Source organism: Mycobacterium sp. ELW1 (assembly GCF_008329905.1).
Lineage (GTDB): Bacteria > Actinomycetota > Actinomycetes > Mycobacteriales > Mycobacteriaceae > Mycobacterium.
Window position 1 is genome coordinate 4,627,439 of record NZ_CP032155.1, and the last position, 57,671, is coordinate 4,685,109.

General features: G+C 67.8%; 47 protein-coding genes and 3 pseudogenes (2 of these 50 running past the window's edge). 25 read left to right on the forward strand and 25 right to left on the reverse strand.

Going from position 1 to position 57,671, the window contains the following annotated elements; all coding sequences use genetic code 11:
* On the reverse strand, positions 1–30 hold the beginning of the coding sequence (locus D3H54_RS22050; protein WP_149381172.1) for an FAD-dependent oxidoreductase. Its footprint begins 1,476 nt before the window's first position; the window shows 30 of its 1,506 coding nt (coding positions 1–30); its start codon is at positions 28–30; its stop codon lies beyond the left edge, outside the window.
* Positions 31–95: 65 nt separating this feature from the next.
* On the opposite strand from D3H54_RS22050, the gene D3H54_RS22055 reads away from it, so the two are divergent.
* Positions 96–308 carry a hypothetical protein gene (locus D3H54_RS22055; RefSeq protein ID WP_149381174.1) on the forward strand — a complete coding sequence of 71 codons (213 nt, stop codon included), beginning with the start codon at positions 96–98 and terminating at the stop codon, positions 306–308.
* 310 nt (positions 309–618) lie between these two features.
* Here the strand turns inward: D3H54_RS22055 and D3H54_RS22065 are convergent, their stop codons facing one another.
* The 4 genes from D3H54_RS22065 to D3H54_RS22080 are packed head-to-tail and all read right to left on the reverse strand — an operon-like array spanning position 619 to position 3,531.
* Complete coding sequence (locus D3H54_RS22065; RefSeq protein WP_149381176.1) at positions 619–930, reverse strand: hypothetical protein; 312 nt, start codon at positions 928–930, stop codon at positions 619–621.
* 52 nt (positions 931–982) lie between these two features.
* A complete protein-coding gene (locus tag D3H54_RS22070; protein WP_149381178.1) occupies positions 983–1,657 on the reverse strand; it encodes a sensor domain-containing protein in 675 nt (224 codons plus the stop codon).
* Positions 1,658–1,668: 11 nt separating this feature from the next.
* The gene (gene lat, locus D3H54_RS22075) at positions 1,669–3,009 is read right to left on the reverse strand and encodes an L-lysine 6-transaminase (protein WP_149381180.1); all 1,341 of its coding nucleotides are present in this window, start codon (positions 3,007–3,009) and stop codon (positions 1,669–1,671) included.
* A gap of 48 nt (positions 3,010–3,057) precedes the next feature.
* A complete protein-coding gene (locus D3H54_RS22080) occupies positions 3,058–3,531 on the reverse strand; it encodes an Lrp/AsnC family transcriptional regulator (RefSeq protein WP_149381182.1) in 474 nt (157 codons plus the stop codon).
* A 30-nt stretch (positions 3,532–3,561) separates the two neighbouring features.
* Between D3H54_RS22080 and hglS the strand changes: the two genes are divergently transcribed.
* Both hglS and amaB read left to right on the forward strand, forming a co-directional pair.
* Entirely contained in the window at positions 3,562–4,800 is a 1,239-nt protein-coding gene (gene hglS, locus D3H54_RS22085) for a 2-oxoadipate dioxygenase/decarboxylase (RefSeq protein ID WP_149381185.1), read from the forward strand.
* On the forward strand, positions 4,797–6,350 hold the full coding sequence (gene amaB / locus D3H54_RS22090; protein WP_149381186.1) for an L-piperidine-6-carboxylate dehydrogenase: 1,554 nt from the start codon (positions 4,797–4,799) through the stop codon (positions 6,348–6,350). Before hglS ends, amaB begins: the two co-directional genes overlap by 4 nt.
* On the opposite strand, the gene D3H54_RS22095 is transcribed toward amaB, so the two are convergent.
* Entirely contained in the window at positions 6,347–6,790 is a 444-nt protein-coding gene (locus tag D3H54_RS22095; RefSeq protein ID WP_149381187.1) for an ester cyclase, read from the reverse strand. The two genes, amaB and D3H54_RS22095, sit on opposite strands and share 4 nt — an antisense overlap.
* 112 nt (positions 6,791–6,902) lie before the next feature.
* Between D3H54_RS22095 and D3H54_RS22100 the strand changes: the two genes are divergently transcribed.
* Positions 6,903–7,553 (forward strand): TetR/AcrR family transcriptional regulator, encoded by a 651-nt coding sequence (locus D3H54_RS22100; RefSeq protein WP_149381189.1) that lies wholly within the window; start codon positions 6,903–6,905, stop codon positions 7,551–7,553.
* A 1-nt stretch (position 7,554) separates the two neighbouring features.
* Here D3H54_RS22100 and D3H54_RS22105 read toward each other — a convergent pair whose 3' ends face one another.
* Positions 7,555–8,655, reverse strand: coding sequence for an epoxide hydrolase family protein (locus D3H54_RS22105; RefSeq protein WP_149381191.1), 1,101 nt, complete (start codon positions 8,653–8,655; stop codon positions 7,555–7,557).
* Between the two features lie 70 nt (positions 8,656–8,725).
* On the opposite strand from D3H54_RS22105, the gene D3H54_RS22110 reads away from it, so the two are divergent.
* The 5 genes from D3H54_RS22110 to D3H54_RS22130 all read left to right on the forward strand — a co-directional run bounded on the left by D3H54_RS22110 (position 8,726) and on the right by D3H54_RS22130 (position 15,641).
* On the forward strand, positions 8,726–8,941 hold the full coding sequence (locus D3H54_RS22110) for a ferredoxin (protein WP_083121535.1): 216 nt from the start codon (positions 8,726–8,728) through the stop codon (positions 8,939–8,941).
* Positions 8,938–10,338: an NAD(P)/FAD-dependent oxidoreductase gene (locus D3H54_RS22115; RefSeq protein ID WP_149381193.1), complete on the forward strand. Its 1,401-nt coding sequence runs from the start codon at positions 8,938–8,940 to the stop codon at positions 10,336–10,338. Before D3H54_RS22110 ends, D3H54_RS22115 begins: the two co-directional genes overlap by 4 nt.
* 10 nt (positions 10,339–10,348) lie before the next feature.
* The gene (locus tag D3H54_RS22120; protein WP_149381195.1) at positions 10,349–11,611 is read left to right on the forward strand and encodes a cytochrome P450; all 1,263 of its coding nucleotides are present in this window, start codon (positions 10,349–10,351) and stop codon (positions 11,609–11,611) included.
* A gap of 19 nt (positions 11,612–11,630) precedes the next feature.
* On the forward strand, positions 11,631–14,234 hold the full coding sequence (locus D3H54_RS22125) for a helix-turn-helix transcriptional regulator (RefSeq protein ID WP_149381197.1): 2,604 nt from the start codon (positions 11,631–11,633) through the stop codon (positions 14,232–14,234).
* 144 nt (positions 14,235–14,378) lie between these two features.
* Positions 14,379–15,641 (forward strand): acyltransferase domain-containing protein, encoded by a 1,263-nt coding sequence (locus D3H54_RS22130; RefSeq protein ID WP_168214943.1) that lies wholly within the window; start codon positions 14,379–14,381, stop codon positions 15,639–15,641.
* A 152-nt stretch (positions 15,642–15,793) separates the two neighbouring features.
* On the opposite strand, the gene D3H54_RS22135 is transcribed toward D3H54_RS22130, so the two are convergent.
* Positions 15,794–18,952 carry an ATP-binding protein gene (locus D3H54_RS22135; protein WP_149381201.1) on the reverse strand — a complete coding sequence of 1,053 codons (3,159 nt, stop codon included), beginning with the start codon at positions 18,950–18,952 and terminating at the stop codon, positions 15,794–15,796.
* A 162-nt stretch (positions 18,953–19,114) separates the two neighbouring features.
* Between D3H54_RS22135 and D3H54_RS22140 the strand changes: the two are divergent.
* Positions 19,115–23,676: pseudogene (locus tag D3H54_RS22140) on the forward strand (ATP-dependent helicase).
* Between the two features lie 43 nt (positions 23,677–23,719).
* On the opposite strand, the gene D3H54_RS22145 reads toward D3H54_RS22140, so the two are convergent.
* Positions 23,720–24,937, reverse strand: coding sequence for an IS110 family RNA-guided transposase (locus tag D3H54_RS22145; RefSeq protein WP_149378412.1), 1,218 nt, complete (start codon positions 24,935–24,937; stop codon positions 23,720–23,722).
* A 291-nt stretch (positions 24,938–25,228) separates the two neighbouring features.
* Here D3H54_RS22145 and D3H54_RS22150 point away from each other — a divergent pair, with 291 nt between their 5' ends.
* Both D3H54_RS22150 and nei2 read left to right on the forward strand, forming a co-directional pair.
* Positions 25,229–26,632: an HNH endonuclease signature motif containing protein gene (locus D3H54_RS22150; protein WP_149383678.1), complete on the forward strand. Its 1,404-nt coding sequence runs from the start codon at positions 25,229–25,231 to the stop codon at positions 26,630–26,632.
* An 834-nt stretch (positions 26,633–27,466) separates the two neighbouring features.
* Positions 27,467–28,234 (forward strand): endonuclease VIII Nei2, encoded by a 768-nt coding sequence (nei2, locus tag D3H54_RS22155; RefSeq protein WP_149381203.1) that lies wholly within the window; start codon positions 27,467–27,469, stop codon positions 28,232–28,234.
* Here nei2 and D3H54_RS22160 read toward each other — a convergent pair.
* From D3H54_RS22160 to D3H54_RS22175, 4 genes are all read right to left on the reverse strand, one after another.
* The gene (locus D3H54_RS22160; protein WP_149381205.1) at positions 28,203–28,748 is read right to left on the reverse strand and encodes a DUF1269 domain-containing protein; all 546 of its coding nucleotides are present in this window, start codon (positions 28,746–28,748) and stop codon (positions 28,203–28,205) included. The two genes, nei2 and D3H54_RS22160, sit on opposite strands and share 32 nt — an antisense overlap.
* 72 nt (positions 28,749–28,820) lie before the next feature.
* Positions 28,821–29,687 carry a pseudouridine synthase gene (locus D3H54_RS22165; RefSeq protein WP_149381207.1) on the reverse strand — a complete coding sequence of 289 codons (867 nt, stop codon included), beginning with the start codon at positions 29,685–29,687 and terminating at the stop codon, positions 28,821–28,823.
* Positions 29,684–31,429: a glycerol-3-phosphate dehydrogenase gene (glpD, locus tag D3H54_RS22170; protein WP_149381210.1), complete on the reverse strand. Its 1,746-nt coding sequence runs from the start codon at positions 31,427–31,429 to the stop codon at positions 29,684–29,686. Before glpD ends, D3H54_RS22165 begins: the two co-directional genes overlap by 4 nt.
* 9 nt (positions 31,430–31,438) lie before the next feature.
* Positions 31,439–32,854 (reverse strand): NAD(P)H-quinone dehydrogenase, encoded by a 1,416-nt coding sequence (locus D3H54_RS22175; RefSeq protein WP_149381212.1) that lies wholly within the window; start codon positions 32,852–32,854, stop codon positions 31,439–31,441.
* A gap of 63 nt (positions 32,855–32,917) precedes the next feature.
* Between D3H54_RS22175 and D3H54_RS22180 the strand changes: the two genes are divergently transcribed.
* Entirely contained in the window at positions 32,918–33,400 is a 483-nt protein-coding gene (locus tag D3H54_RS22180; protein ID WP_036340427.1) for a gamma-glutamylcyclotransferase family protein, read from the forward strand.
* Between the two features lies 1 nt (position 33,401).
* Here the strand turns inward: D3H54_RS22180 and galE are convergent, their stop codons facing one another.
* The 3 genes and pseudogenes from galE to D3H54_RS22195 form a co-directional block, all read right to left on the reverse strand.
* Positions 33,402–34,358 (reverse strand): UDP-glucose 4-epimerase GalE, encoded by a 957-nt coding sequence (galE, locus tag D3H54_RS22185; RefSeq protein WP_149381214.1) that lies wholly within the window; start codon positions 34,356–34,358, stop codon positions 33,402–33,404.
* Positions 34,358–35,527 (reverse strand): amidohydrolase, encoded by a 1,170-nt coding sequence (locus D3H54_RS22190; RefSeq protein ID WP_149381216.1) that lies wholly within the window; start codon positions 35,525–35,527, stop codon positions 34,358–34,360. Before D3H54_RS22190 ends, galE begins: the two co-directional genes overlap by 1 nt.
* Positions 35,524–36,710: pseudogene (locus D3H54_RS22195) on the reverse strand (M20 family metallopeptidase). The gene D3H54_RS22190 and the pseudogene D3H54_RS22195 overlap by 4 nt, the downstream one beginning before the upstream one ends.
* A 31-nt stretch (positions 36,711–36,741) precedes the next feature.
* Here D3H54_RS22195 and D3H54_RS22200 point away from each other — a divergent pair.
* Positions 36,742–37,537: pseudogene (locus D3H54_RS22200) on the forward strand (purine-nucleoside phosphorylase).
* Here D3H54_RS22200 and D3H54_RS22205 read toward each other — a convergent pair.
* The gene (locus tag D3H54_RS22205) at positions 37,456–38,568 is read right to left on the reverse strand and encodes an AbrB family transcriptional regulator (protein ID WP_149381218.1); all 1,113 of its coding nucleotides are present in this window, start codon (positions 38,566–38,568) and stop codon (positions 37,456–37,458) included. The pseudogene D3H54_RS22200 and the gene D3H54_RS22205 sit on opposite strands and share 82 nt — an antisense overlap.
* Positions 38,569–38,655: 87 nt before the next feature.
* Between D3H54_RS22205 and D3H54_RS22210 the strand changes: the two genes are divergently transcribed.
* Together D3H54_RS22210 and D3H54_RS22215 are read left to right on the forward strand one after the other, a co-directional pair.
* Positions 38,656–39,114 (forward strand): MarR family winged helix-turn-helix transcriptional regulator, encoded by a 459-nt coding sequence (locus D3H54_RS22210; RefSeq protein ID WP_149381220.1) that lies wholly within the window; start codon positions 38,656–38,658, stop codon positions 39,112–39,114.
* Positions 39,111–40,703 (forward strand): phospho-sugar mutase, encoded by a 1,593-nt coding sequence (locus D3H54_RS22215; protein WP_149381222.1) that lies wholly within the window; start codon positions 39,111–39,113, stop codon positions 40,701–40,703. Before D3H54_RS22210 ends, D3H54_RS22215 begins: the two co-directional genes overlap by 4 nt.
* Here the strand turns inward: D3H54_RS22215 and upp are convergent, their stop codons facing one another.
* Complete coding sequence (upp, locus tag D3H54_RS22220) at positions 40,704–41,327, reverse strand: uracil phosphoribosyltransferase (protein ID WP_149381224.1); 624 nt, start codon at positions 41,325–41,327, stop codon at positions 40,704–40,706. It abuts the gene before it with no gap.
* Between the two features lie 20 nt (positions 41,328–41,347).
* Positions 41,348–41,920, reverse strand: a complete 573-nt coding sequence (locus D3H54_RS22225; protein ID WP_149381226.1) for a YdcF family protein — start codon at positions 41,918–41,920, stop codon at positions 41,348–41,350.
* A 44-nt stretch (positions 41,921–41,964) separates the two neighbouring features.
* Between D3H54_RS22225 and satS the strand changes: the two genes are divergently transcribed.
* Positions 41,965–43,230, forward strand: a complete 1,266-nt coding sequence (gene satS / locus D3H54_RS22230; protein WP_149381228.1) for a protein export chaperone SatS — start codon at positions 41,965–41,967, stop codon at positions 43,228–43,230.
* On the opposite strand, the gene D3H54_RS22235 is transcribed toward satS, so the two are convergent.
* Complete coding sequence (locus D3H54_RS22235) at positions 43,231–44,691, reverse strand: PE-PPE domain-containing protein (protein ID WP_149381230.1); 1,461 nt, start codon at positions 44,689–44,691, stop codon at positions 43,231–43,233.
* A gap of 260 nt (positions 44,692–44,951) precedes the next feature.
* Between D3H54_RS22235 and D3H54_RS22240 the strand changes: the two genes are divergently transcribed.
* The 3 genes from D3H54_RS22240 to D3H54_RS22250 all read left to right on the forward strand — a co-directional run bounded on the left by D3H54_RS22240 (position 44,952) and on the right by D3H54_RS22250 (position 47,470).
* Positions 44,952–45,554: a class I SAM-dependent methyltransferase gene (locus D3H54_RS22240; protein ID WP_149381232.1), complete on the forward strand. Its 603-nt coding sequence runs from the start codon at positions 44,952–44,954 to the stop codon at positions 45,552–45,554.
* 390 nt (positions 45,555–45,944) lie between these two features.
* The gene (locus D3H54_RS32395; protein WP_502707768.1) at positions 45,945–46,472 is read left to right on the forward strand and encodes a phytanoyl-CoA dioxygenase family protein; all 528 of its coding nucleotides are present in this window, start codon (positions 45,945–45,947) and stop codon (positions 46,470–46,472) included.
* A complete protein-coding gene (locus D3H54_RS22250) occupies positions 46,469–47,470 on the forward strand; it encodes a Gfo/Idh/MocA family oxidoreductase (protein WP_168214944.1) in 1,002 nt (333 codons plus the stop codon). Before D3H54_RS32395 ends, D3H54_RS22250 begins: the two co-directional genes overlap by 4 nt.
* Here D3H54_RS22250 and D3H54_RS22255 read toward each other — a convergent pair.
* Positions 47,467–50,622: an MMPL/RND family transporter gene (locus D3H54_RS22255; protein WP_149381236.1), complete on the reverse strand. Its 3,156-nt coding sequence runs from the start codon at positions 50,620–50,622 to the stop codon at positions 47,467–47,469. The genes D3H54_RS22250 and D3H54_RS22255 overlap by 4 nt on opposite strands.
* Positions 50,623–50,785: 163 nt before the next feature.
* Here D3H54_RS22255 and D3H54_RS22260 point away from each other — a divergent pair, with 163 nt between their 5' ends.
* A complete protein-coding gene (locus tag D3H54_RS22260; protein WP_149381238.1) occupies positions 50,786–51,112 on the forward strand; it encodes a hypothetical protein in 327 nt (108 codons plus the stop codon).
* A gap of 6 nt (positions 51,113–51,118) precedes the next feature.
* On the opposite strand, the gene D3H54_RS22265 is transcribed toward D3H54_RS22260, so the two are convergent.
* The 3 genes from D3H54_RS22265 to D3H54_RS22275 are packed head-to-tail and all read right to left on the reverse strand — an operon-like array spanning position 51,119 to position 53,903.
* Entirely contained in the window at positions 51,119–52,207 is a 1,089-nt protein-coding gene (locus tag D3H54_RS22265; RefSeq protein WP_149381240.1) for an adenosine deaminase, read from the reverse strand.
* The gene (locus D3H54_RS22270; protein ID WP_149381242.1) at positions 52,204–53,493 is read right to left on the reverse strand and encodes a thymidine phosphorylase; all 1,290 of its coding nucleotides are present in this window, start codon (positions 53,491–53,493) and stop codon (positions 52,204–52,206) included. Before D3H54_RS22270 ends, D3H54_RS22265 begins: the two co-directional genes overlap by 4 nt.
* Positions 53,490–53,903, reverse strand: coding sequence for a cytidine deaminase (locus D3H54_RS22275; protein WP_149381244.1), 414 nt, complete (start codon positions 53,901–53,903; stop codon positions 53,490–53,492). Before D3H54_RS22275 ends, D3H54_RS22270 begins: the two co-directional genes overlap by 4 nt.
* A 183-nt stretch (positions 53,904–54,086) precedes the next feature.
* On the opposite strand from D3H54_RS22275, the gene sdhC reads away from it, so the two are divergent.
* From sdhC to D3H54_RS22295, 4 genes are read left to right on the forward strand one after another with little or no spacing between them, the layout of a single operon-like run.
* Positions 54,087–54,509: a succinate dehydrogenase, cytochrome b556 subunit gene (gene sdhC / locus D3H54_RS22280; protein ID WP_081845012.1), complete on the forward strand. Its 423-nt coding sequence runs from the start codon at positions 54,087–54,089 to the stop codon at positions 54,507–54,509.
* Between the two features lie 38 nt (positions 54,510–54,547).
* The gene (locus tag D3H54_RS22285; protein WP_149383680.1) at positions 54,548–54,967 is read left to right on the forward strand and encodes a succinate dehydrogenase hydrophobic membrane anchor subunit; all 420 of its coding nucleotides are present in this window, start codon (positions 54,548–54,550) and stop codon (positions 54,965–54,967) included.
* A gap of 18 nt (positions 54,968–54,985) precedes the next feature.
* The gene (gene sdhA / locus D3H54_RS22290) at positions 54,986–56,740 is read left to right on the forward strand and encodes a succinate dehydrogenase flavoprotein subunit (RefSeq protein ID WP_149381246.1); all 1,755 of its coding nucleotides are present in this window, start codon (positions 54,986–54,988) and stop codon (positions 56,738–56,740) included.
* Positions 56,740–57,510: a succinate dehydrogenase iron-sulfur subunit gene (locus tag D3H54_RS22295; RefSeq protein WP_115316762.1), complete on the forward strand. Its 771-nt coding sequence runs from the start codon at positions 56,740–56,742 to the stop codon at positions 57,508–57,510. The genes sdhA and D3H54_RS22295 overlap by 1 nt, the downstream gene beginning before the upstream one ends.
* Here D3H54_RS22295 and fadD1 read toward each other — a convergent pair.
* Positions 57,482–57,671: the final stretch of a fatty-acid--CoA ligase FadD1 gene (gene fadD1 / locus D3H54_RS22300; RefSeq protein WP_149381248.1), read on the reverse strand. It continues 1,403 nt past the right edge of the window; the window shows 190 of its 1,593 coding nt (coding positions 1,404–1,593); its start codon lies beyond the right edge, outside the window — the gene reads right to left on this strand; it ends in the stop codon at positions 57,482–57,484. The genes D3H54_RS22295 and fadD1 overlap by 29 nt on opposite strands.

The window sequence follows — 57,671 nt, forward strand, 5'->3', positions numbered from 1 at the left end:
GCCGGCGCCATCGAGCCACAGAGATGTCATGACAAGCCGATACCCGCCGCTGGCTGGCCGAAACCGCAGCGGCGCAAGGAGGTAAATTGATTCGAATGATCGAGCGCGACCCAATCCCCGACGACGTCCCAGTCTCCGATGCCATCGAGCAAATCCAGCCTGCGACGCAATCCGCCGACTTGGAGAGCCTCGACATCGATGAGAGGGTGCCGCTCGACGACGGCCCACCACCTCTGGAGAGCAACGAATTGGATTGGCAGGAACAACGCCAGGTCGTCGAGGATCCGGACCCTGACGAGATCCGCTAGTCAGGGCAATGTTTGACCCAGCGGGGGCTCTGGGTACAAGTTCCACCGGGGAACAGCAACCTCAGCAAAGGGGGTAGGAAATGTCGAGCGCCTCTGCGGCGAGATCGGATGTCGACGACATCCGTTTTTTTCGGCCAAGTCGGTCCTGCGCCTATGAAGGCTGGACCGTCGCTGAGCTCAAGAAAAGGGCCAAGCAACTTGGGATTTCAGGCTATTCGGGCCTGAGCAAGGAAAAGTTGATCTCGCTCATCCGCAGTTATTGACGCCTGAGATACAAAGGTCCAGCCCACGTGGCTGGGCCTTTCTCGTCTCAACCTTGCAACGCTGCCGCCACCGTGAGCATCAGCAGGACCACACCCGCACCATGCCACGCGGCATCCCGGCGCACATGACCGCGCCTGAAAGCCCACGCTGTCGCAATGAGCAGCACGAGCGGGGCGCTGAGGCCCAGCGCGGTGGCCGGAACCGGACCACATGCCGCGGCGTCGGCGCCGGTACCGCCGGTGCAGGTCGACATCCACATCACACCGAGTGCCGCAGCGATGAATCCCGCTCCGGCAGCCACAATCGCGAAGCGAAGTGCCGCCAGCACTTCCGCCGACGCCGGCCGCGCAGACTGCATGTTTGCTTTTTGCCCGATGCGCCCCGGGGGTAAACCTGGCCGGATTGTGCGCTCAGTGGCCGGACAACTCCCACACGCTCGCCGACATCCGGTCGGTCATCGTGGTCACGGCGACCTGGCCCCCATCATCGCCCTGACAGGCCATCGCCTGGACGATGGCATTGTTGCGCAGGCGTGCCTCCGCGTAGCAGGTCCAGTCGAACGGAATTCCGATCTGCTGCTTGTTCCATCGCACGGTGTCGGCACTGATGTCGGGCACGGTGAACTTCCAGGCGGCGTCTCCGCCGCTGCTCAGCGCGCGCTGACCGTCGCAGGCCTTTGCATTCTTGGTTCCGGTGGCGAATTGCGCCGCCGCCGAGGCGCCGTCGGCGTAGATCGCGACAGCTTCGGCCACGACGTGGTCGTGTTTGTCGCCATCGGTGAACAGCATGACGTGCAGGCCAACCGAATTCTCGCCGAGGAATGCCGCCATCCCGGCCGCGTCGAGCGCCGAGCACGCGGGGACGGCCGAGGATCCGGGAATGGGCCGCGTCTGGTCGGCGTCGGTTTGCAGCTTCACCCCGATGATGTCGTGCAGCTGCGCCGGGCCGATCAGCACCTGGTCGGTGTCCCCTGCACGCAGCGGCGTGATGCCGTGAGCGGGATTGGACACGGCGCTGCCGGCGACGGTCTGCGCGCACCCGGCGACCAGCACCGCCGAAGCGCCGAGAATCGCAGCCAGCCGCACGCTTCAGAATGCTAGACCGCCGCGCGCAATACCTCTCCCAGGGCGGCCAGCGCGCGGTCGATCTCACTGCGCGACACGGTCAGGGCCGGGCGGAACCGCACACTGTCTCCGCCGCTGCCGAGCATGATGACGCCGCGCTTCCACAGTGCGGCCAGCACCGCGTCCCGACGCTCGGGACTGGGAAGACTGAACGCGCACATCAATCCGCGGCCGCGCACATCGCCGACCTCCGGCAGCTGCCGGGCGAGGTCCTCGAGTCCGGCGAGCAGGTAGGCACCCATGTCGGCGGACCGCGCGAACAGCGCGTCGGCTTCGATGACCTCCAGGATCCGCCGCGAACGGACCATGTCGACGAGGTTGCCGCCCCAGGTCGAGTTGATCCGGGAGCTGACGGCGAAGACGTTGTCGGTGACGTCGTCGACCCGTCGGCCGGCCATGATCCCGCACACCTGGGTCTTCTTGCCGAACGCGACGACGTCGGGGGTGAAGCCGAGCTGTTGGTAGGCCCACGCGGTGCCGGTGATGCCACACCCGGTCTGCACTTCATCGGCGATCATCAGCGCGTCGTAGTCGTCACACAGGCGGCGCATCGCGGCGAAGAATTGCGGCCGGAAGTGCCGGTCGCCGCCCTCGCCCTGGATCGGTTCGACGATGAAGCAGGCGATGTCGTGCGGATGCGCCTCGAATGCCGCGCGGGCCTGTGCGACGGACTCAGCCTCCAGCGCATCCATGTCCCGACCATCCAGGCCGGAGCGCAGATACGGGGCGTCGATGCGCGGCCAGTCGAACTTGGGAAAGCGCGCCACCTTGACCGGGTCGGTGTTGGTCAGCGACAGGGTGTAGCCGCTGCGACCGTGAAAGGCGCCCCGCAGATGCAGCACTCGGGTTCCGAGCGCGGGATCGATCCCGCGCGCCTCGTTGTGCCGGCTTTTCCAGTCGAACGCCACCTTGAGCGCGTTCTCCACCGCCAGCGCGCCGCCGTCGACGAAGAAGAGGTGCGGCAGCGCGGGATCGCCCAGCACCCGGGAGAAGGTGTCGACGAAGCGCGCCATCGGGACGGTGTAGACGTCGGAGTTGGACGGCTTGTTGATCGCGGCCCGCGCCAGTTCGGCGCGAAACGCCGCGTCGTCGGCCAGTGCGGGGTGATTCATACCCAGCGCTGACGACGCGAAGAACGTGAACATGTCGAGGTATTCGGTGCCGTTGCGGGCATCGACGAGCCACGACCCCGACGACCGGTCCAGGTCCAGGACGAGGTCCAGGCCGTCGGCCAGGATGCTGCGTTCCAGAATCGTACGGACATTTCCGGGGTCGACGACGTCGAGGTCATCGCGCGACAAGAGTTCCGTCATGAAGCGATACTAACGCAATTTTTACGCTTTCAGCGCGCCGAACCGGAACTAAACCGGTAGTGAGACCCGATGACTGTAAAATGTGTTTAGAATGACGGTGCTTCGGGTGCGTACGTTCGCGGCGGTACGGATCTGTTGCAGCAGGACCTCCAGCGCGGGTGGCGACGCGACGCGCACGAACAGGACGTAGCTCTCCTCGCCGGCCACCGAATGGCACGCCTCGATTTCGGCGATGTGTTCCAGCCGCGCGGGGGCATCATCTGGTTGGGAAGGATCGAGAGGGGTGATCGCCACGAACGCCGACAGCATGGGCCCGAACGCGTCGGGATTCACCCGCGCGCTGTACCCGGTGACCACCCCCCGGGACTCCAGACGACGCACCCGCGACTGGACCGCGGACACCGACAGGCCGGTGGCCGCGGCCAGCTCCGCCAGCGTGGCCCTGCCATCGGCGACGAGTTCACGAACCAGCGTGCGATCGATCTCGTCGAGACCGTGTGTCGCGTCCGCGCTCTCCGCCATGGCCGCACACTATCGCAGCGGTGGTGTTTCGTGAGCAATGTCGAAATCTGGCAGCTGCGAGCACGGTTCGCCGCGGCACTGTCGGCGATGTACGGGGCCGAAGTCCCTGCCTACACAACGCTGGTCGAGGTCAGCGAAGCCGTCAACGGCGATTATGCCGCCGGGCATCCGCACGCCGAGCGGCTCGGATCCATCGAGCGTGTCACCGCGGAACGCCACGGCGCGATCCGCGTCGGTACCCCGGCCGAATTGACCGATGTGGCAGAGCTTTTCGGGGCATTCGGGATGTATCCGGTGGGTTTCTACGATCTGCGCGAGGCGGCATCACCCGTCCCGGTGGTGTCCACTGCATTTCGCCCGGTGGATGCTTCCGAACTGGCGCGCAACCCGTTTCGGGTGTTCACCTCGATGCTGGCGACCCGCGACGGCCGGTTCTTCGATGCCGACCTGCGCCGCCGCGTCGACGAATTCCTGGACCGGCGCCAACTGTTCGATCCGCAGCTGATCGCCGATGCCCGCCGTATCGCGGCCGCCGGCGGTTGTCCGGAGGCTGCGGCCGAGGATTTCGTGGCACGCGCGGTGGCCGCGTTCGCGCTGTCGCGCGAGCCGGTCGACCGGGCCTGGTATGCCGAACTGACCGCCGTCTCGGCCGTCGCCGCCGACATCGCCGGGGTGCCCACCACCCACATCAACCATCTGACGCCGCGGGTGCTCGACATCGACGATCTGTACCGCCGGATGAGCGAGCGCGGGATCGCGATGATCGACGCCATTCAGGGACCGCCACGCTGGGACGGCCCCGCAGTGCTGTTGCGGCAGACCTCGTTTCGCGCGCTGGCCGAGCCGCGCCGTTTCCGCGAACCCGACGGCGGCGTCACCGAGGGCACGCTGCGGGTGCGCTTCGGGGAGGTGGAGGCCCGCGGTGTCGCCCTGACCCGCAAAGGCCGTGAACGGTATGACGCCGCGATGGCGCACTCGGACCCGGCCGCGGTCTGGGCCGACCACTTTCCCCCCACCGACGACGAGATGGCCTCTGCGGGCCTGGCCTACTACCACCGCGGGGATCCGGACGCCCCGGTGGTCTACGAGGACTTCCTGCCGGCCTCGGCCGCCGGGATCTTCCGCTCCAATCTCGACGCCGATACCGAAGCCGCCTCGGTGGCAGACGAATCCGGTTACGACATCGACTGGCTGGCCGGCACGATCGACCGCCACATCCACGACCCCTACGACCTTTACGACGCGACCGCCCAGGAGGCCCCCGCATGAGCACCACGACCACCGCCACGTCACTGCCCACCGCCGAGGATCTGCGCGCATCCGTGCGCGCCGCCTTTGACGCCATCGGTGCGCAGGTCGACCTCACCGAGCCGGGCGGACCCGGCCTGCCGGCGAGCACGCCGGTGACCGGCGAGGTCTTGTTCACTATCGCCGAGACCACACCCGATCAGACTCGGACCGCGATCACCGCTGCGGCGCAAGCATTTACGACATGGCGCACCACACCCGCCCCGGTTCGCGGCCAGCTGGTGGCCCGGCTGGGCGAGCTGCTGCGCGAGCACAAGGCGGACCTGGCCACCCTGGTGACCGTCGAGGCCGGAAAGATCACCTCCGAAGCCCTCGGCGAGGTCCAGGAGATGATCGACATCTGCGACTTCGCCGTCGGCCTGTCCCGTCAGCTGTACGGGCGGACCATCGCGTCCGAACGCCCGGGGCACCGGCTGATGGAGAACTGGCATCCACTCGGCGTGGTCGGGGTGATCACCGCGTTCAACTTCCCGGTCGCGGTGTGGGCGTGGAATACCGCGGTGGCGCTGGTGTGCGGCGACACCGTGGTGTGGAAGCCCTCAGAGCTCACCCCGCTGACGGCGATCGCCTGCCAGGCGCTCATCGAGCGGGCCGCCACCGATAGTGGAGCGCCGGTGGCGCTGAGCCGGCTGGTGCTCGGTGGCCGCGAGGTCGGCGAGGCACTGGTCGACGATCCCCGGGTGGCCCTGGTGTCGGCGACCGGCTCGGTGCGGATGGGCAAGCAGGTCGGTCCGCGGGTCGCCGAACGCTTCGGCCGGGTGCTGTTGGAACTCGGCGGCAACAACGCCGCCGTCGTAACCCCTTCCGCCGATCTGGATTTGGCGGTGCGAGGCATCGTGTTCTCCGCGGCCGGCACTGCCGGACAACGGTGCACGACGTTGCGCCGGCTCATCGCGCACACCTCGGTGGCCGACACCCTCGTCGAGCGGATCACGGCCGCCTATCGCAGCCTTCCGATCGGTGACCCGTCCGCCGAGGGAACACTCGTCGGACCGCTGATCCACGAGACCGCCTACCGCGACATGGTCCGCGCGCTGGAGCAGGCTCGCGCCGACGGCGGCGAGGTCATCGGCGGCGAGCGGGTGCACGTCGGCGGTGAGGCAACGGAGGCTTTCTACGTCACACCGGCGGTGGTGCGGATGCCCGCCCAGACCGAGATCGTGCACAACGAGACGTTCGCGCCGATCCTCTACGTGCTGACGTACGACAACCTCGACGAGGCGATCGAGCTCAACAATGCTGTCCCACAAGGACTCTCGTCCGCGATCTTCACCACCGACGTCCGCGAGGCCGAACGCTTCCTGGCGGCCGACGGGTCGGACTGCGGGATCGCCAACGTCAACATCGGAACCTCGGGCGCCGAGATCGGCGGGGCGTTCGGCGGCGAGAAGCAGACCGGCGGCGGTCGCGAGTCGGGATCGGATTCGTGGAAGGCCTACATGCGCCGCGCCACGAACACCGTCAACTACTCCTCGGAGCTACCCCTGGCCCAGGGCGTGCACTTCGGCTAACCGCCCAGCAGGCCGAGCAGCTCGCTGCGGCCGATCTGGTTGACCAGAGTGGCGGCGTCGAAGTAGATCCGCTCGTTGGTGATGCGGTCGCCGTCGAAGGAGAACACCGCGATCACGGGAACCCGGAAGGCCTTGCCCGTCGGCGGCAGCCCGTAGAACTCGCCGAGATTCGTTCCCAGTAGGTCGAACTCCACGATCACGCTGTCGTCGGTGACGTGGAAGCTGGCGTTCTCGTGGCGCTGGTCGGGGAACGCGGTGCGCGTGGTGCGGTAGTACGTCATCACTTCGTCGTCGCCGTCGAAGACCTGTTTGGTCGGGATGATCTCGTAGCGCGGGTGTCCGTTGAAGGTTGCCAGGGTGCGGTCGAACTCCTTCGTCACCTCGGTGTCCATGTGTTCTTTGATGACGTCGAGCCGACGCCGACGCATATCCATGATCATTCCTTCATCGAGATCGACGTTTCGTACACATCTACCCGCACTTTCGCTGCGATACGTCGGTTTGGGCGCAAGTCGGAAAACCTGTTGTACACGTGCCAACTAGGATGTCCGCATGCCGGAATCACCCGCCCGCCGCCGTCTGTCTCCCGAGGACCGGCGCAGCGAACTCCTCGCATTGGGCGCCGAGGTGTTCGGTCAGCGCCCGTACGACGAGGTCCGCATCGACGAGATCGCCGAGCGCGCCGGGGTCTCGCGGGCGCTGATGTATCACTACTTTCCCGACAAGCGCGCGTTCTTCGCCGCGGTGGTTCGGGCCGAGACCGAGCGACTGTTCGAGGCCACCAACACCCTGGCCGCCCAGGGCGAGACCCTCTTCGAGCGGTTGCGGGCCGGCGTCGTGGCCTACATACGCTACGACGAGCAGCATCCGCACGGCGCGTGGGCGGCGTACATCGGCATGGGACGCACCGACCCGGTCCTGCGCGGCATCGACGACACCGACAACGAGCGGCAGATGCAGCGGATCATGGCCGCGATCACCGACGTGGTCCAGGGCGACCTGGACTCCAAGGTCGAGCGTGACCTGCGGGCGATCGTCTACGCGTGGCTGGCGTTCACCTTCGAACTGTGCCGCCAGCGTGTCCTCGACCCCTCGATCGACGCCGACAATCTCGCGGATTCCGGGGCCCACGCGCTGCTCGACGCCATCGTGCGGGTGCCGGGTATCCCGGCGGCGCTGGCCGACGCGGCCGACCGCCGCTGATTCAGCGCACTCCTGCGAAGAACGCCCGGACATCGTCGACGAAGAGCTCGGGTTGCTCGAAGGCACCGAAGTGACCGCCCCGCGGCATGTCGGTCCAGCGGGTGATGTTGTAGGTGTTCTCACACCAGCTGCGCGGGGGTCGCATGATCTCCTTCGGGAACCGCGCAATCCCGGTGGGCACCTCGACTCGGCCCTGCGCACCGAAGGACCGGAAGCTCTCCCAGTACAGCCGGGCTGACGACGCCGCGGCGTTGTTCACCCAGTACAGCGTCACGTTGTCGAGGATTTCGTCTCTGGTGAGTGCGTTCTCGGGATGCCCGTCGCAGTCCGTCCACGCCCAGAACTTCTCGACGATCCACGCCAGCTGACCGACGGGCGAATCCGCCAACCCGTAGCCGAGCGTCTGCGGGCGGGTGGACTGCTGCTTGGAGTAGCCGGAATCCCACTTGGCGTAATACTCCCCCGCCGCCAGTGCGTCCTTCTCCTCGTCGGTGGGGTTGGTCAGCGCGCCGCTCGGGAAGGCCATCGGCATGTTGGTGTGGATGGCGATGCAGTTTCCCCCGTTGCGGCCGATCTGCGTGGTCACCGCCGCACCCCAGTCGCCGCCCTGCGCGACGTAGCTCTGATAGCCCAACTTCGCCATCAGCGCGTCCCACGTCGTGGCGATCTTCTCGATACCCCAGCCGGTCGTCGTCGGCTTGCCCGAAAACCCGTAGCCCGGCAGGGACGGGCACACCACATGGAAGTCCTCGGTCAGCGGCTCGATCACTTTGGCGAATTCGACCACTGAGCCGGGCCAGCCGTGCGTGATGATCAGCGGGAGCGCATCGGGATTCGACGACCGCTGATGGATGAAATGCAGGTCCAGCCCGTCGATTTCGGTGATGTAGTGATCGAACCGGTTGAGCGCTGCCTCCCGCCGGCGCCAGTCGTAGTCTTCGGCCCAGTAGCCGGCCAGCTCGCGGGTGTAGGCCAGCGGAATGCCCTGGCTCCAGTCGTCGACGCATTCCTTCTCGGGCCACCGGGTGCGCTTCAGCCGGTCTCGCAGGTCCGCCAGGACGTCGTCGGATACCGCGATCTCAAAGGGCCGGACATCGGTCATAGGGCGGCACTCCTATCGGTTGGCTGAATATTAACCAGCAGGAGCCCGCGCCGGTCTAGTGTCTGCGCTCATGCGGTTGGTGGTCGATCTCAACAAGTGCCAGGGCTACGCGCAGTGTGTGCCGCTGGCGCCTGAGGTTCTCGAGCTGGTCGGGGAAGAGGCCTTGGCCTACGACCCCAACCCGGACGATTCGCAACGCCAGCGGGTGTTGCGGGCGGCGGCATCATGCCCGGTTCAGGCGATCATCCTCGAAGTGGATCCGCCCGCCGATCGCGAGACGCCATGATCGGTACCTACAACCTGGACGAGGTGGTCGCGAAGTTCCGGGCCGAGGGCCGCATCGCGATCGTGGGCGCCTCGCTGGCGGGACTGCGCGCGGCAGAGGCGTTGCGGGAGAGAGGGTTCAACGGTTCACTGACCATCGTCGGCGATGAGCCCCACGAACCCTACGATCGGCCGCCGCTGTCGAAGCAGGTACTCAAGGGCTGGGTTCCGGCCGACCACACCAAGCTGCCGCGACTGCGCCGGGTGGACGCCGACTGGAAGCTGGGCGTCGCGGCGGTCGGCTTGGACCGGCCCAACCACGTGGTCAAACTCGGCAACGGCGAGGACGTCGGCTACGACCGGCTGTTGATCGCGACCGGAACCCGGGCGCGACCCTGGCCCAACCCCGCCGAAGGCGCCCTGCGGGGGGTGTTCACCGTGCGCACCGTGGAGGATGCCGCCGGTCTGGCCGCCGCGTTGAAGGACCGCCCCAAGCGGGTTTTGATTGTCGGCTCGGGTTTCGTCGGATCCGAAATCGCCTCGGTCTGCCGTGATCTCGGCCTACCTGTCACGGTGGCCGAGCGGGGCAAAGGCCCGCTGCGGGGTGCACTCGGCGGAGTCATCAGCGACATCGCCGCCGGCATGATGCGCGACGCCGGCGTCGACCTGCGCACCGGCGTCGCGGTGGAGGGCCTGTCCGGCGATAGCACCGGAAGGGTCCGCCTCGCCCATTTGTCGGATGGCACCGACATCGAAGTCGACGTGGTGGTGGCATCGCTCGGCTCGATCCGCAACGTGGAGTGGCTCGACGGGGCGGGCCTGGCCGCCGGTCAGTGGGGGCTGGCGTGTGACGCCGGGTGCCGGGCCTTCGACATCAACGGCGTCGTGACCGACCACATCTTCGTCGCCGGCGACGTCGCCCGCGCCCCGCATGTGCTCTACGGCTACGAGTTCCTGTCCCAGGAGCATTGGGACAACGCCGTCTACGGCGCGGAAGTGGCTGCCAACAACATGATTCACCTCGAGGTCGGCCGCCGTCCGCACTTGCCGCTGCCGTCGTTCTGGTCGGGCCAGTTCGGGGTGAACATCAAAAGCGTCGGGGTGTGCTCGTTCGGCGACGAGATCGTGTTCACCCAGGGTTCGCCGTCGGATCGCCGGTTCGCTGCCGCCTACGGCAAGCGCGGCCGGATCGTCGGCGCGGTCACCTTCAACCACGGCAAATGGTTGCCCTACTACGCCTCGCTGATCGAGAAGTCGGCGCCGTTCCCTCCCCCGCCGCCCGGGTACGACCGGCCGGTGGACGCCGAACCGATGCCGGCCCGCTTCCCCGATCCCCGTGAGCCCGCAGGCAATCCCGATGTGGTGCTGACCGGACATGACCCCACCGAGCGCAGCGCCCAGTTCCGTCCGCGGGCGTAAGGAGACCGTCATGGATGCCGCAACCGCCTGGGCCGAGGCGATGAAATTCGAGAACCGTGCCAACCCGTACCCGTACTTCGAGGAACTGCGCCAGAATCCCGTGGCCAAGGTGTCCGAGAAGACCTACGTGGTGACCGGCTATGCCGAAGCCGTTGCGCTGGCGCATGATCCGCGGGTCAGCTCCGACATCAGCCGCAGTCCGTCGGGCCTGTTCGGCGAGAAGCAGGCCCACCTCGAGCCGCAGGAGGCCGCGCAGGCGGGAGATTCCAGCATGCTGGTTGCCGACCCACCCCGGCATGACAGGATGCGCAGGCAGTTCATGCGCCACTTCGGCCCGCCGCACACCCCGGACCTGATCCCGAGCATGGAGACGATGGTCGCCGATCTGGCCAACGAACTGCTGGACAAAGTGAAGGCACGCGGCGGCACGAGGATGGACGTCGTCGACGACTTCTCCTACCCGATCCCGGTGTCGGTGATCTTCCGGGTGTTGGGTGTCCCGATGGCCGACGAACCCAAGTTCCACGGTTGGGTAACCGATTTCATGCAAGGCGCCGACGTCGGCCCGGAGCGCGATACCGAGGAAGGCCGTGCGGCGACGGCGAAAGCCGCGGCAAGCATGGCCGAACTGAACTCCTACGTCCATGACCTGGTCGAGCACCTGTCCCGTGAACCGGCGCCGGGACTGCTGTCGGCCGCTCTGCACGACGACGGCCCGGACGGTCCGGTCTCCACAGCCGAAGCGGAATCCAACGCGCAGCTGCTCCTGGTCGCAGGCCACGACTCCACCGTCAACACCATCAGCAACTGCGTGATGACGCTGCTGCGCAATCAGGGCTCATGGGAATTGGTGCGCAACAATCCTGAGCTGATCCCGGGCACCGTCGAGGAGGTGCAACGCCTCCAGGGAGCTGTGCAGTTCTTCCCGAGCCGCTGGACCACCGCCGACATCGAAATCGGCGGAACGCGAATTCCGGCCGGGTCAGCGGTGTTCCTGGTGTGGGCGGCAGCCAACCGCGATCCGCGCCGCTTCGCCCACCCGGACCGGTTCGATCCGACGCGTAAGGACAACGAGCACCTCGGCTTCGGCAGCGGCATTCACACGTGTTTCGGCGGACCGCTGGCGCGGCTGGAGATCAACGTGGCGTTGGAGATCTTTCTCAAGCGGGTCCGATCACCGCGGCTCGTTGTCGACCCGCCGCCCTACCGGCGGAATCAGGTGTTCCGCGGGCCTCGGCATCTATGGGTGGATTTCGCGTCGATCGACGAGTGACGCCGTTAGGCTTGTGGGCGTGCGCTTGTCGTGGCCGTTAGTTGGCCGCACCGGGCAGATGCGATCCATCGAGTCAGCGATTGCGGCGCCGGGGGTGGCGGGCGTTGTCGTGTCCGGCCGGGCGGGGGTCGGGAAAAGCCGGATCGCCAGGGAGGCGCTGAGCGTCGCTGAGGCGCAGGGTGTCCAGGGCCGCTGGGTGGTGGGCGCCTCCTCGGCCCGGTCCATTCCGCTGGGTGCGTTCGCCGCGTGGACCCGCAGCGGCGCCTCGGAGACCGTTCAGCTGGTCCGCGGTGTGATCGAGTCATTGGCTGCCACACCGTCGTCCGCACGCGTGGTCGTGGCCGTGGATGATGCGCAGCTACTTGATGATCTGTCGATCTTCGTCCTCCATCAGCTCGTGCAGCGCAGCGCCGCGAAGGTCATCCTGACCGTTCGTGATGACGAGCCGGTTCCGGCTGCACTGCAGGAGATTTCGGCGACCGGCCGGTTCGAGCGGATCGCAGTTGCGCCGTTGTCACTCGATGACACCGCCACACTGCTCGCCGCCGCCCTGAACGGACCCGTGGAACACTTGTGCGCACAAAGGATTTGGCAGCTGACGCACGGCAATCCGCTGTACCTGCGCAACATCGTCGAGCAGGAGGTCGCCGACGGGCGGCTCGCACGTCACCGCGACACCTGGGTGTGGGCCGGCGATCCGGTCCTGCCGCCCGACCTGATCGGCTTGGTCGAATCCCGGATCGGCACATTGCCGGACGCGGTCGGCGAGGTGATCGACCTGCTGGCCGTTGCCGAACCGATGGAGTTGCCCGTCCTGGCGCGCATCGCCGATCCGGCGGCGATCGAGGAGGCCGAAACCCGCGGCCTGATCTCGTTGGAGGCGAGCGGAAGCAGTGTGCATGCCCGAGTGGCCCATCCGATCTATGGCGAAGTTCGTCGCCGCCGGGCATCGGTCACCCGGCTACGCCGATTGCGCGGGCTGGTCGCCGCCGAACTCGCCCGCTCCACCGACGCCGACGATGTCCGGATGGTGGTGAAGCGGGCCACCTTGAGCATCGAATCCGATCTCACACCCGACGCGGATCTTCTGGTGCGTGCCGCCCACGGTGCTGTCTGGCTGGCCGACCTGTCGCTCGCCGATCGGCTTGCCGCGGCAGCGGTCGCCGCCGGCGCGGGACCCGAACCCAACTTCGTGCGCGCGCATGCGCTTTCGTGGCTGTCGCGCGGCGCGGAAGCCGACGCTGTGTTGACTGAGATGGCTGCCGGCGATCTGACCGACATCGACCGGGCCAGGCTCGCGTTCCACCGGGCCAGCAACATGCTGTGGGCGCTCGGCGATCCGGCGCGGGCCATCGAGATCGTGGACCAGCAGTCCGATGTCGACTCTGCGGAGGCGCACACCTACCTCGATGCGTTCCGCGTCGTGCACCGGTTCGCCACCGATGACCCCAAGTCCGCACGAGAGGCCGCGCGTCCGCTCGTCCTCGGTGATCTGCCGCCGGTTGTCGGCGCCGAGATCGCCTGGGCGTCGACGGTCGTGTCGGGTGAGGCCGGCCAGGTCACCGAAGCCGAGGCCCACGCCGAGTCGGGATATCAGGCGGCGACGCGCCGATTCGATGCACCGCAGATGCGCTTCAACATCGCGGACGCCCATCTCACGGCGCTGCTGCTTGCCGGGCGGATCTCCGATGCCGGCGAGGTCGCCGACGACGTCGGCAGGCAAGCCGCGGATCTGCCGGGGGATGCTCAGCTACTCGCAGCTGGGGTCGCCGGACGGGCCGCGCTGGGCGCCGGAAACGTCGACGTCGCCTGCCGGCTACTGGGGCAGGCCGCGCTGGGCTTGTCGGCCGCCGGCCACGGCATGGGCTGGGGATATCGATACAACGTCGTGCGGGTGACCGCACTCGCGTTGCACGGCGACGCCACTGAGGCGGCCGCGCTGCTCGCCGCACTCGACACCATCCGCCGCCCCTTCCGATCGCTGGACTACGAGGTGAGCCTGGCTCGCGCCTGGGTGGCCGCAAACCAGGGTGCCGTCAGCGAGGCGATCGCGATAGCCGCCGCTGCAGCCGAAAGAGCCTGCGCGAAAGGCCAGTTCGGAGCCGAGGTGCTCTGCCGGCAGACCGTCACCCAGTTCGGCGACCGTACCAGCGCGGACCGGTTGACCGAGCTGGCGGCGATCGTCGACGGTCCCCGAGCCGCTGCGGTGGCCCGCTTCGCCGCGGCGTTGCGCGGGGGTGATGCCCGCGAGCTCACCGCGGTCTCGGCGGCCTTCGAGGGTCTGGGTGATCTGGTCGCGGCAGCCGACTCGTCAGCCCACGCCACGCTGATACACCGACGTCACGATCAGCGCGGATCCGCATTGAATTGTTCGACTCGGGTCGCGGCCTTGGCGCAACGATGCGGTGGATTGGTCACCCCCGCTGTCCGGGAAGCCGCCGAACGGCTGCCGTTCACCGGACGCGAGCGGGAGATCGTCATGCTGGTCGGACAGCGCTTGTCCAACCGCGCGATCGCCGAGCGTCTGCACCTGTCGGTGCGCACCGTCGAAAGTCACGTCCATCGGGCGATGGCCAAGACCGGGACCAAGACCCGGGATGAGCTGGCCGCACTCCTGCGGTGACCTGATTGCAGTAGTGAACTACTGCAGCCCCGTGCGTGTCCCCGGACGATGATCGTCCTACCGGCCAGCACTGCTCGGCGAGTGACTCCGGCCTGCGGCGGGGACAGGCCGGAGTCACTTCGTCCGTCGGGAGAAGGGAGCGCCATGACTGCCGGCATCACGCCGTGGATGTTGTCCGCGAAGTCGGCGTCCGCGTTGGGCGGCACGGCGGCAGCGCTGCAGCGGATGCTCGACGATGAACCAGACACCGACCCGACCGACATCGCGTACGCCTTGGGCAGCCGCACGCCGCTTCGGCACCGTGCGGTGATCGTCGGAGCAGGCCGCGGCGAACTGCTGGCCGGGTTGAGGGCAATCGCGTCCGGCACGCCGTCACCACGTGTCATCACCGGCAGAGCCACCCGCGCCGGAAGAACGGTATTCGTCTTTCCCGGGCAGGGATCGCTGCGAGCGGGCATGGCGAATGAATTGCTCGACACCGCAGAGGCTTTCGCCGAGCAGATGCGACGATGCGACGACGCGTTCGGCGAGTTCCTCGACTGGTCATTGATCAAGACTCTGCGCGGTGCACCCGGCTCACCCGGCCTGGACCGCGACGACGTCGCACAACCAGTACTGTTCGCGGTGATGGTGTCCCTGGCGGCACAGTGGCGTGCGTTGGGCATCGAACCCGACGCCGTCGTCGGGCATTCACAAGGCGAGGTCGCGGCGGCGTATGTCGCCGGGGCTCTCTCCCTGCGGGACGCCGCACGGGTGCTCTGCGCACAGTGCCAGGCCATCACCGGCATTGAGGGATCGGGCAGCACAGTGTTCATCCCCGAGCCCGTCGACCAGGTCTGTGAGTTGATCGGACCATGGGACGGTTCCATTGCGATCGCCGAGCGCAACAGCCCGTCCTCCACGGTCGTCGCGGGAAGTGCGGTCGCCATCGCCGACCTGGTTGCCCGCTGCGAGCGTGACCACCTGCCGGTCAAGCGAATCCCCCTCCCCTACGCCTCGCATTCAGTCCACATGGAAGAGCTGCGCGAACGCCTGCGCCGGCAGCTCGCCGATGTCCGGCCCAGACCCGCCACGATCACCTTCATATCGACGGTCACCGGGGCCGCCGCCGGTGCCGCGGTACTCGACGGGGACTATTGGTTTGCCAATCTGCGCCAACCGGTGTTGTTCGAAGATGCCGTGCGCTGGGCGTACGGGCGGGGCCACCGCACGTTCATCGAATGCAGCCCGGAACGGGCGCTGTCGGCTGACATCGAGGAATCCTTGGATGACTGCGGTGACGACGCCACCGTGGTGGGCACCCTTCGGCGCGATGACAGCAGCATGCGCCGTTTCCTGATGTCGTTGGCAGAGGCCCACGTTCGTGGTACATCACCGAATTGGACACGTGTGCTGGGTGCCTGGTAGTCGCGCAACAACTGCCGACATCTGCCGTCCTCGTCACGCGCCTTGGCCAATATCGTGCGCAGGCGCAGAACCGTGATGTCCAGAATCGCCGAATCATGCTCGGAGCGGAAGCTGTTCAACCCTGCCGCAGGATCTGCACGCCGTATCCGCCGTCATCCGTCGAAATCCAGGGCTCGCGTCATCGCCCGATACCGTTCGGCCAGAACGCGATACGCGACATCGTCACCGCGGGATCGGGCCAGCAGAGCTCGCAGTCGCAACTCGGTGACCGCGACCACCGCCGACCCGGTATCCCCCAGCCAGCTGGTCAGGAACTCGATCGCCCGTTCGGCCTCGTCGAGATCGGCTGCGTCGCCGCCGTCCACCAGCGTCTCGACCAGCGCGCGGACACCGAGCACGCCGAAGAACGGCCGGCCCGCACGGTGCAGATCCGCCACGGCATCTCGGATCACGGGTAGGACGGCGTCCCGCTCCCCCTGCCTGCATCGCTGCGCCGCAGAACAGAAGTCGGCAACCGGAATCAGGAACTCGATGGGCTCCCGCACCCACATCTCGCGAACCCCGGCCATCAGCTCCAGCCCGCGCCGGCGGCCGTCGGCGGATGTGCGTTCGAGCAGCGCAACCGCCAGCGTCCAGGTGGCGATGCTGAGCGCCGGATTGCTCGATCCTTCCGCGGTCTGCACGGCCTCCTCGATCGTCTGCAACGCCGCGTCATCCGCGCGCAGGACGCCGAACGCGATTTCGAGTCCGAACGTCCACCCGACCACCATCGCCAATGTGGTCGGATCGCACTTCTGGGCGATCGCCCACGCCCGCGACAGATCGTCGCGCCACCCGGGTAGACCGCGCCACCACGCGGCGACTCCGTGCCATGCCAGCGCCGCGGCCAGCGGCGAGCCGAACCCCATCCCGGCGCCCACAGTCGGGTCACCCTCGGTCAGCTCGATGACCATTTCCGACCAGTGCAGAATCTCATCGAACTCACCGGCGTCGAACCAGTTGTTGAATGCGATCATGCCCAGCGCGATCACGATGGGGTCGCCGACCGACGCCATCAGCCGCATCTGTTCGGACATCAGCCGCGATCCCTCGGCGGAGCGGCCCGAATACATCAGCTCGGTGGCCAGCCCGGACATTCCGATCGCCAGCGAAACCTGATCTCCCGCTTGGGTACACAACGTTCGAAGCTCGTCGATCCGGACCCGGCTTTCTTCGATGGCTTGCCACCCCGATGCGCAGAGCATCGTGCGGGGAGCGATGCGCGCCGCGAGCACATCGGCGGCGTCGTCTCCCAACTCGTCGGCGATGCGACAGGCGCGCTCCCAACTGACCCGCGCGGCGGACACGTCCCGGTTGCCCGCCGAGGCGCCCGCCCGCATGTGCCAGTCGTAGGCGGCCCGCAGATCGCCCGCGGCATGGAAATGCTCGGCGATCTGGGCGGCGTTGTCCTCCAACGACTCTGGTGCTCGCTGCTGAATGGCGACAGCCAGGCGCCGATGCGACTCGGCGCGATCCGACTTCAGCTGTGATTCATAGGCCACCGCCCGGACCAACGGGTGGCGGAAGGCGTACTCGGCGGACGGCGTGAACCGAACCTGTTCGATCAGCTCCGCGTCGAGCAGTTCCCCGAAATCCGGGTCGGCTCCGAGTGCCGGGAGCAGGTCCTCGCCGAAACGGTTGCCGACCACCGAGGCCGCGGTCAATGTGCGCTTGGCCGAGACGGTCAGCCGGTCGATGCGTGATTCCAGCGCGGCCTGCACCGTCACCGGCACGTCCAGCTCGGTGACGTCGGTGTCGCAGACGTAGCCGCCCGACTCACCGTGCAACGCGCCGCGCTGAATCAGCTCGCGCACCATCTCTTCGGCGAAGAACGGATTTCCCTGCGACCTGTCCACGATGACCGCCGTCACCTCGTCCAACGAGGAATCCGACCCCAGCAGGTCGGTCAGCAATGCCGCGGTATCCGAATCACTCAGCGGCGCAAGGGATATCGACTGGGCACCCGAGACCCGCAAGAACTCCCCCCGATACTCCGGCCGGGCGGTGATCAGCACCATCATCGGCGTCCGCGGCACGACGGACAAGAACTCCGACACCATGGATTCACTGACCACATCGATCCAGTGCGCATCCTCGATGATCACCAACTGGGGTGTCGTGCGCGCCAAGGACGCGGTGTTGATCATGGCGGTCAGCCGCCGCCGGCGAGCGTCCGGATCGATCGCCGGCAACGGCACGTCCGGGTCTGCGATGCCGAGCAAGTCGTCGAGGAGCAACAGGTCCTGCGGGCCGGCGGCGGGAAGCCGGTCCCGAAGCGTGGCCCGGGCCGAGGCATTGTCGAGATCGGTCACCCCGCTGACCGCACGCAGCAGTTGCGTCACGAGGTGGAAAGGCACGTCCCGGGCGTGCGACTCGCAGAACGTCCACACCACGTCGACCCCACGCAGCGTGGCCAGCGCCGCGGCCTCCCGCGCCACCCGCGACTTACCGATGCCCGGCGGCCCCATCACACTCACCACGCCACCGCGACCATCTATCGCGCGGTCCAGCATGGCGTCCAGTGCCGCGAGTTCCCAGCGCCGGCCCACCAGACTCGCCTCGACCCGGTCGGACCTGGCGCCCCGCGCACGTATCGACACCAGCCGAAATCCGCACACCGGCGCATCGAAACCCTTGATCATGACGGGTTCGGTCGCGACCAGGTCCGCCTGATGTTCGACAAGTCGTGCGGTGGTCTCGGAGAGCATCACCTCACCCGGGGGCGCCACCGACTCCATCCGCTGCGCGAAGCCGACGGTCTCACCGGTGGCGGCGTAGCCCAGTGCGCCGGAACCGATCATCCCGGCAATCACCCGGCCGGAATTCAGCCCGACGCGCAACCGGAGGTCGAGCCCGTCGCGGTCCTTCACCACGGCGGCCAGTCGCCGTGCCTCGTCCTGAATGTCGAGCGCGGCCATGCACGCCCGGACCGCGTGATCCTCCAATGAGAGCGGCGCACCGAACAGTGCCATGATCCCGTCGCCGGTGTACTCCACCGACCCGCCGTACCGGCGCGCCACCGCGGCGGACCACTCCACCAGGTCGGTCATGACTTCGCGCAACCGCTCCAGATCCAGCGCCGCGGCAAGGCCCATCGACCGCGCGACATCGGCGAACAGCACGGTCACCTGTTTGTATTCGGCATGATCCGCGGCCGGCGTCAGGCGCTCACCACATGAGCCGCAGAACCGGGCCCCCTGGGATGGCTCGACCCCACACGACCGACAGATTGCGGTTGCCGACGTCACTGCACCCCCCGAATGTCGCAGCATCCCCCGATGGCTGCCCCTCAGGCCAACAGTATGGCGCTCTGCAACGCTCGTCGGTGCGGAACCGCCGAGCCGATCTACATATCCGTCAATAGCGGGTGGCGTCCACTCCGTCGATATGTCGGTACCCCCTGGCACCCTGGAGTCGTGCAATCCCCCGATCCGATGAGCCGGTTCAGCCCGCTGACGCGGCGCTGGTTCACGGGCACGTTCGCCGAGCCGACCGCTGCGCAGGCGCGGGCCTGGTCAGCGATCGCCGACGGGGACAACACCCTGGTCATCGCCCCGACAGGTTCGGGTAAGACACTGGCGGCGTTTCTGTGGGCGATCGACCAGCTGGCCCAGCAGCCGGAGAAACGTGGCACCCGGGTGCTCTACGTCTCCCCCCTCAAGGCGCTGGCCGTCGACGTGGAACGCAACCTGCGCACCCCGCTGACCGGCATCACCCGCATCGCCGAACGCGATGGTGTGCCTGCCCCGCAGATCAGCGTCGGCGTCCGCTCCGGCGACACCCCGCCGGCCCGCCGGCGCGAGCTCATCACCAAGCCGCCCGACATCTTGATCACCACCCCGGAGTCGCTGTTCCTGATGCTGACCTCCGCGGCTCGCGAGACGCTGACCGGAATCGAGACGGTGATCGTCGACGAGGTACACGCGGTGGCCGCCACCAAGCGCGGCGCGCATCTGGCGGTGTCCCTGGAGCGCCTCGATGCACTGCTGGAGAAACCGGCCCAGCGGATCGGGCTGTCCGCGACGGTCAGCCCACCCGAGGAAGTGGCCCGGTTCCTCTCCGGTGCCAGGCCGACGACCATCGTCGCGCCGCCGGCAACGAAGACCTTCGAGCTGACCGTCCAGGTGCCGGTCCCCGACATGGCCAACCTGGAGAACAACACCATCTGGCCCGATGTCGAGGCACGCATCGTCGACCTCATCGAGGCACACAACTCGACCATCGTGTTCGCCAACTCACGCCGCCTCGCCGAGCGGCTCACCGCGCGCATCAACGAGATTCATGCCGAACGCTCCGGGGTCGAACTGGATGGGGCGCCCAACCGCCAGGTGCCCGGCGGACCACCGGCGCACATCATGGGCAGCGGCCAGACCTACGGAGCCGAGCCGCTGCTGGCCCGCGCCCACCACGGCTCGGTGTCCAAGGAGCAGCGCGCGGCGGTCGAGGATGACCTCAAGAGCGGGCGGCTCAAATCCGTGGTGGCGACATCGAGCCTGGAACTCGGAATCGACATGGGCGCGGTGGATTTGGTGATCCAGGTCGAGGCCCCGCCGTCGGTGGCCAGCGGATTGCAGCGCGTCGGGCGGGCCGGGCACCAGGTCGGCGAGATCTCCCGCGGTGTGCTGTTCCCCAAGCACCGGACCGACCTGATCGGCTGCGCCGTCAGCGTGCAACGCATGCTCGCCGGACAGATCGAAACCATGCGGGTGCCCACCAATCCGCTCGACGTGCTGGCCCAGCACACCGTCGCGGCGTGTGCGCTGGAGCCGGTCAGCGCCGACGAGTGGTTCGACGTCGTCCGGCGCAGTGCGCCGTTCGCGACGTTGCCGCGCAGCGCATTCGAGGCCACCCTGGATCTGCTGTCAGGGAAGTATCCGTCGACGGATTTCGCCGAGCTGCGGCCCCGACTGATCTACGACCGCGACAACGGCACCCTGACCGCGCGTCCCGGCGCCCAGCGGCTGGCGGTCACTTCCGGCGGCGCCATCCCCGACCGTGGCATGTTCACCGTGTACCTGGCCACCGATTCCGAAAAGCCCTCGCGGGTCGGTGAACTCGACGAAGAGATGGTGTACGAGTCACGGCCCGGCGACGTGATCTCACTGGGTGCGACCAGTTGGCGGATCACCGAGATCACTCACGACCGCGTGCTCGTCATCCCGGCGCCGGGGCAACCCGCGCGGTTGCCGTTCTGGCGCGGCGATGACGCGGGGCGGCCCGCTGAGCTCGGCCAGGCGATCGGGAAGTTCACCGGTGAGCTGGCCGGGATGGGCCGCGACGATTTCGAAACACGCTGCAATGAACTCGGTTTCGCCGACTACGCCACCGACAACCTCTGGCAGCTGCTCGACGATCAGCGCAACGCCACCACCACGGTACCCAGCGACACCACCCTGCTGGTCGAGCGTTTCCGCGACGAGCTCGGCGACTGGCGGGTGGTGCTGCACTCCCCCTACGGACTGAAGGTGCACGGACCGCTGGCCCTCGCGGTCAGCCGCCGGCTGCTGGAGCGCTACGGCATCGACGAGAAGCCCACTGCCTCCGATGACGGCATCGTGGTGCGGTTGCCCGACACCGAGGATGCCCCGCCCGGTGCCGACCTGTTCGTCTTCGCCCCCGACGAGATCGAGCCGCTGGTCACCACCGAGGTGGGCGGCTCGGCGCTGTTCGCATCGCGGTTCCGGGAGTGCGCTGCGCGGGCCCTGTTGCTGCCCAGACGCCATCCCGGCAAGCGTTCGCCGCTGTGGCACCAGCGACAGCGGGCGGCCCAATTGCTGGATGTGGCGCGCAAATACCCCGACTTCCCGATCGTGCTGGAGGCGGTGCGCGAATGCCTGCAGGACGTCTATGACGTTCCGACGCTGACCGACCTGATGAGCCGGATCGCCCAGCGCCGGGTGCGGTTGGTGGAGGTCGAGACGCCGATGCCGTCACCGTTCGCGGCGTCGTTGATGTTCGGCTATGTCGGCGCGTTCATGTACGAGGGCGACAGCCCGCTGGCCGAGCGCCGCGCGGCCGCACTGTCGCTGGACAGCACCCTGCTGGCCGAGCTGCTGGGACGCGTCGAGCTCCGAGAGCTGCTCGACCCGGATGTCATTGCCGCGACATCACGCCAGCTGCAACATCTTTCCGAGGACCGCAAGGCTCGCGACGCCGAAGGCGTGGCGGACCTGCTGCGCCTGCTCGGCCCGCTGACCGAGGCCGAGATCGCCGAGCGCTGCACCGCCAGCGATGTCGGCGCGTGGCTGGACGGACTGCATGCCGCCAGACGCGCGCTGCCGCTGTCGTACGCCGGGCAGTCCTGGTGGGCCGGCATCGAGGACATCGGCCGCCTGCGCGACGCGGTCGGCGTCGCCGTGCCGGTGGGGTGCCGACGAGTTTCACCGAGGCGGTGGCCGACCCTCTCGGTGAGCTGATGGGTCGCTTCGCCCGCACCCGCGGCCCGTTCACCACCGCGGAGGCCGCAGCCCGGTTCGGCCTCGGATTGCGGGTGGCCGCCGACGTGCTGGGCCGGATGTCGGTGGATGGCAAGCTGGTTCGCGGCGAGTTCGTCGCCGCGCCCGATGCCGACCAGTGGTGCGACGCCGAGGTGCTGCGCATTCTGCGTCGCCGCTCGCTGGCGGCGCTGCGCGCGCAGGTCGAGCCGGTCAGCACGGCGGCGTATGCCCGCTTCCTGCCCGCGTGGCAGCAGGTCGGCAACTCTGCGACGTCCGGAGTGGACGGGCTGGCCAGCGTGATCGACCAGCTCGCCGGGGTGCCGATCCCCGCATCGGCGGTCGAACCGCTGGTGTTCGGCCCGCGGGGGGTGCCGATCCCCGCATCGGCGGTCGAACCGCTGGTGTTCGGCCCGCGGGTGCGCGACTACCAGCCGGCGATGCTCGACGAGCTGCTGGCCTCCGGTGAGGTCACCTGGTCAGGGGCGGGATCGATCTCGGGCAGCGACGGCTGGATCACGTTCCATCACGCGGACACCGCACCGCTGACGCTGGCGACGCCGGCCGAGATCGACTTCACCGACGCCCACCGCGCCATCCTCGAGGTTCTCGGTGAGCCGGGCGAGGCACGCGGCGCGTTCTTCTTCCGGCAGCTGGTCGGCAATTCGGAGGAGACCGCCAAAGCTGCGCTGTGGGACCTGATCTGGGCCGGCTGGGTCACCGGCGACACGTTCGCGCCGGTGCGCGCCATGCTGGCGGGCGGACGCAAGCCCGGTACGCGTCGTCCCGCCGCACCGGCGCACCGGCAGCGGCGCGCGCCGCGGTTGAGCCGCTATTCGGTGGCGCACGCCCAAACCCGCTCGGTGGATACGACGGTCGCCGGGCGGTGGTCGGCCGTGCCGGCTCGCGAACCGGATTCGACTGTGCGCGCACACTTCTCAGCAGAGTTGCTGCTGAACCGCCACGGCGTGCTGACCAAGGGCGCGGCAGCTGCCGAGGGTGTGCCCGGCGGGTTCGCCACGATGTACAAGGTGCTGACCGGTTTCGAGGAGGCCGGGCGATGCCAGCGCGGTTATTTCGTCGAGTCTCTCGGCGGAGCGCAGTTCGCGGTCGCGTCGACGGTCGACCGGCTACGGACCTATCTCGACGGAGTGGATCCGGAGCGACCCGACTACCACGCGGTCGTGCTGGCGGCCGCCGATCCGGCCAACCCGTACGGCGCGGCCCTGCCGTGGCCGGCCCGCCCGGATGCCGACGCCAGCCATCGGCCCGGACGCAAGGCCGGCGCACTCGTCATTCTGGTGGACGGTGCGCTGGTGTGGTTCCTCGAACGCGGTGGACGATCGCTGCTGAACTTCAGCACCGACGACGAAGCACAGCGCGCCGCGGCGGGAACGCTGGCCGAACTGGTCAGCAGTGGACGTATCGGCGGCGTGCTGGTCGAAAAGCTGGACGGTATACCGGTTTTGGAGGCAGGTGCGCACGCCGACCGGAAAGCCACCGCCGACGCGTTGGTGGACGCCGGGTTCTCCCGCACCCCCCGCGGATTGCGGTTGCGCTGAACTGTCGGACGACGAAACGTGATGCTCCTATCTGTGTTAGGAGTCAAGCGGCGTCAATGTGGTGGGTGTTGAGCCAGTGGCGGTAGGTGGTGGCCAGGGTGTCGTGGCGTTGGAGTCCGCGTTCGAGTCGTGAGATGACGGTGGGCCAGACGCCGAGGTGTTGTGCGGCGCTGGTCAGGGTGATGTTTCGGGCTTGTCGGGTGGGTCTGAGGTCGCTGTAGTCATCGATTGGGCAGGGTGCGGTGAGGTGTTTGAACATCTCGCGGGCGATGGCGCGTTTGAGTAGGCGCAGGACGTCTTTTTTGGATCTGCCGGCGGCGAGTTGGCGGGCGGCGTAGGTGCGGGTGTGTTCGTCGTGAGACCAGCGGACCAGCGCGATGCGGTGCAGGGCGTTGTTGGCGGCTCGGTCTCCGCCGCGGGAGAGCCGGTGGCGGGTGGTTTTGCCGGAGGAGGCCGGGATAGGGGCCACCCCGGCGAGGCGGGCGAAGGCGGCCTCGGAGCGCAGTCGGTCGGTGTTGGCGCCGGCGGTGATCAGCAACTGGGCGGCGGTGTCGGGACCTACCCCGAAGGCGGCGCGTAGCGCGGGGTTCAGGGCGCGGGTCATGGTGTCGAGTTGGGTGGTCAGCTCGCCGATTTGGCGCTCGAGGAACTCGATGCGCTGAGCCAGGGCTTTGCAGGCGGTGAGGACCGCGTTAGTGGTCGGGTCGTGGTGGGCGGTGGGCCGGCAGCGCGCTAACGCCTGCACCAGCCGCAAGGTTGTCGGGTAGCGGCGGTAGCGCTCGCGCAGGTCAGCCGGTGCGGTGACGAGCAGGTCTTTGATCTGCTGGATGGCTGCGCTGCGGGCTTTGATGCCGCCACGGCGGGCGATCAGGAGGGCTTTGAGCGCACCGGTGGTGCGGTCTTTGGGAACTGCTAGACCGTGACCGGATAGCACCGCGCGGGCGGCACTGTAGGCATCCAACGGGTCGGACTTGCCGTGACGGCGCCGAGCGCCGCGGTCGGGCCGATTGACTTCGACGACGTGAATATCGTTGTCCTGCAACGCTTGGGTGAACCCGGCGCCGTAGCTGCTGGTGCCCTCCACCCCGGCAATGAACACCTCCCCGAAGCTTCGGGCCCAGGTGATCGCGACGTAGTAGCCGGTCGGGTTGGTCCTGAATTCGGCATCGCCGAGGGGTTGACCGCTATCGGTCAGTGCTGCGAGGTGAATGGTGTCGAGATGGGTATCGACGCCGATGACGACGCGGCGTGGGGATGTCACGATGGTGGGTGTCCTCTCCGTTTTGCGGCGGTGGGTGACAACCCGGCGGGACGGGCAGACAAGACATTGACGAGGGAACTGTCCAGGCTCCTGATTAAGTCATGTCCGCCCCGCCGGGCTCTCGTTTGCGGTGCCTGACCGCACGGCGCTGGTGAGACAAATCAATTGGAAGACAACCCAACAGGGCATCAGTCGGACCACGAGTCATCACCAACGGCGAACGGCCAAGACCATCTCACCCGAACCCGTTTAACAGAATCAATGTCGGGGAGCGAGAGTAGTATCGAACACATGTTCGATGAACGAACTGATGCCGATCTCCTCGAGACGATGCGCCGTGGGCAGCGCAACGAACGAGTCGCGATCGCCGAGCGACTCTTGGCAGCCGGCCGGCTCTGTCAGCACCGGATGCGGTCGGTCGAGGCAGCTGAGCGCGCTCAGTGGTGCGTCGACAACTGGGAGGCAGTAGCAGCCGAAGTGGCCGCCGAACTCGGCATCAGCCAAGGCCGCGCATCGTCGCAGATGAACTACGGCGTGCAGCTCATCGAACGGCTACCGAAGCTGGGCGCGCTATTCGCCTCGGGCGCAATCGAATATCGCATCGTGATCACCGCAGTCTTCCGCACCGGCCTGATCACCGATTTGGAGGTACTCGACGCCGTCGACACTCGGCTTGCGCAGCACGCCGCGGGGTGGAACACCTGCTCTGAGGAGAAACTCAAAGAGCGGATCGACTGGTTCGTCAGAGAACTTGATCCGCATGCCGTGCGCGCCGCACGACAAGCCGACGACGACCGTCATATCGAGACCACTCCCGCGGCAGACGGAATGGCGGAAATCTACGGTCGCGTGCGAGCATCAGACGCGGCAGCCTTTGACCAGCGCCTCAACCAGCTCGCCGCGACCGTGTGCCGTGATGACCCGCGCACCACCCGCCAACGCCGGTCGGATGCCCTGGGCGCGTGGGCAAACGGGAACCCGACGATGCAGTGCGATTGCGAGCGCGGCGACTGCCCCGCGCGTGCAGACAGCACCAGCGAGTCGACGCAGATCGTCATCCACCTGATGGCCGAGGCCACGACAATCACGGGCGACGGGGACGCCCCGGCCTTGTTGCCGGGCTACGGAGCAATTCCGGCCGAGACAGTACGAACGTTGGCGAAGCGCGCGAAGCTCCGCCCCGTCGTCGCAGGCAAGGAGTTGAGCGCCGAACCACGGTATCGACCCTCGACCGCCCTGGCGGAGTACATCCGCTGCCGGGATCTGACCTGCCGATTCCCCGGGTGCGACCGTCCGGCCTCCGTGGCGGACATCGATCACACGGTGCCGTACCCGTTCGGGCCCACGCATCCGTCGAACCTGAAACTACTGTGCCGGCTGCACCATCTGTTGAAGACCTTCTACGCCGGCCCGGGTGGCTGGGCGGACCGTCAGTTACCCGACGGCACGGTGATCTGGACGTCGCCGTCGGGCCGCACCTACACCACGAAACCTGGCGGCGCGCTGTTCTTTCCGCAGCTTTTCACTCCGACCGCGGAGCTGAACCTGCCCCAGGCCCCGCCGCAGAATCTGCCCGGACGCGGTGTGATGATGCCGGCTCGCCGCCGCACCCGGGCCCGAGACCGGGCCGATCGGATCCGCTGGGAACGCGGACTCAACGAGGCGAGAGCCGCCGCCCATCCGCCGCCCTTCTAGGCGGATGCCTCTTGCTATGGCCGCGACCAGAATCATCGGCGGACTGGCGCTTGTCGCCGCCGTTCGCTTTCTCGGCGCGGGGTGCCCCGTGCACCGCCGGTCGAATCAGGTCTAGTCGGCTGGCAGCCTTGGCTCGTCGGGGCGCTGCCCGCACGACGCGTGAACCCGCGCCAGGAGTCGACTCAAAACCCAGGCCGGTCACCGCGCCGACGATGGCAAGGGCCCCCACCGCAACAAGGCCCAACGGCAGCCCCGCGAAGAGGGAGACGCCCGCTCTGAGGAAATCTGCCGTGTCCGGAGTCGAATAGCACACCGGCGATGGGCAGAACGCTGACATCAGGGCGGTACTGACGAGGATGCTGAGCGGCACAGTGACCGGAAATCCGACGTACCAGAATGGGGCCAACGCGACGCCAGCGCCCACCAAAGCCACGCCCACAGCGCCCCACACAAGTACCCGCTCGAGGGTCTGCGCCGGACTAGATGCACTCGCTTGCGGAGATTCGGCGGCAGCGAGTTGCACCGCATGCACCTCGACGCCGGAGACGACCACAGGATGTTTCGGCGGTGATGTGATCAATCCGAGTATGAGGACGACGACGCTCACAGCTGCCACCGCGGCGGAATACGGACGAACAGATCTGTACATGGCACTCCCCCAACAGCATCGAGACCCGATGTACAGGCCACGCTACGAAACCAGTTCGCCACACCCCCGCACAATGTGCACGGAGACGACCAACGTCCTCATATTCAGTTACCCCCGGCCACGAGCGCCCCGGACTCAACGAGGCGAGAGCCGCCGCCCATCCGCCGCCCTTCTAGGCTGGAACCATGCCCGAAGGCGACACCGTCTTCCGCACCGCGGCCAACCTGCGCGAGGCGCTGGTCGGTAAGACGCTGACGCGGTGCGACATCCGCGTGCCGCGCTACGCCACCGTCGATCTCGCCGGCCACACCGTCGACGAGGTGATCAGTCGCGGCAAGCACCTGTTCATCAGGGTGGGCCCGGCCAGCATTCACTCACACCTGAAGATGGACGGCGCATGGCGGGTCGGCCCGAAAGGCAAACCCATCCGCAACGCATACAAGATCCGAATCATTCTGGAAGCGGACGATATTCAGGCGTTGGGCATCGACCTCGGCATCCTGGAGATCCTCGACCGGGAGCACGACGAGGACGCCGTCGCCCACCTGGGCCCCGACCTCCTCGGCGACGACTGGGATCCCAAGGTCGCGGCGGCGAACCTGGCCCAAGACCCCGACCGTCCCATCGCACCGGCGCTGCTGGACCAGCGCAACCTCGCCGGCGTCGGCAACGTGTTCGCCAACGAACTCTGCTTCGTGTTCGGCCGACTCCCCACCTCGCCCGTCAGCAGCCTGCCCGATCCGCTGCGGGTGGTCACCCGCGCGCGAGACATGTTGTGGGCAAATCGAACACGGGTGAATCGCACCACCACCGGCAACCGCAGAGGCGGCCAGGACCTCTGGGTCTACGGCCGGGCCGGTGAACCATGCCGACGCTGCGGCACCCCGATTCGCCGCGCCGACTCCTCCGACGACGACCGCGTCACGTACTGGTGCCCGTCGTGTCAGCGGTGATCGGATGCCCGAGTCCGGCCATCGCCTCGGCGACCGTCTTCTCGATGCTGTTGATCGTGGACTTCTCCATCTGAAGCACCGCGATCTTGGCCGCGCGCGACAAGGTCACCTCGACCGGGACCCGGCCGTTCGGATAGACGACCGCGATCACCACGCCGGTGCCCGCCTCGAGGGCTTCGCCGATTTCATGGCGCAGCCCCGTTCGTAGCTCGTGCTCGGCGACCGCGGCGACCACTCCGGCCGCTGCCCCGCCCACCAGTACCGACAGCCCCAGCGGCGGGATGAACATGCCGACAAGAAGCCCCAGGCCTGCGCCGATCCCCATGGCCACCCGGCCGTGCCGGTTCGCCGCCTCGACGACCTGCGGCTCCCCGTCGGCATCCTTCGTCACCAGCGCAGCCGCCCGTAACTCCATGCCGTGCGCGATCCGCTTTCCGAGTTCCTGGAAGTCGGACTGAGCCCGCTCGAGATCGGTGTATGCAGCCACCAAAACCAGCTGATGATCGTCGTCCATACCTCGAGCGTCACGCGGTTCACAGCCAACCACCAGGGACCGAAGGTCACCACCCGCAGGGCATTGGTCCCTTCAGCGCACGCCCGCCGAGCTCACGAAACACCGCGGCTCGCCGGACAGCGGATCGTCGAACTCCAGCCGCTGCGCCACCAGCTGCAGCGGGGCGGAGAAATCGTCGGCCGCCACCTCGACGATCCGCGGGTAAAGCGGGTCGTTGTCGATCGGCAGACCCAGCGACGCCATGTGCACCCGCAACTGATGCGTGCGCCCGGTCCGCGGGCTCAGCCGATACCAGCCGTCCCCCAGCGCCTCCACCAAAGTCTCCGCGTTCGGCTCACCCGGCTCCTCCGAAGCCTGTAACACGCCGCGCCGCTTGATGATTCGGCTACGCACCACCGCGGGCAACGCCACATCACAGATACCGGACGAGCGCGCCACGTACGTCTTGGACACCAACCCCCGCGCGAACAGCGTCTGATACGCGCCGCGGACCTCACGCCGCGCGGTGAACAGCAACACGCCCGCGGTCAACCGGTCCAGCCGATGCGCCGGACTCAACTCGGGCAGATCGAGCGACCGACGCAGCCGCACCAACGCCGTCTGCGCGACATGCCCGCCGCGGGGCATGGTAGCCAGGAAGTGCGGCTTGTCGACCACCACGATGTCGTCATCGCGGTAGAGCACCGGAATTTCGAACGGCACCACCACCTCGTCGGGCAGCTCCCGGTACAGGTACACGTGCGCGCCGGGCGGCAACACCGACGACGCCGAGATCACCGCACCGTCGGCGTCCACCACTTCACCGTTCAGCACCTTTTCGGCAGCGGCTTCACCGAATCGAGAAGCCAGCTCGACGAGCACCGCTCCGCCACGCAGGCGCACCCGCGCCGGGCCCACCCCGTCGCGATCCGGTAGTGGGGCCGGGCGACGACGCCTCAAGTAAGCGGCACGGGCTCGAGGATCTCGGCCCGGGCCTCCGGCGCCGACGCCCGCAGCGCATCGGCGGACTCGTCGTCGGGCTGAGCCTGCGACAGGACCTCGGCCTCCACCCGCGCCAGATAGGTGTCCACCTCGCGGTCGATGTCGTCCTGACTCCAACCGAGGATCGGCGCGACGACCTCGGCGACCTCGCGGGCACAGTCCACGCCGCGGTGCGGGTACTCGATCGAGATTCGCATCCGCCGGGCCAGGATGTCCTCCAGGTGCAATGCCCCTTCGGCGGCCGCGGCATAGGCGGCCTCCACCTTCAGGTAGACCGGCGCATCGGTGATCGGATCGAGCAACTCCGGCTTGTCGGCGGCCAGCGCCAGCACGTCGCCGATCAGCGAGCCGTACCGGTCCAGCAGGTGGCGCACCCGGTACGGATGCAGGCCGTACCCGGCCCCCACACTTTGAGTCTGGTTGACCAGCGCGAAGTATCCGTCGGCGCCCATCAGCGGCACCTTCTCGGTGATCGACGGGGCCACCCGCGCCGGGATGTACTCGGCGGCGGCGTCGACCGCGTCCTCGGCCATCACCCGATAGGTGGTGTATTTACCGCCGGCGATGGCGACCAGGCCCGGTGACGGCACTGCGACGGCGTGCTCACGAGACAGCTTGGACGTTTCTTCGCTCTCCCCGGCCAGCAACGGCCGCAGCCCGGCGTACACCCCGTCGATGTCGTCGTGCGTGAGCGGCGTGGCCAGCACCGTGTTGACGTGGCCCAGGATGTAGTCGATGTCGGCCTTCGTCGCGGCCGGATGCGCCAGGTCGAGGTTCCAGTCGGTGTCGGTGGTGCCGATGATCCAGTGCGTGCCCCACGGGATCACGAACAGCACCGACTTCTCGGTGCGCAGGATGATCGCCGCCTCGGACACGATCCGATCCCGGGGCACCACGACGTGCACGCCTTTGGATGCCCGCACCCGAAACCGGCCGCGCTCCTTGCTCAGCGCCTGGATCTCGTCGGTCCACACCCCGGTCGCGTTGATCACGACGTGACCGCGGACGTCCTCCACCTCGCCGTCCTCGGAGTCCCGGATCTTCACCCCGATCACCCGGTCGCCCTCCCGCAGCAGCGAGACCACCTGGGTGGAGGTACGCACCACGGCGCCGTAGTGCGCGGCGGTGCGGGCCACCGTCATGGTGTGCCGGGCGTCGTCGACGACGGTGTCGTAGTAGCGGATCCCGCCGATCAGCGAGCTGCGCTTGAGCCCCGGCGCCAGTCGCAACGCACCGGACTTCGTCAAATGCTTTTGCGCCGGAACGGATTTCGAGCCGCCGAGCTGGTCGTAGAGGAAAATACCCGCCGCGATGTACGGCCGCTCCCAGACCCTCTTGGTCAGCGGGAACAGAAACGGCAGCGGCTTGACCAGATGCGGCGCCAGCGTGGTCAGGGACAGTTCACGCTCGTGCAGTGCCTCACGGACCAGGCCGAACTCCAGCTGCTCGAGGTAGCGCAGACCACCGTGGAACATCTTCGAACTGCGGCTCGATGTGCCCGAGGCGAAGTCGCGCGCCTCGACGAGGGCCACCTTGAGCCCGCGGGTCGCGGCATCCAGTGCGCAGCCCGCACCGACCACACCGCCGCCGATGACGACGACGTCGAACTGTTCGCTGCCCAGCCGCTGCCAGGCGCGCGCACGCTCAGTTGGTCCGAGATAGGTCTGACCGGTGCCCGGTCGAAGGATCGGGTCGCTCATGACCTCAGGCTAGTCGAGATCGTCGTGGGCCATCAGGCGGCGCGCAGCCTCGACGATCGAGCCGGACAGCGACGGGTACACCGACAGCGTCTGCGCCAGATCGGTCACGGAGATGCGGTTTTGCACCGCCAGGGCGATCGGCAGGATCAATTCTGAGGCGATCGGCGCGACCACCACACCGCCGATGACCACGCCGGTCGCAGGCCGGCAGAAGATCTTGACGAAGCCCCGCTTGAGCAGCGACATCTTGGCGCGGGCGTTGGTCGTCAGCGGCAGCATGATCGTGCGGGCGGGCACCGAGCCGTCGTCGATGGCGGTTTGCGGCACCCCGACGGCGGCGATCTCGGGCCGGGTGAAGGTGGCCGAGGCCACCGTGCGCAGCCGGATCGGGGATACGCCTTCACCGAGCGCGTGGTACATCGCGATGCGGCCCTGCATCGCGGCGACCGAGGCCAGCGGCAAGAGCCCGGTGCAGTCGCCCGCGGCGTAGATGCCGGCCGCCGAGGTCCGCGACACCCGGTCCACCGGGAGGTAGTTGCCGGGGCCGAGCTCGATGCCGACCCGCTCCAGGCCCAGGCCGGACGTGTTCGGCACCGATCCGACTGTCATCAGGGCGTGGCTGCCCTCGACGACGCGGCCGTCGGCCATCGTCACGGTGACCCCGGTACCGGTGCTGACCACCGAGTCGGCCCTGGCGTTCTTGACCAGCGTCACGCCGCGCTCGGCGAAGGTCTCCTCCAGCACCGCCGCGGCGTCGCTGTCCTCGTGCGGCAGGATCTGGTCGCGGCTGGCGACCACGGTGACGTCGACGCCCAGCTCGGTGTAGGCGTTGCAGAACTCGGCTCCGGTGACGCCGGAGCCGACGATCACCAGATGTTCGGGCAGTTCCGGCAGGTCGTAGAGCTGCCGCCAGGTCAGAATCCGCTTGCCGTCGGGCACCGCGTTCGGCAGCACGCGGGGACTCGCACCGGTGGCGATCAGCACGACATCGGCCTTGAGCACGCCGACCTGGCCGGAGGTGGCGGTGACCTTCACCCGGTGGTGCGCCATGCCGGGGACCGCGTCGATCAGCTCGCCGTGGCCCTGGACGACGTTGACCTTCTCCCGCAGCAGCTGGGTGCCGATGTCCGCGGACTGCGAGCGGGCCAGGGTCTTGACGCGGTTGTTGATGTCGGGCAGCGAGATCTTGGCGTCGTCGATGCCGATCTCGAATCCCAGGCCCGAGGCGCGGCGCAGTTCGGTGCGAACCCCGGTCGAGGCGATGAACGTCTTGGAGGGCACGCAGTCGAAGAGCACGCAGGCCCCGCCGATGCCGTCGGAGTCCACCACGGTGACCTCGGCGACCTCCCGGCCGCGACCCGCGGCGACCAGCGCCGCCTCGTAGCCGGCCGGCCCCCCACCGATGATCACGATCCGCGTCGTCACGGCCACCACCCTAGTTGCCCGACTCCCTGCGCTCTCTGCGACAGCACGCTCTAGGCTTTCCCCGTGCCGCTCTACGCCGCGTATGGATCCAACATGCATCCCGAGCAGATGCTGGAGCGTGCGCCGCACTCCCCGATGGCCGGAACCGGCTGGTTGCACGGCTGGCGGCTGACCTTCGCCGGGGAGGACATCGGCTGGGAAGGCGCGCTGGCGACCCTGGTCGAGGACCCCGACTCCAAGGTGTTCGTGGTCCTCTACGACATGACGCCCGCCGACGAGGCGAACCTGGACCGCTGGGAAGGGTCCGAGCTCGGCTTCCACAAGAAGATCAGATGTCGCATCGAATGCGAATCGACGGACACCACAACCGATCCCGTGCTCGCCTGGCTGTATGTGCTGGACGCCTGGGAGGGCGGGCTACCGTCGGCGCGCTACATCGGTGTGATGGCCGACGCCGCCGAGATCGCCGGCGCACCCGAGGAGTACGTGCACGACCTGCGCACCCGGCCCGCGAGCAACGTCGGCCCGGGGCACGGCAGCGGCTAGGTCAACGCGACCGGGTGAATTCCCAAGCGTCGGAGACGATCTCGTCGATCGTGGTGTGCTGCGGCTTCCAGCCGAGTTCGGTGATGGCCCGCTCGCTGGATGCGATGAGCACGGCCGGGTCGCCCGCCCGGCGCTCGACGTCACGAGCCGCGATCAATGTGCCGGTGACGCGCTCGCAGCTGGCGATCACCTCGCGGACCGAGAACCCGGTGCCGTTGCCCAGGTTGTAGATACGGTGCTCCCCCGGCCGCGCGGTCTGCAGCGCCAGCAGGTGAGCATCGGCGAGATCGCGAACATGGATGTAGTCGCGGATGCACGTGCCATCCGGCGTCGGCCAGTCATTGCCGAACACCAGGATCTCCGGCCGTTTACCCGTGACGACCTGCAATACCAGCGGAATCAGATGCGTCTCGGTGGCATGACGTTCACCGAACCCGGCGTACGCCCCTGCGACGTTGAAGTAACGCAGGCTCGTCGCGGCCAACCCGTGCGCGGTGGCGTACGACGTGATCGCGTGGTCGATCGCCAGTTTCGTCGCGCCGTAGGCATTGGTCGGCCTGGTCGGCGCGTCCTCGGTAATCGGCACCGATTCCGGCTCGCCGTAGGTGGCCGCGGTCGAGGAGAACACCAGCCGCGGTACACCGGCGAGGCGGATCGCCTCCAGCAGTTGCAGGGTCTTGATGACGTTGCCGTTCCAGTACCGTTCGGGCGCCTCGACCGACTCGCCCACCAGCGATTTCGCGGCGAAGTGCAGGACGCCGTCAAAGGACCGGTCGCCGAGCAGCTCCGGCGCGGCGTCGACCATGTCGGCCTGGACGAACTGCGCGCCGTCCGGCACCGCGTCCGCGTTGCCGGTCGACAGATCATCGATGACGACGACCTCGTGCCCCTGCTCCACCAGCACCTGGGCACACACGCTGCCGACGTATCCCGCGCCGCCAGTGACCAAAAGCTTCATCAAAACCCTGCCGACTGCTCGATGATGTTGACCAGAACTCGAACCCCAACTGCAAGTGCCCGCTCGTCGAGGTCGAATGTCGGCTGGTGCAGGTCGAGCTGCGGTCCTCGGCCGCTCCACACCCCGAGCCTCGCCATCGCGCCGGGCACCTCCTCCAGATACCAGGAGAAGTCCTCGCCGCCGCCGGACTGACGGGTGTCGGCGAGTGCGTCGGGCGCCACCGCCTCGATGGCGTGGGTCATGATCTGCGTCGAGCGCTCCTCGTTGACCACCGGTGGCACGCCGCGATGGTAGTGCAGCGTGTGCTCGATGCCCAGCGGAGCCAAGAGGCCCGAAACGATCTCCTGCACAAGGCTTTCCATGCCAACCCAGGTTTCCCGGCTGGCGGTCCGCACGGTGCCCGCCAACGTCCCGGACTGCGGGATCGCGTTTGCCGCGACACCGGCATTGGCCGCACCCCAGACCATAACGGTCGAATGCCGCGGGTCGACGCGCCGAGACAGAACCCCGGGCAGCCCCGTGATCAACGTGCCCATCCCGTAGACCAGGTCTGAGGTCAGGTGCGGACGCGACGTGTGGCCGCCCGGCGAGGTCAGCGTGATCTCGATCGAGTCCGCCGCCGACGTGATCGGCCCCGGAGTGATCGCGACCCGGCCCACCGCCAGGCGGGGATCGCAGTGCAGCGCGAAGATTCGCGAAACGCCCACCAGCGCACCGGCGGCGATCGCGTCGATCGCGCCACCCGGCATCAGCTCCTCGGCGGCCTGGAAGATCAGTCGCACACCAACCGGCAGCTCGGGCACCGACGCCAGCGCGGTCGCGGCGCCGATCAGCATCGCGGTGTGCGCGTCGTGCCCGCACGCGTGCGCGATGTTCGGCATGGTCGAGGTGTACGGCGCACCGGTGCGTTCGGCCATCGGCAGCGCATCCATGTCCGCGCGCAACGCGATCCGCGGCGCGTGCTCGGGCCCGAAGTCACACGTCAGTCCCGTCCCGCCGGGCAGCACCTTCGGGTTCAGCCCGGCCTCGACCAGCCGGTCGGCGACGAACTGCGTGGTGGCGAATTCCTGGCGACCGAGCTCGGGATACCGGTGGATGTGGCGGCGCCACTGCACCAAATCGTCGAAGTGGCTGGCCAACCAGGACTCGGTCGTATCGGCGATACTCATGCCCGCGCCTCCCGACGATCCCGCAACTCCAGCACCCGTTCTCGCTCGGCAGGCGTCTGCGCCAACCGAACCACGGTGCGCGCCAACATGATTGCTCCCTCGGTGACGGCGCGGTCGCCACTGAGCCCGGCGGCCGCGACTGTGAAGCCGGGCTGGTGGATCACCGCGCCGCCGGATTCGATGCCGACGACCGGGTGGATGCCCGGAAGCAGCTGCGTCACATTGCCCATATCGGTACTCCCCAGCGGCATGGCGGCCTCCACCTCGGCGGGAACCGGGCTGCGGCCCATCGTGATCATCTCGTCGCGGAACACCTCGGCCAGCCACCGGTCCGGGGTCAGCTCGGCGTACGGCGGGGCGGCTTCGGCGATCTCGTATTCACACCCGGTCGCGACCGCACCCGCCGCGAAGCAGCCGCGCATCTTGGCCTCCAGTTCCTGCAGCGATTCGGTGGCGGGAGCCCGCATCGTGTACTGCAGCCGGGCGCGGCCGGGGATGATGTTCGTGGCCGACCCGCCCTCGGTGACGATGCCGTGGGTCAGCTGACCGGGCGCCATCTGCTGGCGCAGCAAGCCGATCGCCACCTGCGCGACGGTCACCGCGTCGGCGGCATTGACCCCCAGATGCGGCGCGACGGCCGCGTGCGACTCCCGGCCGGTGTAGGTGACGATCACCTCGGACAGCGCCAGCGAGCGCGCGGCGGCGATGTCGATCGGCCCGGGATGCAACATGACGGCCGCGGCGACGTCGTCGAACACTCCGGCCTCGATCAGCAGGGCCTTGCCGCCGCCGGACTCCTCGGCGGGCGTGCCGATCAGGGCGACGGTGAGCCCCAGTTCGTCGGCCACCTCGGCCAGCGCCAGGGCGGTGCCGACCGCCGACGCCGCGATGATGTTGTGCCCACAGGCATGGCCGATGCCGGGCAGCGCGTCGTATTCGGCGCAGATCCCGATCACCAGTGGGCCCGACCCGAAATCGGCGCGGAACGCGGTGTCCAATCCCCCGCCGCCGCGCGGATCTCGAAACCGCGCTCGGCCACCAGCGCCTGCGCCTTGGCGCAGCTGCGGTGCTCGTCGAAGGCGAGTTCGGGCTCGGCGTGGATGGCGTGGGAGAGTTCGATCAGATCGCCACCACGAGCCGCGACCACGTCTTCGACGCGGGTCGACGCTGTGGCTGTGGGCATCAACGCAGTATCGCATTCACGACTAGGCTCGCTGGCTGTGAGTCCAGACGCCGAGCACGCCGCAGCGGTGATCGCCGAGCACAGCGGCGTGCCCCGGCACGACGTCGCCGTGGTCCTCGGATCGGGGTGGGCGCCCGCGGCCGCGGCGCTGGGGACGCCCGTCGCCGAGATCCCGATGGCGACGATCCCCGGCTTCACGCCGCCGTCGGCGTTGGGCCATCGGGGCCGGGTGCTGTCGGTGCCGTTGGGTTCGCACAATGTGCTGGTGCTGCTGGGCCGCATCCACGCTTACGAAGGCCATGACCTGCGCACGATCGTCCATCCGGTGCGGACCGCCCGGGCGGCAGGCGCCCAGGTCGTGGTGTTGACCAACGCCGCGGGCGGGCTGCGGCCCGAGTATCAGGTCGGCCAGCCGGTGCTGATCGCCGACCATCTGAACCTCACGGCTCGCTCACCGCTGGTCGGGGCGCAGTTCGTCGACCTGGTGGACGCATACTCCCTCCCCGCGACTGCGTGCGCTGGCCCGCGAGGTCGACCCGAGCCTCGCCGAGGGTGTGTATGCCGGGGTGCCGGGTCCGCATTACGAGACGCCCGCCGAGATCCGGATGCTCCGCACACTGGGCGCCGACCTGGTCGGCATGTCGACCGTGCACGAGACCATCGCCGCGCGGGCGGCCGGCGCCGAGGTGCTGGGGTTGTCGCTGGTGACGAACCTGGCTGCCGGGATGACCGGCGAGCCGCTCAGTCACGACGAGGTTCTGGCCGCCGGCCGTGCATCGGCCACCGCGATGGGCTCGCTGTTGGCCTCGGTGTTGGCGCGCCTGTAGGCCAGCCGCACGAATCCGCGGGCCAGCATCGGTGCGGCGAACAACATCAGCAAAACCCGCAGTACCTGCGCGGCGATGATGAACGTGACGTTGGAGCCGGTCTCCACCGCCGTGGCCAGCACGGCGTAGATGCCGCCCGGACTGGTGGCCAGGTAGCCGTCGAGCATGCTGACGCCGGTGATCTTGGACAGCGCCACACCAAGGCCCGCGGTGGCGACGTTGAGCAACACGATCAATCCGAGCGCGGTCGGCAGCAGGCGTTCGATCGCCCGCAGCGATTCACGGGTGAACGCCACCCCGGCCTGCCAGCCGATCAGCATGTAGGACACCGACACCAGCACCACCGGCACGGCAAGCCCGAAGGACACCCCACTGAGTTCGGCGACGATCGTCAGCGCCATCGGACCGAGCAGACCCGATCCGGGCAGCCGCGCCCACCGGCCCGCCACCGCCCCGACGACCACCAGCGCGACGATCATCGCCAGGCTCAGATACCAAGGCGCTGAATGCGATTGGGTGGATTGCACGACGTTGCCGGATCGCTCGGCATGGTAGACGAGGGTGACGACGACGGGCATCGACGCGGTGATCACCGCGACGCGCAGGTATTGGACGACGGCGACGACACGATCGTCCCCGCCGAGTTCGCGCGCGATCGCCACCAATCCGGACGCTCCGCCTGCGACCAGGGCCAGCGCGCCGGTCAGAGCGCTGATGTCCCGGTGCAGGCCGAGCAGTGCGCCGGCGCCGATGCTCAGGAGCAGCGTGATCAGGCCGACGCCGAGGACCGCCGGCCAGTTCGGCCCCAGGGCCGAGAGGGCGTCGGAATGCACCATGGTGCCGATGTAGACCCCGAGTACCCCCTGAGCGGCCAGGCCGGCGCGGCGCGGCACGCCGGCGGGCGCCAACCGCATGATCGCCAGCACGATGCCGACCAGGAGGGCGGCGAACAGCGCAGCGGACGGGACGCCGAGGCGGTCCAGCGGCACGGTGACGCCGATCGTGACGATCACCAGCAACATCCACCGCATGATTACAAGTATGCCCTTGCATCTTGATGGTGGCCACCCGCGTTTCGCGCGACATTTCTCACTAACTAACAAGGTATAACTTGGAATATGACCGTAAGCACCGCACCGTCGGAAGCGGCCACCGAACTGCGGGAGGCCATGATGGCGCTGGCCCGTCAGCTTCGCCGGCATCGCCCCGACAACGGATTGACGCTCAGCCAGCTCGAGCTTCTCGGCGACGTCAGCCGCGCGGGTGTGACGACGCCGGCCGAGATCGCCGCCCGCCTGCAGGTTCGGGTGCAGTCACTGACCGACAGCATCAACGAGCTCGAGTCGCGCGGACTGCTGTCTCGCCGGCCGGACGACGCCGACCGTCGCCGCCAGCTCATCGAACTCACCGGTGACGGATTGGAGCTGCTGTTGCGCGACCGCGCTCAGCGCGATGCCTGGCTGCAGGACATGATGCGCAGCCATCTCTCCGAGTTGGAGTTCAATCTGCTGATGCTGACCGCGCCGGTACTGCGCAAGCTCGCCGACGCCGACCCCGGGGCACAATCGGTGCCGTGACTGAAGAGGACTGGATCGCCCACGACCCCGATCCGGTCACGGCCGCCGAGCTGGCCGCATTGGATCCCGACGAGCGCGCCGCCCGGTTCGCCCGGCCGCTGAGGTTCGGCACCGCGGGCCTGCGCGGCCCGGTACGCGGCGGCCCGGATTCGATGAACCTCGCCGTCGTGCTGCGCGCCACCTGGGCGGTGAGCCGAGTGCTGGCTGCGCGCGGCCTGGGCGGTTCCACCGTCGTGGTGGGCCGAGACGCGCGGCACGGATCGGCGCAGTTCGCCGTCGCCGCCGCTGAAGTGTTTGCCGCTCAGGGGTTTTCGGTGATCGCCTGGGAGCATCCGGTGCCGACCCCGGTCGTCGCGTTCGCGGTCCGGCACACCGGCGCAGCGGCCGGGGTGCAGATCACCGCCTCACACAATCCGCGGACCGACAACGGCTACAAGGTCTACTTCGACGGCGGGCTGCAGATCGTCTCCCCCGCCGACCGGGAGATCGAAGCGGCGATCGCCACAGCACCGCCCGCCGACGAGATCCCGCGGCAGCGCGTCCACCCTGCCTACGACGCCCTGGTCGACGCGTACGTGGCCCGCGCGGCGACGGTGCGACGGGGCGGCCACGGCAGTCCGCGAGTAGCGTTGACGGCGATGCACGGCGTCGGCGGCGAGCTCGCGCTGCGCACCCTGCACACGGCCGGATTCGACGACGTGCACACGGTGGCAAGCCAATTCGCGCCTGATCCGGACTTTCCAACGGTCGCCTTCCCCAACCCCGAAGAACCGGGCGCGGCCGACGCGCTGCTGCAGCTGGCCGGCGAGATCGGCGCCGACATCGCCATCGCGCTGGATCCCGATGCCGACCGTTGCGCCGTCGGCATTCCCGCCCCCGGCGGTTGGCGAATGCTGTCCGGTGACGAAACCGGTTGGCTGCTGGGCGATTACATCCTGTCGACCCTCGACGCCGCAGACGCCGCGACCAGCGTGGTGGCCAACAGTGTGGTGTCGTCTCAGCTGCTCGGCATGATCGCCGCCGAGTACGGGGCCCGCCACGTCGTGACGCTGACCGGCTTCAAATGGCTTGCCCGTGCCGACGCCGAGCTGACGGGGTGCAGCCTGGTCTACGCCTACGAGGAAGCCATCGGCCATTGCGTCGACCCGGCCGCCGTCCGGGACAAGGACGGGATCAGTGCCGCGGTGCTCGTCTGCGATCTGGTGGCACACCTTGCCGCCCAGGGCATGTCGGTCACCGATGCCCTCGACCTGCTCGCCCTGCGCCACGGCGTGCACACCACGGCAGCACTGTCTCGGCGGGTGGCCGACGCCGCCGAGGCGGCGGCGATGATGACGCGGTTACGCACCCACCCGCCCACCGAACTCGCGGGCTTTCCAGTCACCGCCAGGGCGGATGCCGACGCAGTATTCCTCACCGGCGGCGATCAGCAGACCTCCGTGCGGGTGGTGGTTCGCCCGTCGGGCACCGAGCCGAAAGTCAAGTGCTACACCGAAGTCGGCTTGGCCGCGGGTGCCGACCTCACCGAGGCCCGCGAGCGTGCGGCCGCGGTGCAGCAGCAGCTGCTGGCCGGTGCGCAGGGCTGGTAGTCAGCGTGGCCCGAACTGGCGGTCACCGGCATCGCCGAGACCGGGCACGATGTAGGCGACATCGTTGAGGCCGTCGTCGATGGTCGCTGTGAACAGGCGCGCCGACGGGGCGACTTTCTCCACCGCGGCAATGCCTTCCGGTGCACAGACCACACACACCAGGGTGATGTCGCGCGCGCCCCGCTGGTGCAGCAGCCCGATGGTGTGGGCCATCGAACCCCCGGTTGCCAGCATCGGGTCGAGCACCATGACCGGTTGGGCGCTCAGGTCATCGGGCAGCGACTCCAGGTAGGGCGTCGGCTGATGCGTGGTCTCGTTTCGGGCCACCCCGACGAAACCCACCTTCGCTTCGGGGATCAGGGCGTGCGCCTGGTCGACCATCCCCAGCCCGGCACGCAGGACCGGCACCAGCAGCGGCGGAAAGGCCAGCCGCGAGCCCGCGGTTTCGGTGATCGGGGTGCGAACCGTGATCTCGGTGCACGCCGCGTCGCGGGTGGCCTCGTAGACCAGCATGTGGGTCAGGTCGCGCAGCGCGGACCGGAAGGCCGCGTTGTCGGTGCGCTCGTCACGCAGAGTGGTCAGCCGCGTTCTGGCCAGCGGGTGGTCGATGACGCACACATCCATGCGCAGAGACTAGAGGAGCCTCAGCCCGCATCACAGCCGAGCAGAACGGCTTTGACGAATCCTGCGTACTGATAGACGTATTCCGCGGCCCAGCGCCAGGGCGTGAAATCGTACGGTCGGGGCACCGGATTCATGGTGACGTCGCCGCCGAAGCACTGGTGGAAGATGTAGCGAGCGCGCACCATGTGGTAATTCCAGGACACCACGATCACGTGGGTCCAGTTGTGTTCCTTTGCAAGCCGAGCCACGTACATCGCCTCGCCGCGAGTGGTGAACGGGTCGGGGATGAAACACAGAACGGTGATGCTCGGCGTACCGGAGGCGCACGCGTGCTCGAAGTCGCCTAGATCCGCCGGCGTAGCCGAGTAGGCGTTCGACAGCACCACCGTGCTGGCGTAGCCCTGCCTGGCCAGGTTCAGGCCGTACTCGAGGCGGCCGTCGTTCTCGCCGCCGAGCACGACGATCGCGTCGGCCTTGGACAACGGGTCGACGTGCGGGCGGGTGAACAAGAAGTAGCCCGTGACGGCCAGGATGCCGGCGACGGACACCCCGACAGCCACCAAGATCGCCAGTGCGCGGCGCACCCTCCCCACGGGGGGCAGGCTACCCGCCAGCAAGCGTCGTTAGGCTGTGCGGCATGGCTGAGCTCGTTCCGGTGCGCGTGGGCGTGACCGCTGGTGACCTGTACACCCTGTGGGCGCCCCGGTGGCGCGAAGGCGGCGACGAGTGGGAGGCGTTCCTCGGCAAGGACGATGACCTGTTCGCCTTCGAGTCGGTCGCGGACCTGGCCGCGTTCGTGCGCACCAACACCGACAACGACCTCACCGATCACCCCGCGTGGGAGGACCTGACGCAGGCCAACGCCCACAAGCTGAAGCCGGCGGCTGACCGCGAGGTCGACCTGGTGGTGGTCGAGGAGCTGCTGTCGGAGAAGCCCACCGAGGAATCCGTGACCGCGCTGGCCAACACGATGGCCGTCGTCTCCTCGATCGGTTCGGTGTGTGAGCTGCCCGCCGTGACCCGCTTCTTCAACGGCAACCCCAACCTCGGCCTGCTCTCGGGCGGCTACGAGCAGTTCAGCGGCAAGCCCGGACTCAAGCGCTGGGGCGTCGTCGGCGACATCGTCGCCCGCGGCTGGGACAGCGTGCTGTCGGCGATCGACGAAGTCATCACCGTGCCCGAGGTCGACGAGCGGGCCGCCAAGCTGGCCGCCGATGAGCTCGAGGAGCCCTACGAGGAGGAGATCGACGAGTCGGCCGACGCCGAGGCGGACGCCGAAGATTCCGGTGACGACGATTCGACGGTGGACGAGGCCGAGGAGCGGGCACCGCAGGACGGTGTCGTGCTCGGCAGCCAGGAGGACTTCTGGGCCGAGGTCGGCATCGACCCGGTGCGCATCCAGGCCAGCTCGGGAACGTTCTACACGCTGCGCTGCTACTTCGATGACCGGCCGATCTTCCTCGGCCGCAACGGCCGCATCAGCGTCTTCACCTCCGAGCGCGCGCTGGCCCGCTACCTCGCCGACGAGCACGACCACGACCTGTCGGATTTGAGCACCTACGACGACATCCGGACCGCGGCCACCGACGGATCGCTGCGGGTCGACGTCACCGAGGACAACATCTACGTGCTGACCGGGCTGTCGGACGACATCGCCGACGGTCCCGACGCGGTCGACCACGACCAGCTGGAGCTGGCGGTCGAGCTGGTGCGCGATGTCGGTGAGTACTCCGAGGAGGAGACCGTCGACAAGCTGCTGGCCGAGGACCGGCTGCTGGGCAAGCTCGTCGACTACGTGCTCGATCCCGAGGAGAACTCCCGACCGGCCGGCCCGTACACGGCCGCGGTCAAGGAGTGGGACGAGATCGAGCGCTTCGTCGAGTCGCGGCTGCGCCGCGAGTAGCTAGCTGCTGGAGCCGGCGCTCGCCTTGGCGCGCTTGGAGCCGCCGACACCGTTGTTGTGCGTTGACTGCGAGGACGTCGAGGACTTAGTCGTCGACTTGGCCGAGCTGTCCTTGGACGACGTGTCCTTGCCGCCGGTCGCTGCGGCGGCGGCGGTCTTCGTCGCCGTCGTGGTGGTGGTGTGCGGCTTGACGCCACCGGTCGCCTTTTTCACAGTCGGCTCGCTGGCGGCCACCGCGGTGGTCCCAGTGGTGGCCGCCGCGCTCGACGAATCCGAGGTGGTATCCGGGGTGGTGTAGGTGACGTCGGGACCGCCGACTCCGTAGGGTCCGGGCCGGGTCGTGCCGAACGGGCGCTTACCGGTGAGGTCCTGGATGCCGTTGTCCCAGCCCGTCGGGATCGAGACGATCAGGTTGCGGGCGAATTTCACCGGGTTCGGGAAGTACGTGACATTCCACGACGTCGGCACACCGGGGCTGGTGGTGCGGTCGTAGGAGGACTCGATGATCACCCGCAGCGGGGCGTCCAAGGTGTCGGCGAACGCGTGGCCCAGCGGTCCGAGCTTCTCCAGCGGCATCAGCAGCGGAAGCACCGGGGTGGAGATCAGGTAGTAGTGCGTGTCGCCGTACTGGCCCTGATCGACCACGCCCGGATCGGTGAGCGTGGTGTTGTCGTAGGTGCCGCCGAGATGCAGGTAGTCGACGCCCATCATCGCGTTGACGACGGCCAGCAGGTTCAGCGGGTTGACCGGGAAATCCGACCATCCGTCGTACTGCGCGGCGATGTCGGTCGTGTCGTATTGGGTGTCGGTCGGGGTGGATCCGTTGAACGTCGACCCGCCGAAGGGCAGGCCCACCGGGATCGTGACGCCCTCGGGCCCGCGGGCGAGGAATCCACCGTTGGGGCGGTTGCCGTTGGCGGTCAGCACGAAGCTGACGTCGGGGCCCTCACCGGGTGCGTATTCGGCTGCCAACGCCCGCTTTTCCAGGGTCGAGATCGTCGAGCTCTGCGAGAACCCGTAGACGACGAACGTGTCGCCGGGAGCCGGCGCGACGGATCCCACCTGGTCGTTGTAGCTGCACGATGACGTCGCCTTGATGCAGTTGTCGAGGTTCTCCCGGCCGATGGCCACCGACTGATCGAACGTCAACGTGCCGTTGTTCGGCGTGGACTGTTCCGGGGTGATGACGGCGACCGTGTTGTACGGGCCGCCGGGGACGCCGGTGCCCAGCGTCGACGCGGGCGCGACGTAGTTGCCAACCGCGCTGGCGTTGTAATCCTGGACGAACTGATTGGTGTCCTCGTCCGGCGACAACGAGTGCCCGGTTCCGCCCATCACGAGAACCGTTGCGCCACTTGCGAGGAGCTTGAGGGCCGCCGTCGATGTCGACAGGAGAACCAAGGACAAGAATGCTGCCAGGGTGGCCGCCGCCACCGCCGCGCTGCGAGCCGCTAGTCGCATACGGGTCACTCCCCTTATTTGTTCGCCCACGCCCCCCGACCAGGCCTGCAAGACTCTATCAGCAAACGCCGCATTGGGCACCAGCCTCCTGCCGCACGGGACACCGGCATGGGTGTCAGCGTGCGCACCTGCGGAATTTGACCGGCCGGAAATTTACTTCGGCGTTGGTTCTCCCGCAAACCACCTCCAGCCACCGTGTGGTGGGGTGCTAACCTTCGGAAAACCTGTCACGGCACGACAATAGTTGGGGTGAACATCCAATGAGCCGCGTCCACATCCCGAAGTTGGGGATCATCGCCGCACTGCGGCAGAAGACCGACTACAAGCGGTGGGCCGACACCAGGAACCTCTACTCGGACTGGGAGCCCCGCACGAAGCGGGCCGCCGAACTGATCCCGGCAGGCAGCCGGGTGATCGAGTTCGGCGCGGGCACCCGAACCCTCGAAAAGCACCTCGATCCGTCGTGCACCTACACGCCGTCCGATCTCGTCGATCGGGGCCCGGGAACGCTGGTGTGCGACCTCAACGAACGTCCACTGCCTAACCTGGGCAAGGACACCTACGACGTCGCGGTGATCATGGGTGTCCTGGAGTATCTGCGCGATGTGCCGTCGATGCTGGACTGGCTGTCGGCCTTCGTGCCGCGGGTCGTGATTTCCTACGGGTGCCCCGACAGCAACGACCAGTTCCGTCGCACCAAGCTCGGCGCCGTCGACCGGATCAGCCGCGGCTGGCTGAACAGCTACCTGGAAGAAGACATCCGCACGCTGTTCCGGGACCGCGGCTACACCAGCCTGCACGAAGAGAACTGGGCAAACGTCGACGGCTACCAGCACCGGCTGTTCGTGTTCGCCAAGCAGTGACCTATGGCTCTCGCAGCCAGCACCGATAGCCTGTAGCGTGGGGGCGCGCAATTCGCTGAGGGAGGTAGCACCGGTGACGTCGACACTGACTGTGACGGACCTGTTGGCAAACGAGGGCATCGCCGATGTCACCGGACTGTGGCCGGTCGAGATGGTCGAAGACTGGAATCGTCGCCTCGATCCGATCTTCGCTGGAACCGATGGTGAGCGACGGTCGTACGCGAGTGCCGACGCCCTGGCCGAAACCGGGATCTTCGCCGAACTGTTCAGCGAGCAGGCGCGTCAGCTCATCGCCGGCATCCACCCGTCGGCTCTGCTCTACCACTGCCACAGCTACGAGATCGCGGCCAACCAGGGCCGGCCGCACATCCACCGCGACAAGCCGCTGGGCTGGCATCGCGACACCGAGACGATTCGGTCCTACACCCCGAGTTCCCGTCCTTCATCAGCATTTTCATTCTGCTGTCGCCGGTCGGCGCGGACGACGGCGCATTCGAGTTCTACCCGCACCGGCCCAACAACGGGATGCGCGCCGGCGGTGACGCGGTCCAGCTGGTCGGCCCGATCGGCACGGCCGCGATGTGGAACCGGTCGTACTTCCACCGCGCCTCGCCGAACCGCGGTTCGGTGCGCCGCCGCGTGCTGAAGATCTCGTTCCAGCCCGCGGGCCTGCCGAACGACCGGATCGGGCTGCCCGAGTTCACCGACGCCCGGGCGCACCTGAGCGATCCGGCCCTGCTGGCCCTGATCGACGCGAGCCGGGTGGGCAGCACCGCCCCGCTGGCCGACCGCGGCGAGATCCCGGCAGGCACCCCGATGCCGCCGACGACGCGCAACGAACTGTCCCGGGCACAGGCGGCCTACATCCGCGCCCAGACCGTCGGCTTCCGCGCGCTGGCCGCCGCGGGCGTTGTGTGACCCAGCCCAGTAGCCGGCTGCGGGCGCTCGTCGTCGGGTCCGGATACCGCGTTCGCAACGCCTTCCTTCCGGCGTTGAGCCTGCTCGACTCCCACATCGAGGTCGTCGGTGTCCACTCCCGTACCTATGCGAACGCGTCCCGCGCGGCCGAACGCTGGGGTGTGCCGGCGATCGAGGATCCGCGGACATTGCGCCCCGGCGACATCGACCTGGCCCTGGTGTCGGTGACGGTGACCAACAACGTCGCCGTGTTGAAGTCGCTGGCCCACCTGGCTCCCGGCGCAGCGTTGGTCATCGACACCCCCGGCGTCGGGCGGCTCGACGACCTCGCCCGGCTGGCCCAGTTCCGCCGGTGGTCGCCCATCCGGGTCGGTGAAGACTTCATGAATATGCCGCAGTACCGACTGGTCGGCGAGGCGATCAGGTCGGGCGCGCTGGGCGAGGTCAGCCGAGTCACGATGTCGCAGATGGGTTATCGCTATCACGCGTTGGCACTGGTGCGGTCGTGGCTGGGATTGTTGCCGCCGAAGTCGGCGCGCAGCCGGCGCGTCCCGGGCGGGGTGGACATCGAGTACCGATTCCGCGGCGGAAAGGTCGGCGAGGTCCACGAGCCGTACCGGCAATCCGAGGGATCCTTCTCCGTGACCGGCAGCACGACGACGCTGACCGGCGACCCGATGGGCCACCCGATCCCAGATGCCAAGGGCGCCAGCCTCCGTCGCGTCGAGGATGAGAACGGCATCGCAGGGTTCACGATCGACGGGCTGGAAAAGCCGCTGCACATCGACCTTCCGTACCAGGCGGCGCTGCGCGAGATGAAACTCGAGGACGACTCGGAGTTCAACCTGCTGCGCATCGACGGTCTGGCTCAGGTGATTTCGTCGCTGTGGACCGACGACCCGGTGAACACCCGATACCGGCTCGAAGATGCGGTCGCGGACAACCTGGTGAGCTGGGCGGCGCGATTCATGCCCTGGGTACCCACCCCGCGGTTCTAGTCGTCCCGCGTCGCTCCGCCTTCTGCCTCCCAGGCGGATTCACCTTCGGTGTCATCGAAATCCTGCACGTCCGTCTCGTCATGGTCGAGCACCGCGACGGGGGCGGTTGCCGCCGCGCTCGCGGCCGCCCGCTTGGCGGCTTCGAACTTGACGCGCGGAGGTTTCGCCGGCCACCAGTTGGCGTCACCGACCAGTACGGCGGCGGCCGGCACCGTGAGCGTGCGCACCAGGAAGGTGTCCAGCAGCAGCCCGACGCCGATCACGAAGCCGATCTGCGCGGCGGTGAGCACGCTGCTGACCGTGAGGGCCATCATCGATGCCGCGAAGATCAGACCCGCCGAGGTGATCACACCGCCGGTCGCACCGACAGTGCGGATAACTGCCGAGCGCACACCGTACTTCGCCTCGTCGCGGATGCGCGAGATCAACAGCAGGTTGTAGTCGGCGCCGACCGCGACAAGCACCATGAACGCGATTCCCGGTACGCCCCAAGCCAATTCCTGACCGAGGATGAACTGGAACAGCACGACCCCGATGCCCAGCGCCGCGCCGTAGGACAGCACCACCGAGAGCACCAGATACAGCGGCGCGACGATCGCTCGCAGCAGCACCACGAGAATCAGGAAGACCACGATCAGGGTCATGCACAGGATGTAGACGAAGTCGGAGTCGTAGAAGTCCCGGATGTTGGCGTTGATCGACGAGAAGCCCACCATCGAGATCTCGGAGCCGGCGAGCTGTGTGTTGGGCGTGGCCGCGTTCGCGGTGTTGACGATCAGCTTGGTCTGATCCATCGCCTCGGTGCTGAACGGGTTGAGCGCCGTCTGCACCAGGTAGCGCGCCGAGTGGCCGTCCTCGGAGACGAACAGTTTGGCGGCCTTCTTGAACTCCTCCATCGTCAACACCTGCGGCGGGATGTAGAACCCCGACATCGGCGGATCGGCCGCCTCCCGCTTCATCGCCAACAGGAACGACGACGCCTGGTCCAGCCCCTGCCCCAGGTTGCGGGTCTGGTCGACCAAGGTCTGAACACCCACGGCGAGTTGGCGACTCGAGTCGGCGAGCGTGTTCACGCCGGTGACCGCATCGTTGAGTTTCTTCTCGACCCCGCCGGGTTGGCCGACGCCGAGTGAGCGCGCGGCCGACGTCACTTTCTTGACGTTCTGGCTCAGGTCGTGGACGGCCTCGTCGAGCTTTTGCGATCCGTCGGTCTTGGAGAGTTCCCGAGCGAATTCCTCGATGGACTTCACGGCCGGGGTGTTGGCGACGTCGACGATCTTCTGCAGATCCGACCGTGAGTTGACGCAGGCGGGATCCGCGTCGCACACCGGAGAGACGTTGAGCGCGTTGAGCATCGGCGCAGCCCAATCGCCGATGCCCGTGACTCGCAGAATGGTCAGCCCCAATGAGTCGCCCAGCGAGCGCATGCTGGTGACCAACGACGCGGTCTTGTCGATCTGGTCCAGAGTCTTGGCTCCGCCGTACTTCTGCGACATGGTGTCCAGCGCACTGGTCAACCCGCGCACGCTGGCTATCGATCCGACCACCTGGGTGCGGATCTGGCCGAGAACGTCGGCCATCTTGCCGGCACCGCCGGAGAGCAAGGTGAGGTTGTCGTCGTTGGTGCTGATCAGGTTGGACGCATCACCGAGCTTGGTGCCGACTTCACCGGCCTGATAGGTGGTCTTGGCCTGCTCGAGCACCTCCCCGGTCGGGCGGGTGATTCCGCGCACCAGATCGATGTCGGGCAGCTGGGCGATGCGCGCGGCCATCTGTTCCATGTCGGCCAGCGCCTTCGGGGTGCGCAGATCGTTCGGGGACTGGATGAAGAGGAACTGCTGCAGCGTGCTGCTGATGGGGAAGTGTTTGTCCATCACCTCGTAGGCGCGGTTGCTCGCGGAGTCCTGCGGCAGGTTCTTGCGGTCGTCGTAGTTGAACTTCATCAGCGATGTGGTGGCGGCCAGCGCCCCCAGGATCACCACGCTGGTCGCCAGCAACGCGACCGGCCGACGGACCACCATCACCCCGGAGCGGCGCCAGAATCGCCCGGTGATGTCGCGCCGCTGCTTGATCCATCCCCGCCGGCCGGCCAGCACGATGAAGGCCGGCAACAAGGTGATCGACGCGAGGAAGCCCACCACGATCGTCACCGTCAGGGCGGGCCCGACGGTGGAGAAGATGGCCAGTTTGGTGAAGGACATCCCGAGGAACGTCAGCGCGACGGTGCCCGCCGAGCCGGCGATCACCTCGCCGATGGTGACCAGGGCTTCGACGAGGGCGTCGTCGGAGGCCATTCCGGTCTTGGTGAGTTCCTGATAGCGGCTGTAGAGGAAGACGCCGTAGTCGATGCCGGCGCCCATGATCATGCCGACCATCAACATCATGGTCTGTGGGCCCAGGCCAAGACCCAGCTCACCGAGGCCGGCCACGATCTGCTGGGCGACCACCAGGGAAATGCCGATGGTGATCAATGGCATCAGCATCGCGATCAGACTTCGATACACCAGCAGCAGGATCGAGAACACCAAGCCCACCGTGGCGACTTCGATCATGTGCTGATCGCGGGCGCCGATGACGTTCATATCCTCGATGGTCGAGGCGCCACCCACCACATTGACCTGCAGCGACGAGCCCTTCGCCGCGTCCTGGACGGTGTTGATGACGTGGCGATACGACTCTTGGCCGTCCGGGGCGCCCATGGTGCCCGTCATGCTGACCGGCAGGTTCCAGGCCTTCCCGTCCTTGCTGGTCATCACCTCTTTCAGTTCGGGCGTGCGCACGAAGTCCTGGAGCGACGACACGTTCTTGGTGTCGTCCTTGAGGTTGTCGACGATCCGCCGGTACGTATCCTCGTCGGCCGGGGTCAGGCCGTTCTCATTGCTGAGGATGATCGCCGCGAAATTGCCCGCATCGGCTTCGTGAAAAGCGCCCTGCATCTTCTTGACGGAGATCAGCACCGGGGCGTCTTTGGGCAGGAAATCCGGCGGGTTGCGGGCCGCGACAACAGCCAGTGGAGTGATCAGGGCCAGCAGCGCACCGGCCAGAACGAGCCAAGCAGCGATCACGAGCAGAGGGTGGCGAACGATCACCCGACCCAAGCCCGTGAGGAGCTTATGTGGTGACACGCCCCTCAAAACGGCGCGCTTGGACATCACACCAAGTTACATCGCACCGATCGGCCCAGACGTATCACGAGGTGGCGGGACAATTCGTGGCGGATGCCGGTCCGCGAATCGGATCGTACGCCCGGTTGGCGGACTGCGCCCGGCACGCGGGCCGCCATGCCACCATGGAGCAAACAAGGAGGAGCCCGTCATGAGCCTCACGACAGCAGCGGCCGGCGTGCTGATCGCCCTGACTGTGACCGGCGCTCCCGTTCCCCTGGACGAACCGGACCCGGATCTGCCCACCGGGCCCAACGATCCCGCGTGCCTGCAGTTTCCCGGCTATGCCGCATGCCAGGGCGGCCCCTACTGGCAGGGACCCCCGACCGGTCCGCTCGACCCTCAGTGCAGCGCGATGCCCGGCGACGCAGCGTGCGTGGGCAGTCCGTTCACGCCGCCGGCACCACCGCCACCGCCCCCGGCACCGATGCCCCCGCCACCGATGCCGCACATGCCCGAGATGCCGGGCCACATCTAGGCCGCCTCAGCCGATCAAGACCGCATAGCGCGGTTTGATCACCTCGTCGATGATGGCCAGCCGCTCATCGAAGTGGATGAACGCCGATTTCATCGCGTTGATGGTGAACCGCTCGAGATCGCTCCACCCGTAGCCGAACGCATCGACCAGCCGGGCCATCTCCTGACTCATGGTGGTGTCGCTCATCAGGCGGTTGTCGGTGTTGACGGTGACGCGGAACCGCAGCCGTGCGAGCAGGTCGAAGGGATGGCTGGCGATGCTCGTCACCGCGCCGGTCTGGACGTTGGAACTCGGGCACAGCTCGAGCGGGATTCGCTTGTCGCGCAGGATTGCCGCCAGCGGGCCCAGCCGCGCCGTGCCGTCCGGCCTCACCTCGATGTCGTCGACGATGCGTACACCGTGGCCCAGCCGGTCGGCCCCACAGTAGGCCAGCGCCTCGTGGATGGACGGCAGGCCGAATGCCTCACCGGCGTGAATCGTGAAGCGCGCGTTGTTACTTCGCATGTACTCGAACGCATCGAGGTGGCGGGTGGGCGGATAACCCGCCTCCGCACCGGCGATGTCGAACCCGACCACCCCCTTGTCGCGGAACCGGATCGCCAGCGCGGCGATCTCCCGCGATCGCGCGGCGTGGCGCATCGCGGTCACGAGGCAGCGCACCACGATCGGGCGCCCGGCGGCTGCCGCGGCCTTCTCCCCGTCGGCGAAGCCGGCCAGCACCGCGTCGACCACCGCGTCGAGAGAGAGCCCGCCGTCGATGTGCAGTTCCGGGGCGAACCGCACCTCGGCGTACACCACGTTGTCGGCCGCCAGATCCTCCACGCATTCGAACGCCACCCGATGTAGGGACTCAGGGGTCTGCATGACGGCGACGGTGTGGGCGAAGGGTTCGAGGTAGCGCACCAGCGACCCGCTGTGCGCGGCGGTGCGGAAGAACTCGGCCAATCCGGCCTCGTCGGTGGCCGGCAACCCGTCGTACCCGATCTGGCCGGCGATATCGAGGACGGTCGCCGGACGCAGACCGCCGTCGAGGTGGTCGTGCAGCAGTGCCTTGGGTGCTCGGCCGATCATCTCCAGCGTCAACGGTGTGGTCATCGGGCGATCCGATCGATGATGAGCGGGCGTGACTTCGGTGGAACAGCGTCGACGACGGAGAAGGCACCGTCCAGCTCGCCCATCGCGGCGGGGATCCGCTCCGGGGTGTCGGTGTACAGGGTGAACAGCGGCTCACCTGCGCTGACCGGCTCACCCGGCCTGCGGTGGATGCGCACGCCGGCGCCGAATTGCACAGGCTGACCCGGGGCGGCCCGGCCCGCGCCGAGTCGCCAGACGGCAAGCCCCATCGCCAATGCGTCGATGTCACCCATTGTGCCGCCTCGGGGCGCCGGCACGGTCTCGGAATGGGCACCGATCGGAAGCTGTGCGTGAACGTCGCCGCCCTGCGCGGTGACCAGCGCGCGGAAACGATCCATCGCGGTGCCATCGCGCAGCGTCTCGGCCGGATCGCGACCGTCGATGCCGGCCAGCTCCAGCATCTCCCCGGCCAGCCGGACCGTCAGCTCCACGACGTCGTCGGGTCCGCCGCCGGCCAGCACCTCCAGTGACTCGGCGACCTCCAGGGCATTGCCGACTGTGCGACCGAGTGGGACGTCCATGTTGGTCAGGACGGCAACGGTCGGCACCCCGTGGGCCAGGCCCAGCTCCACCATGGTGGCCGCCAGTTCCCTCGACTCCTCTTCCGTTTTCAAGAAGGCACCGCGGCCGACCTTCACGTCGAGCACCAGCGCGTCGGCACCTTCCGCCAGCTTCTTGCTCATCACCGAGCTGGCGATCAACGGCAGCGACTCCACCGTGCCGGTGACATCCCGCAGCGCGTAGATCTTCCGGTCCGCGGGCGCCAGCTCGCCGGCGGCGAAGATCGCCGCACCGATCTCGGACAACTGCTGGCGCACTTGGGCTTTGGATATCTCGGCGGTGAACCCCGGAATCGACTCCAGCTTGTCCAGGGTGCCGCCGGTGTGCCCGAGTCCCCGGCCGGCGGCCTGCGGAACCGCCGCACCGCAGGCCGCGATGACGGGTACCAGCGGAATGGTGATCTTGTCGCCCACACCGCCGGTCGAATGTTTGTCCACCGTCGGGCGGCCCAGATCGCTGAAGTCCAGGCGCTCACCGGAGGCGATCATCGCGGTGGTCCACCGGGAGATCTCGCCACGATCCATGCCGCGCAGGAAGATCGCCATCAGCAGCGCCGACATCTGTTCGTCGGCGACCCCGCCATGGGTGTAGGCGTCGATCACCCAGTCGATGGCCGCGTCGCTCAACCGGCCACCGTCACGTTTGACCCGGATGACCGTCGGCGCATCGAATGTGAACTGCGTCACGGCTTTTCCCGTTCCACCCGGGCCAGGTCATCGGGGCCGAACGCGTCGGGCAACAGCTCGGCCAGCAGGCGCGGGCCCTGCGCGTGATCGACGAGCAGCTCCGGCCCACCGTGCTCGAGCAACAGTTGACGACATCGCCCGCAGGGCATCAGGGCGGCCCCGGTGGCGTCGACGACGGCCACCGCCCGCAGTCGTCCGCCGCCGCCGGATACCAGTGCGCAGACCACCGCGCACTCGGCACAGAGACCTAGGCCATATGAGACATTCTCCACATTGCAGCCGGTGACCACGCGACCGTCATCGACCAGCGCCGCCGCCCCGACGGGGAACCCGGAATACGGCGCGTAGGCGCGAGCAGCAACCTCGATTGCTTTGTCGCGCAGCGATTTCCATTCGATTTCAGTGGTCATGCGTCGCGCACCACACCCGTACTGAATGCATTCACCAACCGCCTCGCCCCGCTCGTCACCCACCGGCCACACCGGCCGAACAGGCCGAAAAGCCGCATCTTGTCCCTGCACCGTAATTCTTTCGACCGTACAAACGGAGTTAGAGTCCAATCCATAACGCAACGATGGTGTTGGAGGCGCTGAATGAGTACAGCGGCACCGGTCGTGCCGGCCCCGCGCGACAAGTCGACGAGGCGACGGCGCACCCTTTACCGCGGTGACCCCGGAATGTGGTCGTGGGTGCTGCATCGCATCACCGGGACCACGATCTTCTTCTTCCTCTTCGTCCACGTCCTGGACACCGCGCTGGTACGGGTCAGCCCGCAGGCCTACAACGAGGTCGTCGAGACCTACAAGACTCCGATCATCGGCCTGATGGAAATCGGCCTGGTGGCCGCGTTGCTCTATCACGCACTCAACGGCGTGCGGATCATCCTGATCGACTTCTGGTGGAAGGGCCCGCGCTATCAGCGGCAGATGCTGTGGGGTGTGGCCGCGGTCTGGCTGCTGGTGATGGTGCCTTCCCTGGTGATCATCGGCATGCACATGGCGGAGCGGTTCCTGTGACCGCGCCCGAGAGCCGGCTGGGACCGCCCGCTCCGATCATGGAACGCAGCCACGACCGCCCGGCCGGGCTGGACAATCCACGCACTCCGCGCCGGCGGTCCGGCATGCCGAACTTCGAGAAGTACGCCTGGCTGTTCATGCGGTTCTCCGGCGTCGTCCTGATCTTCCTGGCGCTGGGTCACCTGTTCATCGGGCTGATGTGGGACGGCGGCGTCTACCGGATCGACTTCAACTACGTCGCCCAGCGCTGGGCCTCGCCGTTCTGGCAGACCTGGGACCTGCTGCTGCTGTGGCTGGCTCAGCTGCACGGCGGCAACGGGATCCGCACGATCATCGGCGACTACGCCCGCAAGGACTCCACCAAGTTCTGGCTGAACTCCTTGCTGGTGATCTCGATGCTCATCACGTTGGTGGTGGGCACCTACGTCCTGCTCACCTTCGATCCCAACATCTCCTAGAAGCACTTCGAGGCGAAAATGATTACCGAACACCGCTACGACGTGGTCATCGTCGGGGCAGGCGGGGCCGGCATGCGCGCCGCCGTCGAAGCCGGCCCCCGGGCGCGGACCGCGGTGCTGACCAAGCTGTACCCCACCCGGTCGCACACCGGCGCCGCCCAGGGCGGCATGTGCGCGGCGCTGGCCAATGTCGAAGAGGACAACTGGGAGTGGCACACCTTCGACACGGTCAAGGGCGGCGACTACCTCGCCGACCAGGACGCCGTCGAGATCATGTGCAAAGAAGCCATCGACGCGGTGCTCGATCTCGAGAAGATGGGCATGCCGTTCAACCGCACCCCGGAAGGACGCATCGACCAGCGCCGCTTCGGCGGGCACACCCGCGATCACGGCAAGGCTCCGGTGCGCCGGGCGTGCTACGCCGCCGACCGCACCGGCCACATGATCCTGCAGACGCTGTACCAAAACTGCGTCAAGCATGATGTGGAGTTCTTCAACGAGTTCTATGCCCTCGACCTGGTGCTGACCGAGACCCCCAGCGGGCCGGTGGCCAGCGGTGTGGTGGCGTACGAACTCGCCACCGGCGACATCCACGTCTTCCACGCCAAGGCCGTCGTGTTCGCCACCGGCGGCTCGGGCCGGATGTACAAGACCACCTCCAACGCCCACACGCTGACCGGCGACGGCCTTGGCATCGTCTTCCGCAAGGGACTCCCCTTGGAGGACATGGAGTTTCACCAGTTCCACCCGACGGGCCTGGCCGGCTTGGGGATTCTCATCTCCGAAGCCGTCCGCGGCGAGGGCGGCCGGTTGCTGAATGGCGAAGGCGAGCGCTTCATGGAGCGCTACGCCCCCACCATCGTCGACCTGGCGCCACGCGACATCGTCGCCCGCTCGATGGTTCTCGAGGTGCTGGAGGGCCGCGGCGCCGGACCACACAAGGACTACGTCTACATCGACGTCCGCCACCTCGGCGCGGATGTGCTGGAAGCCAAGCTGCCCGACATCACCGAGTTCGCCCGCACCTACCTCGGCGTGGATCCGGTGAAGGAACTGGTGCCGGTCTACCCCACCTGCCACTACGTGATGGGCGGCATCCCGACCACGATCACCGGACAGGTGTTGCGGGACAACAACACCACGGTGCCTGGCCTCTACGCCGCAGGCGAATGCGCGTGCGTGTCGGTGCACGGCGCCAACCGCCTGGGCACCAACTCGCTGCTGGACATCAACGTCTTCGGCCGTCGCGCCGGAATCTCGGCCGCCAACTACGCCCTCGGCCACGACTTCGTCGACCTGCCCGAGCAGCCGGCCGGCATGGTGGTGAACTGGGTCTCCGACATCCTCAGCGAGCACGGCAACGAGCGGGTGGCCGACATCCGCAGTGCACTGCAGCAGTCGATGGACAACAACGCCGCGGTGTTCCGCACCGAGGAGACCCTCAAGCAGGCACTGACCGACATCCATTCCCTCAAGGAGCGCTACGCCCGAATCAGCGTGCACGACAAGGGAAAGCGGTACAACAGCGACCTGCTCGAGGCCATCGAGCTGGGCTTCCTGCTGGAACTGGCCGAGGTCACCGTCGTCGGCGCGTTGAACCGCAAGGAATCCCGCGGCGGCCATGCCCGGGAGGACTACCCCAACCGCGACGACACCAACTACATGCGGCACACGATGGCGTACAAGGAAGGCCATGAGCTCCTCAGCGACATCCGGCTGGACTACAAGCCCGTCGTGCAGACCCGTTACGAGCCGATGGAGCGCAAGTATTAATGACGATCGCACCTGACGTTAAAGAGCCCGCCCTGCCGCCGATCCCGGACGGGGCGGTGATGGTGACGCTGAAGATCGCGCGGTTCAACCCTGAGGATCCCGACAGCGCCGGCTACCAGAGCTTCCGGGTGCCGTGCCTGCCGAGCGACCGGCTGCTGAACCTGCTGATCTATGTGAAGAGCTATCTGGACGGCACGCTGACCTTCCGCCGCTCCTGCGCCCACGGGGTGTGCGGATCGGATGCGATGCGGATCAACGGCGTCAACCGGCTGGCGTGCAAGGTCCTGATGCGCGACCTGTTGCCCAAGAAGGACAAGCCGCTCACCATCACCATCGAGCCGATCCGCGGCCTGGCCGTGGAGAAGGACCTCGTGGTCAACATGGAGCCGTTCTTCGACGCCTACCGCGCGGTGAAGCCCTACCTGATCACCTCGGGCAATGCGCCCACGCGGGAACGCATTCAGAGCCCGACCGATCGGGCCCGCTACGACGACACCACCAAGTGCATCCTCTGCGCGTGCTGCACCACCAGCTGCCCGGTGTACTGGAGCGAGGGGTCGTACTTCGGGCCTGCCGCGATCGTGAACGCGCACCGGTTCATCTTCGACAGCCGCGACGAGGGCGCCGCCGAGCGCCTCGACATCCTCAACGACGTCGACGGCGTCTGGCGCTGCCGCACCACGTTCAACTGCACCGACGCCTGCCCGCGCGGCATCGAGGTGACCAAGGCCATCCAGGAGGTCAAGCGCGCGTTGATGTTCGCGCGCTGACCCGGTAGGACTGCCCGCGCGGTTCCCGCTCCCACAGCACGCCGCCACCGGCGGTCACACCCGCGGCGCTCAGTTCCCGCTTGAGGATCTTGTTGGTGGCGGTCTGCGGCAGGTCGTCGTTGATGCGGACGAATCGCGGCCACGCCTTCGGCGACAGGTCG

What these genes read in the sequence shown, in the direction of transcription:
- D3H54_RS22120 (WP_149381195.1), top strand. Translation starts at nt 10,349, where the DNA reads ATGGATGCCGCAACCGCCTGGGCCGAGGCGATGAAATTCGAGAACCGT.
- sdhC (WP_081845012.1), top strand. Translation starts at nt 54,087, where the DNA reads ATGAGTACAGCGGCACCGGTCGTGCCGGCCCCGCGCGACAAGTCGACG.
- D3H54_RS22235 (WP_149381230.1), bottom strand. Translation starts at nt 44,691, where the DNA reads ATGCGACTAGCGGCTCGCAGCGCGGCGGTGGCGGCGGCCACCCTGGCA.
- D3H54_RS22240 (WP_149381232.1), top strand. Translation starts at nt 44,952, where the DNA reads ATGAGCCGCGTCCACATCCCGAAGTTGGGGATCATCGCCGCACTGCGG.
- galE (WP_149381214.1), bottom strand. Translation starts at nt 34,358, where the DNA reads ATGAAGCTTTTGGTCACTGGCGGCGCGGGATACGTCGGCAGCGTGTGT.
- D3H54_RS22100 (WP_149381189.1), top strand. Translation starts at nt 6,903, where the DNA reads ATGCCGGAATCACCCGCCCGCCGCCGTCTGTCTCCCGAGGACCGGCGC.
- D3H54_RS22260 (WP_149381238.1), top strand. Translation starts at nt 50,786, where the DNA reads ATGAGCCTCACGACAGCAGCGGCCGGCGTGCTGATCGCCCTGACTGTG.
- glpD (WP_149381210.1), bottom strand. Translation starts at nt 31,429, where the DNA reads ATGAGCGACCCGATCCTTCGACCGGGCACCGGTCAGACCTATCTCGGA.
- upp (WP_149381224.1), bottom strand. Translation starts at nt 41,327, where the DNA reads ATGGATGTGTGCGTCATCGACCACCCGCTGGCCAGAACGCGGCTGACC.
- D3H54_RS22210 (WP_149381220.1), top strand. Translation starts at nt 38,656, where the DNA reads ATGACCGTAAGCACCGCACCGTCGGAAGCGGCCACCGAACTGCGGGAG.
- D3H54_RS22205 (WP_149381218.1), bottom strand. Translation starts at nt 38,568, where the DNA reads ATGCGGTGGATGTTGCTGGTGATCGTCACGATCGGCGTCACCGTGCCG.
- D3H54_RS22080 (WP_149381182.1), bottom strand. Translation starts at nt 3,531, where the DNA reads ATGGCGGAGAGCGCGGACGCGACACACGGTCTCGACGAGATCGATCGC.
- lat (WP_149381180.1), bottom strand. Translation starts at nt 3,009, where the DNA reads ATGACGGAACTCTTGTCGCGCGATGACCTCGACGTCGTCGACCCCGGA.
- nei2 (WP_149381203.1), top strand. Translation starts at nt 27,467, where the DNA reads ATGCCCGAAGGCGACACCGTCTTCCGCACCGCGGCCAACCTGCGCGAG.
- D3H54_RS22190 (WP_149381216.1), bottom strand. Translation starts at nt 35,527, where the DNA reads ATGAGTATCGCCGATACGACCGAGTCCTGGTTGGCCAGCCACTTCGAC.
- D3H54_RS22255 (WP_149381236.1), bottom strand. Translation starts at nt 50,622, where the DNA reads ATGTCCAAGCGCGCCGTTTTGAGGGGCGTGTCACCACATAAGCTCCTC.
- D3H54_RS22285 (WP_149383680.1), top strand. Translation starts at nt 54,548, where the DNA reads ATGGAACGCAGCCACGACCGCCCGGCCGGGCTGGACAATCCACGCACT.
- sdhA (WP_149381246.1), top strand. Translation starts at nt 54,986, where the DNA reads ATGATTACCGAACACCGCTACGACGTGGTCATCGTCGGGGCAGGCGGG.
- D3H54_RS22115 (WP_149381193.1), top strand. Translation starts at nt 8,938, where the DNA reads ATGATCGGTACCTACAACCTGGACGAGGTGGTCGCGAAGTTCCGGGCC.
- D3H54_RS22275 (WP_149381244.1), bottom strand. Translation starts at nt 53,903, where the DNA reads ATGACCACTGAAATCGAATGGAAATCGCTGCGCGACAAAGCAATCGAG.
- D3H54_RS22055 (WP_149381174.1), top strand. Translation starts at nt 96, where the DNA reads ATGATCGAGCGCGACCCAATCCCCGACGACGTCCCAGTCTCCGATGCC.
- D3H54_RS22110 (WP_083121535.1), top strand. Translation starts at nt 8,726, where the DNA reads ATGCGGTTGGTGGTCGATCTCAACAAGTGCCAGGGCTACGCGCAGTGT.
- D3H54_RS22150 (WP_149383678.1), top strand. Translation starts at nt 25,229, where the DNA reads ATGTTCGATGAACGAACTGATGCCGATCTCCTCGAGACGATGCGCCGT.
- D3H54_RS22065 (WP_149381176.1), bottom strand. Translation starts at nt 930, where the DNA reads ATGCAGTCTGCGCGGCCGGCGTCGGCGGAAGTGCTGGCGGCACTTCGC.
- D3H54_RS22135 (WP_149381201.1), bottom strand. Translation starts at nt 18,952, where the DNA reads ATGCTGCGACATTCGGGGGGTGCAGTGACGTCGGCAACCGCAATCTGT.
- D3H54_RS22095 (WP_149381187.1), bottom strand. Translation starts at nt 6,790, where the DNA reads ATGATCATGGATATGCGTCGGCGTCGGCTCGACGTCATCAAAGAACAC.
- D3H54_RS22130 (WP_168214943.1), top strand. Translation starts at nt 14,379, where the DNA reads ATGACTGCCGGCATCACGCCGTGGATGTTGTCCGCGAAGTCGGCGTCC.
- amaB (WP_149381186.1), top strand. Translation starts at nt 4,797, where the DNA reads ATGAGCACCACGACCACCGCCACGTCACTGCCCACCGCCGAGGATCTG.
- D3H54_RS22105 (WP_149381191.1), bottom strand. Translation starts at nt 8,655, where the DNA reads ATGACCGATGTCCGGCCCTTTGAGATCGCGGTATCCGACGACGTCCTG.
- D3H54_RS22265 (WP_149381240.1), bottom strand. Translation starts at nt 52,207, where the DNA reads ATGACCACACCGTTGACGCTGGAGATGATCGGCCGAGCACCCAAGGCA.
- satS (WP_149381228.1), top strand. Translation starts at nt 41,965, where the DNA reads ATGGCTGAGCTCGTTCCGGTGCGCGTGGGCGTGACCGCTGGTGACCTG.
- D3H54_RS22160 (WP_149381205.1), bottom strand. Translation starts at nt 28,748, where the DNA reads ATGGACGACGATCATCAGCTGGTTTTGGTGGCTGCATACACCGATCTC.
- D3H54_RS22295 (WP_115316762.1), top strand. Translation starts at nt 56,740, where the DNA reads ATGACGATCGCACCTGACGTTAAAGAGCCCGCCCTGCCGCCGATCCCG.